We start from the raw sequence: 57,671 nt of genomic DNA, 5'->3' as shown, positions 1-57,671 counted from the left end.
GTCCCTTTATAACTTCAACAGCACAGTTTATTTTACCATACTTGCTTCCGGCGAAAATGAAAAGGGCGAAAAGCTTGTGGGCGCTGTTACTATCGACGCCACAATGTTAAGCGTCCTGCTCAATGAGTACGCTTTCGGTCAGTCGGGCTATGTTTACCTTATCGACCAGCAGGGCGACGTGCTCATACATAAGGATATGGACAAGGTCATCGACGGCGAGAACGTTATAAAGATCGGCGATTCTGATTCGGATTACAAGGAATTTTCCGATACTGTAACAAAGCTTGTCAAGAATGACAGCGGCACAACGGAATATAATATCAAGGGCGAGGAATATATCGTTGGATATTATACTTCACAGTATTTCGACGGCACAGTTATAATGGTAACAGACGTTGCGGACTTTACTTCCGCAAGCACAAAGGCGCTTACAAATATCATTATCCTCGGCGTTGTTCTTATGGCGCTGACAGTTCTGTTCTCTCTCATTTTCGCAAAGAGGATCACAAAGCCTATCATCTCAACAACAAATCGCCTACGTTCCCTTGCGCAGGGCAATCTTACCGACCCTGTTGACGTTTGGTATTCAAAGGACGAGCTGGGCGTGCTTTCAAATTCTCTTGAAGAGACTATCGTTTGTCTGAGACAGTATATAAACCTTATCACAGTTGCGCTCACTCAGATATCTGAGGGCAACCTCTGTCACAGAATGGAAGGCACTTTCAAGGGCGATTTCTATAAGATCAAGAGCACCTTCAACGAAATTCTCGATTCGCTCTCTGATACCTTCGCTTCTATCAACCTTTCAGCCGAGCAGGTGAACTCGGGTGCTGTTCAGGTATCAAATATCGCACAGTCCGTTTCACAGGGTTCAACTCAGCAGGCTTCCGCTATCGAGCAGCTTTCCGCTACCCTCAATGACGTTTCAAAGCAGATAACACAAAATTCTGCCGACGCTAAAAACGCTTACAATATCGTTTCACAGAATACAGAAGCCGTTGATAACTGCAACACAGATATGAGCAAAATGCTCAACGCAATGAACGCTATCAACACGGCTTCAAGCGAGATCTCAAAGATCATCAAGGTCATCGACGAAATCGCATTCCAGACAAATATCCTTGCTCTTAATGCTGCAGTCGAGGCCGCAAGAGAGGGATCAAAGGGCTTCGGCGTTGTCGCTGATGAAGTCAGACGACTTGCTTCACGTTCCGCAGAGGCTGCAAAGCAGACCGCTTCACTTATCGAAAATCAGGCTGCCGCAGTTTCAAAGGGTTCGCAGATCGCAGAAGAGACCGCCGATTCACTTAACGAGATCGTTGAAAAGTCCAACACGATCAAGGACCTTGTAAAGAATATTTCCGAAGCTTCCGAAGCGCAGACAGAAGCTATCGTTCAGGTAAACACAGGCGTCGATCAGATATCCGCCGTTGTTTCCGCCAATACTTCAACGGCTGTCGGCTCAGCTTCCGCAAGTGAAGAGCTTTCAAGCCAGTCGCTCATACTCAAGAATATGATCGCAAGGTTCAAGCTCAGCGATGAAAGCGAAAGAAAAGAAAATTCGCAGACTTCGAGATATTCGTATATCGACGATGAGCCGGAAGAGGGAGCAGTTCCTTCAACTGTTTCAACCACCGACGTTGACGAAGAGGTCAGCGACGATAAGTTCACAAATTTCGACGAGAACGATAAGTATTAAATTATTTATGTGTAATCAAACAAATCAAACAAAGTAAGAGCGGCGCTGTCCGCTCTTACGCAAAATAACAAAATAAAACAGTATTGAATGATATTTGACATTATTTTGTATTGAAAGGACTTGATGAAAATGAAGAGAAGGATTGGAATACTCACAAGCGGCGGCGACTGTCCGGGACTTAACGCAACTATCCGTGGCGTTGCAAAGGCTTGTTATGAGAAATTCGGCGAGGACGTTCAGATCGTCGGTATCGAGGACGGTTATTACGGCCTTATCAACAATATGTGCAAGGAAATGAAGCAGTCGGATTTTTCGGGTATCCTCACCACAGGCGGCACTATCTTCGGAACAAAGAGAACGCCTTTCAAGAAAATGCAGGTCATTGAAGAGGACAACGTTGACAAAGTCAAGGCGATGAAGGACACTTACAAGAAGCAGAAGCTCGATTGTCTCCTCACCCTCGGCGGCAACGGTACTCACAAAACCGCAAATCTCCTCTCCACAGAGGGTCTTAACGTTATCGGCCTGCCAAAGACTATCGACAACGATATTTGGGGCACAAGCGTAACATTCGGCTTCCACACAGCTGTTGATACCGCAACGGACGTTATCGACAGACTTCATTCCACAGCAAATTCCCACGGAAGAATTCTTGTTGCCGAGATAATGGGCAATAAGGCCGGCTGGCTCACGCTTTATTCTGGCATTGCAGGCGGCGCTGATATGATCGTCATTCCTGAGATACCATACGATATCGAAAAGCTTGCCGCAGCCTGCGAAAAGAGAGAGTCAAAGGGATTCTCGATAATGGCAGTAGCAGAGGGCTCATTTGATACCGCAGAGGCAAAGCTCAAGAAAAAAGAGCGTGCAAGACTTCGTGCAGAGCAGGGCATTACCACAGCAACTTCAAGGATCGCAAAGCAGATCGAAGAGCTCACAGGCAGAGAAACAAGAGTTTGTACCCCAGGCCATATGCTTAGAGGCGGCAGCCCTTCCGCATATGACAGAGTTCTCGCAACAAAGTTCGGCGTACACGCAGCAGAGCTTATCGCAAAAGATAAGTACGGCTATGCAGTCGCAATGATAAACGAGATCGTTTCCGAGAACCCACTTTCAGAAGTGGCAGGCAAAACAAAGTTCGTCCCAGCCGACCACCAGCTCGTTCAAACAGCAAAAGCCCTTGGCATTGCATTCGGCGACTAAATTAATAGAATAATGAGCAATAAAAAAGCTGATCGTCATATAGGCGACCAGCTTTTTTGATATTTTAGGACAAATATTGACATATAAACATAAGTGTGCTATAATCAACATAGGGCATACTGCAACGACGGTAGGCGGTTTAAATCTTCCTCCAGTTTTGGAGGTGAGCAAGATATGAGCGTAATTGAAGTACTTACGTTACTGATGTTAATAGCGAATATTGTTGGACTTGTGTTTGATATATGCAGACTTTTGTTTGACATTTGCAATAAAAAAAGAAAAAAATAACCGCCCTTCTGCCAAAGGACGGTTATAATAAAATGTAACCAGTTTGGAGGTAAACCGCTTACAGCAGTGTGCCTCTTTTATTGTCTTTATTATACCACACACATTTGCAGTTGTCAAGACTAAGCGCATATTTTACAACTTAACGTAGTGAACTTTTCGTTCTTTAAAGTATGCGACTTTGTCAAAACCTGCCGACTTTGCAAGTTCTGCGCCTCTACCGATGTCTCGACCGATGTCAGCAGCACAATGAGCGTCTGAGCCAAGTGTGAGTATCTCGCCGCCAAGATCTTTGTAGAGCTTGACGTATTCATAGTCGGGGAGTGGCCTGCCGTATGCCTGCCTGTATCCCGAAACGTTTATCTCTATGCCCTTGCCATTTTGGATAAGTGTACAAAAAATTTCTCTTATAATGTCATCGTATCGGGAAAGGTCGATAGCGATGCCGCAGTCGCCTTGAATGTATCTCAGTGGATATGTCAAGTGACCTAAAACGTCGAATTTGCCCCATTTGCACATCTCAAGCATTTGCGTGAAGTAATCGTCCAGCAGAGCGTAAATCTCCGATAAGTCCATTTCTTTGTACTTTATCCAGTAGAAATCGTCCTTGCCTTTGTTCTGATGATGTGAGCCGATGATAAAATCAAGACGCTTGTCAGCGGCGATCTGCTCCGCAAATTCAATGTCCTGCAAAGGCTGACCAAGCTCTATTCCGCAGAGAAAATTGAAGTTATCACCAGCGGCGGAAAGCTTCTCCTTAGCCGCAAACTGCGCCGCAATGCTGGCAGGAGCATATTCGCCCGAGCCGTACATATCGAAATCACGCAGTTCATCGGGGGCACCATAATGCTCCGCCTTGTAGCGAAAATTGCAGTCGCAATGGTCTGTTATGGCAAACGCCGCCAAGCCAAGCTCCTTCGCACGCTTTATGGATTCTTCGATCGTGCCTTTGCCGTCGGGAGAAAACCCCGTGTGGGTGTGCATATCTATCAGCGCCATAATGTCCTCCTGTTTTGATCTTTGATGAAAAAAGCGGCAGAAAATGCTCTGCCGCTTGGTGTTAGTTTTTGAGAGAATGAAGCGGTGCAGGTATCTGTCCGCCACGATTGATGAACTTTGAAGGTGACTCCTTCTTGAGCGGCATAACAGGGCCGCAGCCGAAAAGTCCGCCCCAGTCAAGCTCGTCGCCAACGTCCTTGCCGATAGCAGGGATAACTCTAACAGCGGTGGTCTTGTTGTTGACCATACCGATAGCAGCTTCGTCAGCGATGATAGCCGAGATAGTGTCAGCAGGGGTGTCGCCGGGGATACAGATCATATCGAGACCAACGGAGCAAACCGCAGTCATAGCTTCCAGCTTTTCAATGCAGAGCGCACCGCTCTTTGCAGCGTCGATCATACCGGCGTCCTCAGATACAGGAATGAACGCACCGGAAAGTCCACCAATCCTCGAGCAAGCCATTACGCCGCCCTTCTTGACAGCGTCGTTGAGCAATGCAAGGGCAGCAGTTGTGCCGTGAGTGCCGCACTTTTCAAGTCCGATCTCTTCAAGGATATGCGCAACAGAGTCGCCGACAGCTGGAGTTGGAGCGAGAGAAAGGTCAACGATACCGAAAGGCACGCCAAGTCTCTTTGAAGCGATAGTGCCAACGAGTTGACCAACTCTTGTGATTTTATAGGAAATTTCCTTGATAACGTCAGATATCTTTGTGATGTCAGCGTCAGGATATTTTCTGAGGGCAGCTCTTACAACGCCAGGACCCGAAACGCCCACGTTTATCATACAGTCAGGCTCGCCGACGCCGTGAAAAGCGCCTGCCATAAACGGGTTATCCTCAACAGCGTTGCAGAATACGACCAGCTTTGCAGCGCCGAAGCAAGCTGAATCAACAGTTCTTTCAGCACATTCTCTTACAACAGAGCCCATAATCTTGCAGGCATCAAGGTTGATACCTGTCTTGGTCGAGCCGATATTTACCGATGAGCAAACTCTCTCGGTTGTGGCAAGAGCCTCAGGGATAGACTTGATAAGCTCGATATCACCGGCAGAGAAGCCCTTTGGAACGAGCGCCGTGTAACCGCCGATAAGGTTTACTCCAACGTCCTTTGCGGCTCTGTCCATAGCCTTTGCGAATGGAACAGGGGAGCACTTGCAGGCAGCGGAAACGATAGCGATAGGAGTAACGGAAATTCTCTTATTGATGATCGGGATACCAAGTTCCTTTTCGATCTGTTCGCCGACTTCAACAAGGCGTGCGGCCTTTGAAGTGATCTTCTTGTAAACATTTTCGCAGGCAACATTGATATCGCTGTCGATACAATCCAGCAGAGAAATGCCCATTGTTATGGTACGAATGTCGAGACAATCGTCCTGTATCATTCGTATTGTTTCCAATACGTCGTATGTATTAATCATTTGTCAGAAGTCCTCTCTTAAATATGGTGCATACAGTTAAAGATGTCCTCGTGCATAGTATGGATCTTAACGCCCATAGTTTCGCCGAGCTCAGTAAGAGCGTCAGCCATAGAAGCAAAATCAGTATTGAGCTTAGTGATATCCACCAGCATGATCATTGCAAAAAGATCCTGCAATACTGACTGAGTAACCTCAATAACGTTTGCATTATATTCAGCGCACTTAGTGCTTACCTTAGCAAGGATACCAACGGCGTCCTTACCGATTACCGTAACAACAGCTCTCATAAAAAACCAGCCTTTCATATACTTTAATACATATTACTAATTATATCACAGTTCGCTCAATTTGCCAATAGCTCTAATTATAAATATTTTATGAACTCGCTTTTTTATTCGCATAGAACTGTACTTCGGGCAAGTTACGACTCCGCTCTTCGGGCTACAAAGTGCGTCGCCCGAAGTACAGCCCTATGCAACGTAAAAAGCTTGACGTTTTGAACAAAAAGTGTTATAATATAAGCGATTGCATTGGCAATAACGCTTGCCAGGTGTTAATTGCTGATGAACGTGAGTTGAATGAAATTGGAAAGGATCATTATTATGAAAAAAGTATTGTTTGCTTCCTCAGAGTGCGTGCCTTTTATCAAAACAGGCGGACTTGCCGACGTTGTCGGATCGCTGCCAAAGTGCTTTGATAAGAGATATTATGACGTGAGAGTTATCCTGCCAAAGTATTCCTGTATGAAACAGCAATGGAAGGATATGATGAACTATAAGACCCACTTTTATATGGACTTTGCAGGTCAGAGCCAGTATGTGGGCGTGCTTGAAACGGTCTATGACGGCGTAACATTCTATTTTATCGACAACGAGCACTACTTCACAGGCGATAAGCCTTATACCGAACACCATTGGGATATCGAGAAGTTTATGTATTTCGATAAGGCCGTGCTTTCAGCTCTGCCGCTCCTCGACTTCCGTCCGGACGTTATCCATTGCCACGACTGGCAGACAGGCCTTATCCCTGTTTATCTCCACGACAGCTTCGCAGGGGGAGATTTCTTCCGTGGCATAAAAACTGTTATGACTATCCATAACCTCAAGTTCCAGGGCAATGACGGCGTTGAGCGCTTTAAGTGGCTGTCGGGTCTTTCTGATTATTATTTCACTATCGACAAGCTTAGAACAGGCGTTGACGGCAATATGCTCAAGGGCGGACTTGTCTATGCCGACGCTATCACAACTGTCAGCAATACCTATGCAGAAGAGATCAAGACTGAGTTTTACGGCGAAGGCCTTGACGGACTTATGCGTGCAAGACAGCACGACCTCCGTGGTATCGTCAATGGTATCGACTATGTTGACTATAACCCCGATACCGATAACCATATCGCTGTAAAGTATAATTATGACAATGTCCTTGAAAAGAAGATACATAATAAGCGTGCTATTCAGGCAGAGCTTGGCCTTGCGCAGGACGATAACCGCTTTATGGTGGGTATCGTAAGCCGTCTGACAGATCAGAAGGGCTTTGACCTTATCGCCTATATGATGGAAAGAATGTGCGAGCAGGGCATACAGTTCGTTGTCCTCGGTACAGGCGAGCAGAAGTATGAGGATATGTTCCGCTATTTTGCAGGCAAGTATCCCGACAGAGTTTCCGCAAATATCTATTACAGCGAGGAAATGAGTCACCGCATTTATGCTTCCGTTGACGCATTCCTTATGCCGTCGCTCTTCGAGCCTTGCGGCCTTTCACAGCTTATGTCCCTGCGTTACGGCACTCTGCCTATCGTCCGTGAAACAGGCGGACTTAAAGATACAGTCCAGCCGTTCAACCAGTTCGACAGAACAGGCACAGGCTTCAGCTTTGCAAATTACAACGCTCACGAAATGTACAACACGGTTATGTTCGCAAAGTATATCTATGACGACCGCCGTGACGAGTGGAACGGACTTATCAAGTCTGCAATGGCACAGGATTTCTCTTGGCAAGCTTCCGCAAATAAGTATCAGGAAATGTATGACTGGCTTATCGGATAGAATATTGCATATAACAAAAAGCTCTTCGGTTCATCGCCGAGGAGCTTTTTATATAAGGTAGGGGCGCAAATTGTTGTTCGACAATGCTCACAACAATTTGCGGTCGCCCGCTTGTTATACGCTACGTTTACTTTTCGTTATGCACTTTGTAGGATCAACCTTTATCAGCCCCGAACACCATAGGCTGCAACTGAACGCCTTCAAGGGCGGCTTCCACAGCTTTCGGTATCATCGAAAAGTCCGCAACCATTGAGAATGGCTTTTTTGCGGTGCTGTCCTGTCCGTATGGCACAAAGTAGTAATTTTTCAGATTTTGCAGATATCCTATGTTCTTTGCACAGCCTGCAAGGGCGTCGTTGGTGGATATCGCCGCAAGCACAGGCCTTGAATTGCGCAGGTGACTTTTTACAGCCATTGCCGCAGGAGTATCCACAATGCCTAGGGCGAGCTTTGCCGCCGTATTTGATGTACAGGGAGCTATCAGCATAATATCGCACATTTTTTTCGGCCCGATAGGTTCTGCCTCGGCGATAGTTGTGATGACCTTTGCCCCTGCGATGTCCTCGAGCCTTTTCACATTGTCCTCGGCGCTTCCGAAACGTGTTGATATCTGCGCCGCATTATATGACATAACAGGTATCAGCTCTGCGCCCATTGACCGCAGCTCCTGCGCCGCTTTGAACGCCTTTTCAAAGGTGCAGAACGAACCCGTCATACAAAATCCTATTTTAATGTCGTCAAGTGACATTCTATGTTCCCCTTTCCTGTAAAATGTTCACGACTGCTCGGGCGATTATCTCTCCGCCTGTCATCGGCGCAGCCTTTCCGGGCAGCGAAAGCGCCCAGACAACACGCCTATTAAGCCGTGAAGCCGCCTCAAAGTCAACTCCGCCGGGCTTTGAAGCAAGGTCGATAACAAGGGCGTTTTTTGATACAGCACCCAGCAGACTTTCATCTAATATCATTGCAGGAACGGTGTTTATTATCACCTCAAAGCGTGCTATCCTGCCGTAAAGTTCCGACAGGGCGAAAGCGTCCAGCCCGTTGTTCTGCGCCTCGGCAAGGGCTGAAAGCTTTCGTGCCGTGACGACTGTATCAGCGCCAACTGCGTCAAATAGCTTTGCGCAGGCTTTGCCAACTCTGCCATAGCCGATAACGAGCACTTCGCTGCCGTCGATAGTTGAAGCAAGCTCCTGCATAGCGATTTGCAAAGCGCCCTCGGCGGTGGGTATACAGTTTCGTATGACTAGCTCGTCACGCATATAATAGTCCTTGACGTCAAAGCCCAGCGATGAGAAATACTCGATCTGCACACGGCGGAGCATACCGCCTGTCACTAGGGCGTTTTTCGCAAGGTGTGGTGAAACGTCGCTGCAATAAATTTTTTTGCCACGGAACGATGATATCTCCAGCCCGTCGCTTTTAAGGATAGGCAGCACAAGCACGTCGGCTTTTTCGTGGAGCATATCCAGCGAAGCGAGGGGGATAGTATTTTCGCCGATATCGTCGATACCGTAAGTATAGACCCTGCCGAAGCCGGCGAGGAAACGGGCTGTATATGTTTGTCTGGCGTCTCCGCCGACGCAGAGAAAAACAGTTTTGTTCATAGTTGATCCCTCCGAAAGAGTTATACATAATTATATGCAGTTGTTGCGCAAACGTTAATACTGAGTGAGGAATGAGGAGCGTTAGGATAGTGAGGAATGAGGAGTGAGGAATGAGGAATGAAGGTATCGCCTGCGGCGATGATCTTTTTGTTGCGACCTTCGGTCGCATTGAACTCTCGTTTGCTTTAGGTTGTCTGCTTGCTGTTTTATGCAATGTGCTTTGCAAAACATATAAAATTTGTTCATAATAACGAAAAAACTTTCTCCGAAAAGATTTTCGCTTTGTACTATTGATATTTATGTGAAAATGGTATATAATTATCTTATGCGGTTGATATATTTTGTGTAGCTTGTACATATAAACGCAAAATGGCGTTGCTGCGCCGATGACCGTATACGAAATTTATTACGCCGTGTTTGCGGCTTGGAACGGAGAGATCACATTGAAAAATTACGACAGCACAAAAATAAAAAATATCGCCATTGCAGGTCAGGCTGGTTCAGGCAAGACCTCGCTGACTGAAGCTTTGCTATATAAAAGCGGCGCTACCGACAGGCTCGGAAAGGTCGCTGAGGGAAACACGGTTTCTGACTACACGGCTGAGGAGATAAAGAGAAAATGCTCTGTCTACACCTCGCTTTCATCACTTGAAACAGGTGAGTTCAAGGTAAATCTCCTCGATACTCCGGGTATGTTCGATTATGAGGGCGAAGCCGTTGAAGGCATTGCTGCAAGCGGCTGCGTTATGATAACAGTTTCGGGCAAATCGGGCGTAAGGGTCGGCACGCACAAGGCTTATGATCTTGCGAAGAAAATGGGCAAGCCGACGATGTTCGTTGTAACGAAGCTTGACGATGATAACGCAAACTTCAACAACGTTTTCACGCAGCTAAAGGCTGAATTCGGCCCGACAGTTTGTCCTGTTGTTGTGCCTGTTATCGCTGACAGAAAGATCGTTTCGTATGTAAATCTCATCGAGATGAAAGCTTATAAATACGTTGACGGCAAGGCTGTTGAGACTGATATGCCGACTGCCGAAGTTTCCGAGAAAATGGAATATCGTATCGACGGACTTATCGAGGCTGTTTCAGAAGCCGTTGCGGAAACTGACGAGGCGCTTTTTGAAAAGTTCTTCTCGGGTGAGGCTTTCACGCAGAAAGAGATTATCGACGGCATACACAAGGGTATGAATTCGGGCGTTATCACACCTGTTACCTGCGTTTCTTCCACAGATCTTTCGGGCGTTGATATGCTTCTCAAAGAGATAGACTTGCTGCTTCCGCCGCCTTCCGAAAAGGACGCTATGATCGGCGAAAAGGCTGACGGAGAAGCTGTTGAGGTGGCTTGCTCAGAAAGCGATCCGCTGAGCGCATTTGTTTTCAAGACTGTTGCTGATCCATTTGTCGGCAAGATGTCATACATAAAGGTGTTCTCGGGCAAGCTGACAGCTAACAAGGAAGTTGTCAATGCCACCACGGGCAGCACGGAAAAGGTCGGCAAGCTTGTGACGCTTCAGGGCAAGAAGCAGATAGACGTTTCGGAAGCAGGCTGCGGCGATATCGTGGTTGCGATGAAGATGAACGTGAACACTAACGACACTATTTGCGACAGCGCAAGAGTTGTGAAATTTGCGCCTATGGACTTCCCGAAGCCTTGCTATAAAATGGCTGTTAAGGCGAAGAAACAGGGGGACGAAAGCAAGATATCTTCATCAATGGCAAGACTTATGGAAGAGGACTTGACTATCGACTATAAGCTTGATACGTCCACAAATGAAATGATACTCAGCACACTTGGCGGACTGCACCTTGACTCTATCGTGGGCAGACTTGCAGGAACATTCGGCGTTGAGGTGGAGACTTCCGTGCCGAAGATATCTTATCGTGAGACTATCAGAAAGAAAGTCAAAGTTCAAGGCAGACACAAGAAGCAGTCGGGCGGACACGGACAGTACGGCGATGTTTGGATAGAGTTCGAGCCTTGCGTATCGGACGACCTTATCTTTGAGGAAAAAGTATTCGGCGGAGCAGTTCCTAAAAACTTCTTCCCAGCAGTTGAAAAGGGCTTGCAGGAGTGCGTAAAGAAGGGCGTGCTGGCAGGCTTCCCGGTTGTGGGACTTAAAGCGATACTTGTTGACGGCTCGTATCACCCTGTTGACAGCTCGGAAATGGCGTTTAAAATGGCGGCTTCAATTGCATACAAAGAGGGTATGAGGCAGGCAGAACCGATACTTCTTGAACCTATCGGCTCGCTGAGCGTGCTTGTTCCGGACGAGAACACGGGCGATATGATGGGCGAGCTCAACAAGAGAAGGGGCAGAGTGCTTGGAATGAACCCAGCGGAGAAGAAGGGAATGACGGAGATCGTGGCAGAAGTGCCGATGTCAGAAATGGCAGATTTCACATTGCTTTTGAGACAAATGACGCAGGGACAGGGCGTGTTCACCTTTGAGAAGGCGAGATACGAGGCATTGCCAGCGAACCTTGTGGCAGATGTGATCGCTAAGAATGCTATGGCAGATTGATCTTGTAGAATTATGATAATGGAGAGGGGAATGCAGGGTGTTGCGTTCCCCTTTTTAGTGAGAAATGAATGAATCGCCGTTGGCGATGGTCTTTTATGTTCCAAAACCCTATGTGCCAAACTTGATTATTAGCAAACTTTGTGATATACTATACATAATGTAAAACAAACACAAAAAACAGGAGGTCGAAAAATGAATTGTACACATTTCAAAAGCTTTTATCCGTCAGCGGACGGACTTCATAAAATAGCGTATTATGTCAGATTTCCTGTGGGAACAGTCAGAGCCGTCGTGCAGATTTCTCACGGAATGTGCGAGTATTTTGAACGATATGACGACCTTGCGGAATTTCTTACCAGCCTTGGTTTCGTCGTCTGCGGCAACGACCACTTAGGCCACGGCGACAGCGTTTCAGATAATTCCGAACTGGGTTATTTTTCGCCTGAGCACGGCTGGGAAAATGCCGTCGAGGATATGTATACACTTACTAAAATGATGAAGAAGAATTATCCCGAACTGCCTTATTTTCTTATCGGCCATAGTATGGGAAGCTTCCTCGCAAGAGCTTTTACCACTAAGCACGGCAAAAATCTCACGGCGGCCATATTCTGCGGAACTAGCGGCGGTATGGAGGGTATCCCTGCGCTGCTGACTGTTGTTGACAGCCTTAAAGCTCTTCACGGCGACAAGTATCGCAGCAAGGCTGTCAATAAGCTGGCTTTCGGCGCTTATACAAGAAAAATTCCCGACAAAGTCACCGATTACGACTGGATATCCCGTGACCAAGATATCGTGACAAAATATTCCGTCGACCCGAAATGCAACTTCATTTTCACCCTCAACGGCTTTGAAAATCTGATGAAAGTTCTTTGGTATGTCACAAACGAAAGGTGGTTCGAGACCTACCCGAAAGAGCTGCCCACATACCTCATCGCAGGCAGCGCCGACCCTGTGGGAAGCTATGGCAAGGGCGTGCTCAGCGTGTTCAACAGGCTTTCGCTTTACGGCTGCGACGTTGAGATGAAAATTTACGAGGACGCTCGCCACGAGCTTGTGAACGAGACGAACCGCCGTGAGGTCTACAACGATATCGCTGATTTTCTTCTCGACATTATAAGCACGCTTCCGAATGAGGAATGAGGAATGAGGAATTAAGGTATCGCCTGCGGCGATGATATTTTTTGTACAGGGGAGAAAGCCAATGTTTGCTAGGATAAACAGCCTCGGGCTGCTGGGGCTAAACGCTTTTGCGGTGACTGTCGAGATAGAAGCTTCGACGGGCATTGCTGCCTTTGATATCGTGGGGCTTGCGGACGCTTCCGTCAAGGAGAGCCGTGAGAGGATACGCTCTGCGCTGCGGTCAAGTTCCATAACCTTTCCGCAGAAAAGGGTGATGATAAACCTTGCCCCTGCGGACGTGAAGAAAACCGGCTCGGTCTATGACCTTGCTATCGCTGTTGCGCTTTTGAGGGTGACGGGTTTTGTCGATGATGAGCAGCTCAGAAAGGCGGCTTTTATCGGCGAGCTTTCTCTCAGCGGCGAGGTTCGGCCTGTTCAGGGCGTTTTGCCTATGACCATAATGGCGCAGAAAATGGGGCTTGAAGAGATTTATGTGCCTGTTGACAACGTTCGTGAAGCTTCCGTCGTCGAGGGGATAAGGGCTTACGGCGTGAGGTCTATCGGGGAGCTGGTGTTCCATTTCGCAAGGAAAGCCGAGATAGTGCCAGCGCTGTCTTATAAGCCCTCGGAGGAAAGCTTTTTCGGGTCGCTGGATTTTGCGGACGTAAAAGGGCAGTCGGCGGCGAAAAAAGCTCTTGAAGTTGCTGCGGCAGGGGGACATAACGCACTTATGATCGGTTCGCCCGGTTCGGGAAAATCTATGCTTGCAAAGCGTATGCCCTCCATACTTCCTGCGATGACTTTTGAGGAGTCTATCGAAACGACAAATATCCATTCTGTGGCAGGACTTTTGGACAGGGAAAGCCCTCTCATCACCACAAGGCCTTTCCGCTCGCCACACCATACTGTTTCTCCTGCCGGACTTGCCGGAGGCGGCTCTATTCCGAAGCCGGGTGAGATATCACTTGCGCACAACGGCTTGCTTTTTCTTGACGAGCTTGCGGAATTCACACGGCCTGCACTTGAAATTTTGCGCCAGCCATTGGAAGATCAGCAGGTGACAATATCGAGGGTTTCGGGGTCGATAACATACCCTTGCTCATTTATGCTCATCGGTGCGATGAATCCTTGCCCTTGCGGATATTACGGACACCCGACGAGAAAGTGTATATGTTCGCAGAAGCAGGTATCGAGCTATCTTTCAAAGATATCAGGGCCTTTGCTTGATCGTTTTGATATTCATTTGGAAGTCGCACCTGTTGAGTACGCCGACCTTTCATCATCGGCAAAGGAAGAGTCCTCGGCTTCTATCCGTGAAAGGGTGCAGAAGGCTAGAGATATCCAAAACAGGCGCTTCAAGGGTACAAACGTTACTTGCAACGCCCGCATAACGTCCGATATGCTCCACGAGGTTTGTCCGCTGACAACGGAGGCTTCAAAGCTTCTTGAGAATGTGTTCGACAAGCTGGGGCTTTCGGCGAGGGCTTACGACAAGATTATGAAAGTTGCAAGGACGGCGGCGGATATGGACGGGGCGGAGATCATCGACAAGCGGCACATTGCCCTTGCGGTGCAGTACCGAAGCCTTGATCGAAAGTATTGGAATGGGTGATACATAGGAGAAATGAGGTATGCAGATGAAGAAAAGATATTGTATTGTTGCACAGGTCGCATTGTTATTATGGTTTTTTCTTGATATGACAGGTTTGTATTTTAATAACAAATGTTTAGTTACAAAGTCATATAAAGAAGATGGTATACTCTTTTTGATTTATTTGATTACAATAATACTGTTTATATTTAAAGAAAATATTGGAAAATGGATCGTTGTCGGATGGATGTCAATGTGGCTTGTAATACAATTTATGTGTCACGAATGGTATACTATCTTTAATAGTGGATTTATGGGATCATTGGATGGTAAGATCAAATATTTCTCAGAAACAATTCATTGGGTCGATGTAGATGGCAAATACATACCTGATGTATACCATACCATTTTACATATCTTAATTTTGTGTACATTAACTATAACAATTATCTATTCAATAAGGAACAGACGAAAGTCTTAAATTCCAATTCGTTCGATTGTTTTATTTTGGCAAACGAGCTGTTTTGTTAAATAAAAATTTACGATATTATAACACATTGGTAATTATAGAAGATAACGTGTTGAAATCTGCGATTTTTGTTTAAAACGCAGAAAAATTAATAATTGAATAATTTAAGGGTGTAAAACGCTTGACAAAGGGTTGCTATTATTATATAATAGTATACTGTATCATAATGGAGTTTTACACCTTTTTTGTTTGTTTTTTAGGGCAAAAATGGCGTGAGATCCGCTAAAAACCACAGGGTAAATACGAGCAACTGAATGTATTTCCAAATAAATTAAGGAGTGATTGAGCCTATGGTGAATGTCAAGGACGTAAAACTTGGTAAGAACACGAGAAAGAGCTTTGCCAAGATCAATGAGGTCTTGGAGATGCCTAACCTTATTGAGGTACAGAAGAACTCTTATCAATGGTTTCTGGACGAAGGTCTGAAGGAAGTTTTCAGAGACGTTTCAGCTATTACCGATTATAACGGCACGCTGGAGCTGAGCTTTGTCGGATATCATTTCGATGAAGAGGCTAAGTATTCCGTAGCGGAATGTAAGGCGAGAGACGTAACTTATGCAGTTCCTCTCAGAGTTACTGCTAGACTTAACAATACCGAGACCGGCGAGATCAAGGAGTCCGAGGTCTTTATGGGTGATTTCCCTAAGATGACAGACAGCGGTACTTTCGTTATCAACGGTGCGGAGCGTGTTATAGTTTCACAGCTCGTTCGTTCACCAGGCGTTTATTATGCTTTTGACAAGGACAAGACAGGTAAGGATCTTTTCAAGACAACTGTTATCCCTAACAGAGGCGCTTGGCTTGAATATGAAATGGATTCAAACGACGTTGTTTACGTCAGAATAGATAAGAACAGAAAGATACCTCTTACAACGTTCTTGAGATCATTGGGTCTTGGCACGAACGAAGAGATCGAGGAAGTTTTCGGCCCAGACGAGAGACTTACTCAGACTATTATGCAGAAGGATCAGACTGCCAACAGAGAGGAAGCTCTTCTTGAAGTTTACAAGAAGCTCCGTCCGGGCGAGCCGCCAACAGTTGATTCTGCTGTTACACATCTTAATAACCTGTTCTTTGACGCTAAGAGATACGATCTTTCAAGATTTGGTAGATATAAGTATAACAAGAAGCTTGGCATCGGTTCAAGACTGGCAGGCCACAGACTTTCAAGAAATGTCGTAAATCCTATGACAGGCGAAGTTATGGCTGAGGCTGGCGAGCTCATCAACTTTGACAGAGCTATGGAGATCGAGACAGCAGGCGTTATGGAAGCTTACGTTGACGTTGAGGTCAAGGAGCACGTTACATCTGCAACAGGCGAATCTGTTACAAAGCTTGAAGAGTGCGAAGTTAAGATTATCGGTAACGGTATGGTGGATATCAACGCTTATGTTGATTTCGACTGCACAGAGCTCGGTATCAACGAGAAGGTTTCATTCAAGGCTTTGAGAGAAGTTCTCGAGGATTCTGAGAACGAGGAAGAGCTCAAGGAGAACATCAGAACTAAGGCTGACGATCTCGTTCCTAAGCACATCACGATTGATGATATCATCGCAACTGTTTCTTACTTCCTCAACCTTTGTGAGGGCGTTGGTACTGTTGACGATATCGACCACCTGGGCAACAGAAGAATACGTTCAGTAGGCGAGCTTCTTCAGAACCAGTTCAGGATCGGTTTCACAAGAATGGAAAGAGTTATCCGTGAGAGAATGAACATTCAGTCACAGGGTACTGAAGTCGTTACTCCGACTGCTCTTATCAATATAAGACCTATTACTGCGGCTATCAGAGAGTTCTTCGGTTCTTCTCCTCTGTCACAGTTTATGGATCAGAACAACCCGCTTGCTGAGCTTACTCACAAGAGACGTCTTTCAGCCCTCGGCCCTGGCGGTCTTTCAAGAGACCGTGCCGGATTTGAAGTTCGTGACGTACACTATACTCACTACGGCAGAATGTGTCCTATCGAGACGCCGGAAGGTCCTAACATCGGACTTATCTCATATCTTGCTTCTTTCGCAAGGATAAACGAGTACGGTTTTATCGAAGCACCTTACAGACGTGTTGATAAGGAAACAGGCGTTGTAACTGACGAAGTTGTTTATATGACTGCTGACGTTGAGGATAATTATATGGTAGCTCAGGCGAACGAACCTCTTACAGAGGACAACAAGTTCGCAAGACCAAAGGTAAACGGCAGATACAGAGATCAGATCCTCGAGATCGAGAGAGAGAAGATCGACTTTATGGACGTTTCACCTAAGATGGTAGTTTCTGTCGCTACGGCTTGTATCCCGTTCCTCGAGAACGATGACGCTAACCGTGCGCTGATGGGATCGAATATGCAGAGGCAGGCTGTGCCGCTGCTCAAGACTGAGTCTCCTATCGTTGGTACAGGTATGGAGTACAAGGCTTGTCTTGACTCGGGTGTTGCTGTGGTATCAAAGAACGCAGGCGTCGTTGAGAGCGTTGACGCTGACAAGATCGTTATCCGTGAGGACAGCGGTATGCTCAGAACTTACGAGCTCACAAAGTTCAAGCGTTCAAACGCAGGTACTTGCACGAACCAGAGACCTATCGTCAACAAGGGCGAAAGGATCGAAGCTAATCAGATCATCGGCGACGGTCCAGCTACTTCAAACGGCGAGCTTTCACTTGGTAAGAACGCTCTGATAGGCTTTATGACTTGGGAAGGTTACAACTACGAGGATGCCGTTCTTCTGAACGAGAACCTTGTTAAGCAGGATAAATATACTTCTATCCATATCGAAGAGTATGAGACAGAAGCAAGAGATACAAAGCTCGGACCTGAGGAGATCACAAGAGATATCCCTAATGTTGGTGAGGACGCTCTTAAGGATCTGGACGAGAACGGTATCATCAGAATAGGCGCAGAAGTTCGTTCGGGCGATATCCTTGTTGGTAAGGTAACACCAAAGGGCGAAACTGAGCTGACAGCAGAAGAGAGGCTCCTCAGAGCTATCTTCGGCGAAAAGGCAAGAGAAGTAAGAGATAACTCTCTTAAGGTACCTCACGGCGAAGCCGGTACTATCATCGACGTTAAGATATTCACAAGAGAGAATTGCGATGAGCTTTCTCCGGGAGTTAATATGCTTGTAAGGTGTTACATTGCACAGAAGAGAAAGATCTCTGTGGGCGATAAGATGGCCGGCAGACACGGTAACAAGGGTGTCGTTTCAAGGATACTCCCACAGGAAGATATGCCGTTCCTCGAGGACGGTACTCCGCTTGATATCTGTCTGAACCCATTGGGCGTACCTTCTCGTATGAACATCGGTCAGGTGCTTGAAGTTCATCTTGGTATGGCTGCAAAGGCTCTTGGCTGGAAGATCATGACCCCGGTATTCGACGGTGCACACGAAGCAGATATCAGAGAGTGCTTCAAGATGGCTCAGCAGAATTATCTCGAGCATAAGGACGACGAGTTCACCCTCAACACAATGGACGAGGTCATCAATCCTAATGCTCTCAGTATGAGCGAGGACGGAAAGTTCACAGTATATGACGGAAGAACAGGCGAGAAGTTCGATAATAAGGTAACTGTCGGTTATATGTATTATCTGAAGCTCCACCACCTGGTAGACGATAAGATCCACGCACGTTCTGTTGGTCCTTATTCGCTGGTAACACAGCAGCCTCTCGGCGGTAAGGCACAGTTCGGCGGACAGAGATTCGGTGAGATGGAAGTTTGGGCTCTTGAGGCTTACGGCGCAGCTTACACACTTCAGGAGATCCTTACTGTTAAATCTGACGATACTGTCGGAAGAGTCAAGACTTATGAAGCTATCGTTAAGGGACAGAACGTTCCTAAGCCTGGCGTACCTGAGGCCTTCAAGGTACTCGTTAAGGAGCTCCAGTCGCTTGGTCTTGATCTCAAGGTACTCAACATCAACAACGAGGAGATCGACCTCAAACAGTCCTTCGACGATGACGACGAGCTCGTTCCTCAGCCGGCAATGGAAGAGGACATCGACTTCAGCGTTGACGAAGGCGATCTTGACGAAGGATTTATGGCAGAGGACGAGGACGGAACATCTGAGCTTGAGCACAATGCTGTTTCCGATGACTCTGATCTGTTTCTCGGAGATGAATAATTAGACGTGTAAATATAAGGATCGGCAGACGGGATATGGGGACATATCCTGTCAGATGATCCCAAACTAAACAGGAAGAGGGTACTGCTGTTGGAATTCAATGAGTTTGCATCAATAAAGATCGGTCTTGCATCACCGGAAAAGATCCGTGAGTGGTCATACGGCGTTGTAACAAGACCTGAAACAATAAATTACCGTACTCAGAAGCCGGAAAAGGACGGCCTGTTCTGCGAAAAGATCTTTGGACCTTCAAAGGACTGGGAATGTCATTGCGGCAAGTACAAGAAGATCCGCTTCAAGGGCAAGGTCTGCGAGCGCTGCGGCGTTGAGGTAACAAGAGCCAAAGTTCGTAGAGAGAGAATGGGTCACATTGAGCTCGCTGCTCCTGTATCACATATCTGGTACTTCAAGGGCACACCTTCAAGGATCGGTCAGATGCTGGAGATCTCTCAGAAGAGACTTGAAGAAGTTCTTTATTTCACAAAATATATCGTTATCGACCCAGGCAATACAGAGCTTATAAAGGGTCAGCTCCTTACTGAAAAGGACTATAACGAAATGCTCGAGAAGTATGACGAGGAAGATTTCAGAGCCGGAATGGGCGCAGAAGCTATCAAGGAGCTTCTTGAAGAGATCGACCTTGAAAAGCTTGCTGACGAGCTCAAGACTGAGCTTAAGGATCTCCCTGCCGGTCAGAAGAGGATAAAGCTCCTCAAGAGATTGGAGATCGTTGAAGCTTTCAGAACTTCGGGCAATCGTCCTGAATGGATGATACTCGAGGCTATCCCTGTTATCCCACCGGATATCAGACCTATGGTACTGCTTGACGGCGGCAGATACGCCACAAGCGACCTTAACGACCTTTACAGACGTGTTATCAACAGAAATAACCGTTTGAAGAAAATGCTGGAGCTTGAAGCGCCGGACATCATCGTAAGAAACGAGAAGAGAATGCTTCAGGAAGCTGTTGACGCTCTTATCGACAACGGCAGACACGGCAGACCTGTTACAGGTCCTAATAACAGAGCATACAAGTCTCTGTCAGATATGCTTAAAGGTAAGCAGGGTCGTTTCAGACAGAACCTGCTCGGTAAGCGTGTTGACTATTCGGGACGTTCTGTTATCGTCGTTGGCCCTGAGCTGAAAATGTATCAATGCGGTCTTCCTAAGGAAATGGCTCTTGAGCTTTTCAAGCCTTTCGTTATGAAGAGACTTGTTGACACAAATCCTTCTATCAATATAAAGTCTGCAAGAAAAATGGTAGACAGAGCTAAGCCGGAGGTTTGGGACGCTCTTGAGAACGTTATTCAGGGTCACCCTGTAATGCTCAACCGTGCGCCTACACTTCACAGACTTGGTATTCAGGCATTCGAGCCTATCCTCGTTGAAGGCAGAGCTATCAAGCTCCACCCACTTGTTTGTACAGCATTCAACGCCGACTTCGACGGAGACCAGATGGCTGTCCATCTTCCAATTTCCGCTGAGGCACAGGCTGAGGCAAGATTCCTTATGCTGGCTGCTAACAACCTGTTGAAGCCATCTGACGGACGTCCTGTTGCAGTTCCTACACAGGATATGATCCTTGGTTCTTACTACCTTACACTTAAAAAGGACGGCGAGCCGGGCGAAGGCAAGGTATTCAGAGATGTGAACGAAGCCCTTATGGCTTACGATCAGCATATCGTTTCGCTCCACGCTGCTATCAAGGTAAGAATTACTAAGCAGATCGGCGACAAGCAGGTCTCCAAGATCATCGACGCTACTGTTGGCAGACTTATATTCAACGCTATCATTCCTCAGAACCTTGGTTTTGTTGACAGAACAAATTCTGAGAAGCAGTTTGATCTTGAGATCAGCTTCCTTGTAAAGAAGAAGCAGCTCTCTGACATCATCGACAGATGTATCCAGAGACACGGCACGACTACGACTTCCGAAGTTCTTGACAACATCAAGAGCCTTGGCTATAAGTATTCTACAAAGTCCGCTATCACAGTTGCGGTATGCGACGCTTCTATCCCTGAGACAAAGAAGGATATCCTCGCAAAGGCTGACGCACTTGTTGACAAAATCGACAAGCAGTACAAGAGAGGTTATATCTCAAGAGAAGAGAAGTCCAAGAAGTTCATCGAGATCTGGAACAACGCAACTGACGAAGTTACCGAAGCCCTCAAGGCCAACCTTGATCCGTATAACCCGATCAATATGATGGCTGACTCAGGTGCCCGTGGTTCTATCAACCAGATCAGACAGCTGGCAGGTATGCGTGGACTTATCGCCAACACATCAGGTTCAACTATCGAGATGCCTATCAGAGCTAACTACCGTGAAGGTCTTAACATCTTGGAATACTTCATTTCTTCCAGAGGTGCGAGAAAGGGACTTGCCGATACGGCTCTGCGTACCGCCGACTCTGGTTACCTTACAAGACGTCTCGTAGACGTTTCACAGGACGTTATCATCAGACAGGAAGACTGCGGCACACACGTTGGTATCGAGATATTCGATATCAAGAACGGCAACGAAATGATCGAGCCTCTCAGCGAGAGACTTGTGGGCAGATACCTTGTTGAAGATCTCAAGGATCCTAAGACAGGCGAGATGATCTGCTCGAGAAATAAACTTATCAATGTTCACGACGCTGAAAAGATCGTTGCAGCTCTCGAAGCAGAGGGCAAGGATTCGATCTCTATCAGATCGGTTCTGCAATGTCAGGCTAAGCACGGCGTTTGCGCTAAGTGCTACGGCGCTAACCTTGCAAACGGCAATATCGTACAGGTCGGCGAGGCTGTCGGCGTAATCTCCGCTCAGTCTATCGGTGAGCCTGGTACACAGCTTACGATGAGAACCTTCCACACAGGTGGTATCGCTTCTGCGGAAGATATCACACAGGGTCTTCCTAGAGTCGAGGAACTGTTTGAGAGCCGTCGTCCAAAGGGCGCAGCTATCATCACAAGAATTGACGGCGTAGTTAGAATTGAGGAAGTCAAGAAGACAAAGCAGATCACAGTTACAAGTATGGATACAGAGAATCCTGAGCAGGAATCTTACGCAATCCCATACGGCTACAAGATCAAGGTTCGTGAAGGACAGACTGTTACAGCAGGTGAGCCGCTGACAGAAGGTTCTATCAACCCTGCTGATATCCTTGCAGTTAATGGTCCTAAGGCTGTTCAGAACTACATCATCACCGAAGTTCAGAAGGTTTACCGCCTCCAGGGTGTTGATATCAACGACAAGCATATCGAGGTTATCGTTCGTCAGATGATGAGAAAGGTCAAGATCGACGATTCGGGTTCAAGCTATCTGCTCCCAGGTTCGCTTATCGACAGGGGCGAAGTTGCAAGACTCAACGAAGAGATCCAGGCTCAGATCGACGCAGGCGACGAGAACGCAAAGCTTATCACAACTGTTCCTGTTCTCCAGGGTATCACAAAGGCTTCCAGCTACTCGGATTCATTCCTGTCGGCTGCTTCCTTCCAGGAGACAACAAAGGCTCTTACAGACGCAGCTATCAGAGGTAAGACTGATAAGCTTATGGGTCTTAAGGAAAATGTTATCATCGGTAAGCTTATCCCGGCCGGTACTGGTATGGACGTTTACAACAACGTACAGGTGGTAAAGAACGAGAGCGTTCCTACACCTCATACTGAGACTTATATCTAAATCTAAGCTTTATATTTCAGTCTGCATAGCTTTTATGCAGGCTGAAAATTTTTTTTGCACGATTTTTTATTCTTTGCAACCTTTTTGCATTGTGCGGCGTTTTATTTAATGAAGGGAAGTGAAAAGTATGGGGAACGGACAGCATAGTCAGTACAGGCAGATATTAGAAGAATATTCCGATATGGTGACAAGGCTCTGCGTTTTGCACACGGGAAATTTTTCCGACGCTGAGGACTGTTATCAGAACGTGTTCTTCAAGCTTTTCAAGAAGCTGAAAAAGGAGGATATCCCTAATCCAAAGGCGTGGCTTATCAGAGTGACGCTCAACGAATGCCGAAGTGTTTTGCGGTATCGGCTGAGGAAAAACACCGTCGATCTGAATATGGTGGACTCTTTCACGGAGGACGGCAGCGACATCGAGATACTGGATATCATTTTCAGACTTCCCCCGAAATATCGGGACTCGATCTATCTTTATTACTTTGAGGAGCTTTCTATCGAGGAGATATCAAAGCTTACCAACACAAAGGTGAACACGGTCAAGTCCCACTTAAAACGAGGGCGTGAACAATTGAAGGATATGATAACATTGTAAAAATGAAACATTTTTACAACAAAATATCGCAGAAAGGAGCAGAAGATGAAGATGAAAAAGATAAATGCTTTTTACTGTATCAAGACCCCCTCAGAATGGAAGGAGAGAGCGATCTTGAACGACAAGCCTATCAAAAAGCGAAGCAGAAGAGAGATAAAAATAGCAACATTTCAGATGATCGGTGCGGCGGCAATGGCTATTTTGTTGGTGGCTGGCGGTGCGCTGACCCTTTATCGCAGCGGAGAAGAGCATAAGATAAATGTCGGGGCGCAGCAGTCAAGTGTCGATAGTTCGGAAAGCCTTGACAGCACTGAGACTACAGTTGATTTGGAACAGGCACAAAATGCGCTCAAACAGGTCGTTAAAGATAAAGATATAACGGCGGTGGGCATTTATGCAGGCTGTGGCTCGGATGGAACGGGATATCTTTTTGTCGATAAGATATACGTTGAGAAATATACCTCCGAAAAGGGCAAATTGATCGACTGTGTTACTGTGAATGAATATGAATACCTGAAATACTACTTTTACGCTGCGTTTAAACTTGATTTCAGAGCGAAAGATGTTACCACAGGGAAGTTTGTTTATGCGGACGATCTGAAAATGGGTGAAAAGATAGCCATTGGTATTGATCGCAACAATTTGAGCAACTGCCGCACGGGAGAGATCGCAACGGGGCTTGATGATGTGGATTACGACAGCATTGGAACGGATTATTATAGTTCGCTGAGATCATCGCTGGCATATGTTTATGATATGGACACAACAAAAGATACAGGTATGGAAAAGCTTGATAAGCTTGTATTAGATAGTGCGGAGTATATGAGTCAGGACCAGTCAACGTTAGCTGACAATTTCAGCATTGTGCAAAATCCTGTTGAAAAGGACTGGGGATTTAGAATTGATACAGCTGTGAATTTTGTCCAGTATATCAATAATAATGTTGATGGATATGAAGCGGATATCGTTTATCCGCTGGTGATAAGGCCAAAGGATATGGGAAAAACTATGCTTGTTTCGACTGTGGGCAGTTCAATGAAGGGCGTTATTATAAAGGTGGACGGAAGATATTTCAGTATAACTTCTAATTATAACGACATCGTTGAGCAGGACGATATAGATGAATGGTTCAGCTCGGAAAGTGCCACGGTGAACCATAACAGGCATTATTATTTTGATGAGAATGAATGGTTGGTCACGGTCAAATTCAGCAAAGGCGTGAATACATTTTTCTCCGATGATCTGAAGCTTTATATCAACGAAGTACAAAACGATATAACCTATTCGGACAAGACGGACGACAGCGACTATGTTATAACTTATCATAAATTCGGTGACGCCGAGATCGAAGTGGCGGATAAAGAAGAAATTTTAGGCACGGACAACAGTACGGAATGATGATAACGGCAGGGCAGGGGCGCAGTAGCTTCTGCCCTTAGCTTTTTCGGGGAATTGACAGAAAATTTAATGGGAATTTTCAAAAAGTTTAAAAAGTCAAGAAAAAGTGCTTGACAAGTGGGAAGCAATGGTGTATAATATCAAGGTATGCTGATGAATTGTATATCAGCATAAAATCAATTCTATGAAAGGAGAGAAAATATGCCAACCTTTAACCAGTTAGTTAGAAAAGGAAGAAATGTCCTCGCAGACAAGTCTACTGCTCCTGCTCTTCAGAAGGGTTTCAACTCAAAGAAGAAGGTAGTTATCGACCAGAGCTGCCCACAGAAGCGTGGCGTTTGCACAGTAGTAAGAACTGCTACACCTAAGAAGCCAAACTCAGCTATGAGAAAGGTTGCCAGAGTTAAGCTCACAAACGGAAACGAAGTTACAGCTTATATCCCTGGTATCGGACACAATCTTCAGGAGCACTCCGTTGTTCTTATCAGAGGCGGACGTGTTAAGGACCTCCCTGGTGTAAGATATCACATCATCAGAGGCACTCTCGACGCTCAGGGCGTTGCTAAGAGAATGCAGGCGAGATCCAAGTATGGTGCTAAGAGACCAAAGGCAGGAGCAGCCAAGTAATAAACTGAAAAGCTCACTATAATTTAAGGTTATAACTCATTGTCGCATACTGCGAAGACCACAGTTTATGTGGAGTGATTAATATATATTAGTTGACTCTACAAGGAACTGACGGGGCTGTAAAACGGCTGAGGCCGTGGTTACAGAGCGAGTACCTATGAATTCATTATTTGTGAAGGAGGGAATTTAAGTGCCAAGAAGAGGTAGAGTTACAAAGAGAGACGTGCTTCAGGATCCAGTATACAATTCTAAGCTTGTTACACGTCTTGTAAACAACATTATGCTCGACGGTAAGAAGGGCGTAGCTCAGAAGATCGTTTACGGAGCATTTGAAATTGTCGAAGAAAAGACAGGCAGACCTGCTCTTGAAGTATTCCAGGAGGCTATGGATAACATTATGCCTGAGCTGGAGGTCAAGGCTCGTCGTGTCGGCGGTGCAACATACCAGGTTCCTATGGAGGTTCGCCCTGACAGAAGACAGACACTTGGTCTGAGATGGATCACAAAGTATTCTCGTGAGAGAAACGAGGACACTATGAAGGAGAGACTCGCAGCTGAGATCCTCGACGCTCTTAACGGCGTTGGCGGTTCTTGCAAGAAGCGTGACGAGACTCATAAGATGGCTGAAGCTAACAAGGCTTTCGCTCATTACAGATGGTAAGAAGTATAAAGGAGGATATATATGGCAAGAGAATGTAAATTGCAGGACTACCGTAATATCGGTATAATGGCACACATCGACGCCGGTAAGACTACTACCACAGAACGTATCCTGTTTTATACCGGTGTAAACTATAAGATCGGTGAAACACACGACGGTGCTTCTACGATGGACTGGATGGCACAGGAGAAGGAGAGAGGTATCACAATTACTTCTGCTGCTACTACTTGCTACTGGAAGGGTCACAGACTGAACATCATCGACACCCCAGGCCACGTTGACTTTACAGTTGAGGTTGAGCGTTCACTTCGAGTTCTCGACGGTTCTGTAACAGTTCTTTGTGCTAAGGGCGGCGTTGAGCCTCAGACTGAAACAGTTTGGAGACAGGCTGATAACTACCAGGTTCCAAGAATGGTTTACGTCAACAAGATGGATATTATGGGCGCTGATTTCTACAACGTTTTGAATATGCTCCACGAGAGACTTCATTGTAACGCTGTTCCTATCCAGCTTCCTATCGGTGCAGAGGATGACTTCAAGGGAATCGTCGACCTTCTCGAAATGAAGGCTTATGTTTACTATGATGACCTTGGAAAGGATATCCGCCAGGAAGAGATCCCTGAGGATCTTAAGGAGAAGGCTGAGCAGTATCACGCTGACCTTATCGAGCACCTGGCAGAAGTTGATGATGATCTTGCTGAGAAGTATTTCGCAGACGAAGAGATCACTATCGACGAAATGAAGAAGGTAATCAGAAAGAGTACTATCGCTAACACAATGGTACCTGTTACCTGTGGTACTTCATACAGAAACAAGGGCGTTCAGAAGCTTCTCGACGCAATTGTTGACTATATGCCTTCACCAATCGACGTACCACACATCAAGGGTACTGACGTTAATACAGGTGAAGAAGTTGAGAGAATCTCGGGCGACGATCAGCCGTTCGCAGCTCTCGCATTCAAGATCGCAACAGACCCATTCGTTGGTAAGCTCTGCTACTTCAGAGTTTATTCAGGTGTTCTGACTGCCGGTTCTACTGTTTATAACTCCACAAAGGACAAGGACGAGAGAATCGGACGTATCGTTCAGATGCACTCTAACGACAGAAAGGATATCGACACGATCTACGCTGGTGATATCGGTGCTGCGATCGGACTTAAGAATACAACAACAGGTGACACACTCTGCGACGAGGATCACCCAGTACTTCTCGAGTCTATGGAATTCCCTGAGCCTGTTATCCAGCTCGCTATCGAGCCTAAGACTAAGGCAGGTCAGGAAAAGATGGGTATTGCTCTTGCAAAGCTTGCAGAAGAGGACCCAACATTCAGAACTTATACTTCTGAGGAAACAGGACAGACTATCATCGCCGGAATGGGCGAGCTTCACCTCGAGATCATCGTAGACAGACTTCTCCGTGAGTTCAAGGTAGAGGCTAACGTAGGTGCTCCTCAGGTTTCTTATAAGGAGACAATTACTGCTCCTGCAACTGTTGATTACAAGTATGCTAAGCAGTCAGGTGGTAAGGGTCAGTACGGTCACGTTAAGATCAACGTTATGCCTAACGAGTCCGGTAAGGGCTACGAGTTCGTTAACAAGGTTGTCGGCGGTGCTATTCCTAAGGAATACATCCCAGCTGTTGACGCAGGTATCAAGGGCGCTATGGAGAACGGTGTTCTCGCTGGCTTCCAGGTAGTTGACGTTAAGGTAGAGCTGTATGATGGTTCATATCACGAAGTAGACTCTTCAGAAATGGCATTTAAGATCGCCGGTTCTATGGCTTTCAAGGAAGCTATGAGAAAGGCTTCACCAATCATTCTTGAGCCTATTATGAAGGTTTGCGTTATCGCTCCTGATGATTATCTTGGTACTGTTATCGGTGACCTTAACTCTCGTCGTGGTCAGATCCTTGGCCAGGAACAGAGAACCGGTGCTGTTCAGGTTGACGCACTTGTTCCGCTGTCAGAGATGTTCGGTTACTCAAACGACCTGCGTTCAAAGACTCAGGGTCGTGGTCAGTACACAATGGAGCCAGACAGCTATATTCAGGTTCCAAAGTCCATTTCAGAGAAGATCATGGCTTCAAGAAACAAGGGCGAATAATTTTTGCGGAAAAATTTCTGTTTTTCTATTGCAAAGTTTTCATTTATTTGATATAATTATACTACGGTATGTTAAATCGGAAACAATAAAATTTTAAGGAGGAAAATTCCTATGGCAAAGGCACATTTCGAAAGAACCAAACCACACGTTAACATTGGTACAATCGGTCACGTTGACCACGGTAAGACAACTCTTACTGCTGCTATCACAAAGACACTTGCTCTCCAGGGTCTTGCAGAGAAGAAGGATTACAGCAACATCGACTCTGCTCCAGAAGAGAGAGAGAGAGGTATTACAATCAACACAGCTCATGTTGAGTATGAGACAAAGAACCGTCACTATGCTCACGTTGACTGCCCAGGCCACGCTGACTATGTAAAGAACATGATCACTGGTGCTGCTCAGATGGACGGCGCTATCCTCGTAGTTGCTGCTTCTGATGGTCCTATGGCTCAGACAAGAGAGCACCTTCTCCTTGCTAGACAGGTAGGCGTTCCAGCTATCGTTGTATTTATGAACAAGGCTGACCAGGTTGACGACGAAGAGCTCCTCGATCTCGTAGAGATGGATATCAGAGAACTCCTCGACAAGTATGATTTCCCTGGCGACGACACTCCAATCATCAAGGGTTCTGCTCTTGCAGCTCTCGAAGCTCCAGACGATCTTTCTGATCCTGCTTACAAGCCGATCCTTGACCTTATGGACGCTGTTGACTCATTCATCCCAACACCAGACAGAAAGTCTGATCTCCCATTCCTTATGCCTGTTGAGGACGTATTCACAATCACAGGCCGTGGTACAGTAGCTACTGGTAGAGTTGAAAGAGGTCAGCTCAAGACTGGTGACGAAGTTGAGATCCTCGGACTTTCAACTGAGAGACCAAAGACAGTTGTAACTGGTATCGAGATGTTCAGAAAGATCCTTGACTACGCTGAGGCAGGCGACAACATCGGTGCGCTCCTCCGTGGTATCCAGAGAACTGACATTCAGAGAGGTCAGGTTCTTTGTAAGCCGGGTTCTATTCATCCATATACAAAGTTCTCAGGTCAGGTTTACGTTCTGAAGAAGGAAGAGGGAGGCCGTCATACTCCATTCTTCAACAACTACAGACCACAGTTCTATTTCAGAACAACAGACGTTACAGGCGTTATCACTCTTCCTGCTGACAAGGAAATGTGTATGCCTGGCGATAACGTAACAATGGACGTTGAGCTTATCACTCCAATCGCTATCGAAGAGGGACTTCGTTTCGCTATCCGTGAGGGTGGTAGAACAGTAGGTTCCGGCGTTGTAACTGCTGTTAGAGACTAATTTTAGTTAAACATTTCAAATTCGGGTACGAGCTTCGTGCCCGAATTTTTTTTGTTTATTTGTTAGGTAACATCGCAAGAGTTATGGGGTGTTGCCTAAATTTATTGTTAACAGAGCGTAAAATAAGGCTTCCGCACTTTTAAATCGTGGAGAGATATGATATAATTATAATATACAGCTATTATCAATTTTGCACAAGGGGGGTGCGGACGTTTTGAGCGCAAAAAAGCAGGATTATCTCATCGACGTGGCAAATGACGCCACTTATCAAAATCAGAGCGACGAATATAAAAAGTCCTACGCTGAATGGCGTGCAAATCCGCACAATTCCTTCGGTTTTCAGTTCATTCACGACACAAGAGAACATTCCTACATAGACGGCGAGGGTTTTGTTCCTCATAAGGCCGAGGTGGCGGAGCGCATTTCAATGCTGAAATGTTGCAGTTTGCTTGGCATTGTGATGATAATAATGCTTGTTATCGACGTGGCGAATTATATGTTCGTGAACAAATTTGCCCCGGACACTACGGGCACCATAATTTATTTTTCGCAGACTAAAGGCACTTATAGCCATTACGGTCTTGGTATGACCGTTGTGATGGGCTGTTTTTATGTGGCGAAATTTCTTATGCCTGCGCTGGTTTTCAAGCTTGTGACGAAAATACCGAACAAGGTTATTTTTGCAAATTCGCAGGGCTATGAAAAAATGCGTGGCACGGCGCTCGTCATAATGATGGTTATGATCGTTATTGGTAGAATTGGGCAATATGCAATATCTCATCTGTTTGGACTTGTGCACATTGATGGCATTTATTCTATTATGGTTTATAGCGACGATCCTGCAACAATGATGACGTCATTTATTTTCTTTGCAATTGCGTATCCAATAGTGCAGGAGATATTCTTCAGAGGAGTTGTGCTTCAAACTTTCCGCCAATTTGGCGACACTTTCGCTATAATTATAACTGCGCTTGTCAATGCATTGTGCTTTTATGATGCTACATACTTCTTGTTTGTTGTCTGCTGCACGGCTGTGTTGGGATTTTTCACTATCAGAACTGGTTCTGTTATGACGGCAGTGTATATGAGCATTTGCTCTCATATCATAAACTATATGCTTTCTTATATTCACATATATAATATGACATATTCCGTGGTAATTGAAGTTGTTGTCTGCGCTGCGATCGTTGCGATCTCGCTGATACTATATTCAAGGCTCACAAGCTTTGGCGACTGGTCGTTCAACATCGAGCACGATAATTCGTATATGGCGATGTCGAAGCGTATCAAGTCCTTTATTGCCACAAACAGCGTTGCTGCTTGGATAGCGGCCGTGCTGGTTGCAGTTTTCGTCTGCTCGAGGGTAATATGATGACACGGGACGAACTTTATATGCAAAAGGCGCTGGAGCTTGCGGCGCTGGCGGCGGAGCATGGCGAAGTGCCTGTTGGTGCGATCGTTGTTGACCGTTCAACTGGAGAAATTGTCGGCAGGGGATTTAACCGACGTGAATATGGCAGATCGCCCCTAACTCACGCAGAAGTTGTGGCTATCGACCAAGCGAGCCGAAAGCTTGGTGGCTGGCGGCTTATGGGCTGCGAACTTTTTGTGACACTTGAGCCTTGTCCGATGTGCGCAGGTGCGATAATAAATTCTCGGGTGGAGCGTGTTGTGTTCGGCGCATATGATAAAAAGGCAGGCTCCTGCGGTTCGGTGGTGAACCTTTTTGAGCTGCCTTATAATCACAAGCCGCTGTGCACTGGCGGAGTGCTTGAAGAGCGTTGCGCTGGGGTGTTGTCGGATTTTTTCAAAAATTTACGCATTGCAAAATCAACAAAATCAAAAACGCATAAAAAAAACCTCTCCGAATGATCGGGGAGGTTTTGTGTTATTTGCTATATCTCGTTTCTGTTTTCGAGAGCTTTGTAAAGCGTCACCTCGTCGGCATATTCCAGCACGCCGCCGATCGGCAGACCGAATGCAAGCCGTGTGACTTTTACGCCGAGTGGCTTCAAAAGCTTTGAAATGTACATCGCAGTAGCTTCGCCCTCAACAGTCGGGTTGGTCGCCATAATGACCTCGCCGATATTCTCGGGTTCGATCCTGGCAAGAAGCTCTTTGATCTTCAGCTTATCGGGAGAAATGCCGTCGATAGGGGATATAAGGCCGTGAAGAACGTGATAAACGCCTTTGTACTCTTTGGTTCGCTCAAATGCCGCAATATCTTTTGGATCCTCAACAACGCAAACTGTTGTATGGTCACGCCTTGGATCGGCGCAGATAGGGCATTTAGGCTGGTCTGTGAAATTCTGACAGACCTTGCAAAGATGAACGGTCTTGTGTGCATTGGCGATAGCATTTGCGAACGCCGACGCTTCTTCGTCAGTCATCGACATAACGTGATAAGCAAGCCGCTGGGCTGTTTTCATACCGATACCTGGCAATTTTGCGAACTGTTCGGCGAGCAGCACAAGCGGAAGCGCATTTGATTCAGCCATTAGAAAAGACCAGGGAATGAAACTCCGCCTGTAAGCTTCTGCATTTCTGTGTCGCTTACCTCGTCAAGATTTGCAACAGCCTGATTGAACGCAGCCATTACGAGGTCCTGAAGTGTCTCAACGTCCTCTGGATCAACGACCTCAGGCTTGATATTGAGCTTGAGCACGTTTCTCTTGCCGTTGATAGTTACCTCAACAACTCCGCCGCCTGCTGTGCCTGTGAATTCTCTCTGCTCGAGGTCAGCCTGGAGAGCTGTGATCTCGTCCTGCATTTTCTGAGCCTGCTTGAGCATCTGATTCATATTATTTGATGGACCCTTGCCCATACCCTGTGGAAGTCTTGCTTTCATTTTAAAAACTCCTTAAAATCTAAATTATTTTTTTATATCAACCTCAATATCAAGCTTTTTCGCCTTTTCGAGTAGCTGATTGATAGGATTTTCCTTATCCTCGGGAGCTACGTTCTTGGCGGATTTCACCTTGATAGTGAAGGTCTGTCCGAAATTATTTTTGAGAATGTCATTTAACACCGTGGCATCGCCGCTTGCCTTGAACTTTTTCAGATAAAAGTCATTGTGGACGATCATCAGCAGTACGTTTTGACACATATACGCTTTTGAATCGATGAGAAAACAGCCGATAGCTGGGTTGACCTCGTTGACCTGCTGGATAATTGAATCCCAAGTTTCGACGATCTTGAAGTCGCTGGGCTTCATCTTTTTGAAGTCGGGATCGACGGGTCTTGGCTTTGGCTGCTCGGTCTGAACAGGTTGTCCGCCCGTTGGCTGTGGTATGGCAGCGCCGTTTTTAAGGGCGTTTTCAAGTTGCGCTATCCTGTTCATAAGTGCGGTTATCTCCGCACCGCCAGCCGAAACACCGCCTGTGGAAGCCTTCGCCTTTGCGCCGCAAAGCTTCACAAGACACATTTCAAGCTCGATACGCTTTGAAGTGCTTCGTGCGAAACGCTCGCTGCATTCTTGAAGAATGGTTATATCGCTGAGGATATCGTCAAGCTTCATTTTCTCGGCGATCTTTGTCAGTCGGTTGAACTCTTCGGGCAGGCAGGTGATAAGTTCACGGCTGTTGTCGATAGTTTTGATGAGCATAACATTTCTCATCTGTGCAAGCAACTCGCCTGCAAGAACTTTCAAGTCCTTGGACATATCGTAAAGCCTGTCAACGGTCTTTAGCGCCGCAGCAGCGTCCTTATCGCTTATTTTCTCAAGTATATCGAAGAGGTAATCTCTTCCTGCGATTCCCGACGCAGATGAAACAACGTCGAGGGTGATATCATTTTCGTATGCAACGCATTGATCCAAAAGGCTCAAAGCGTCACGCATACCGCCGTCGGAAAGCCGTGCGATCATACCTGCGGCGTCCTCGTGAAGGGTGAAACCCTCCTGCGAAGCGATGTACATAAGCCTCGAAACGATATCTTCATTTTTAATCCTGTGGAAGTCAAAATGTTGACATCTTGAGACGATAGTCGCAGGCACTTTATGTATCTCCGTGGTGGCAAGAATGAACTTGACGTGCGGAGGAGGCTCTTCCATAGTTTTCAGCAGGGCGTTGAACGCACCAGGCGAAAGCATATGCACCTCGTCAATTATATACACCTTATATTTACATATCTCCGGAGTATAAACAACGCCCTCACGAAGCTCTCTGATATCGTCCACCTTTGAATTTGAGGCGGCGTCGATCTCGATTATATCCGAAAGTGCGCCGTTATCGGCATTTTTGCAGATATCGCACTCAAGGCAAGGCTCGCCATCGTGAGGATCAAGGCAGTTTATGGCCTTTGCGAATATCCTCGCACAAGTGGTCTTACCAGTACCTCTCGAGCCTGTGAAGAGATATGCGTGAGCGGTCTTGCCGCTTTTGATCTGATTTTTCAGAGTGGTGGTGATATGTGGCTGCGAAACAACGTCGTCAAAAGACATTGGACGCCATTTTCTATACAATGCCTGATACAAAACCCTCACTCCCATCAAGACAAATAGGCAATTGCGCATAAAAAATCAATCCGACATATCGGCGTGCGGGCGGAACTGTGACACACGAAACAGACCGCTTAATGCTGCTCGGTTCCCCGCCTGACATGGTTCACAGCGTTTCATTGCACAGGACCCACACACCTATATCTCGGATTGATGAGGAACAATAACTGAATCATATCAATCTAACTTTTGTTACTTCACTATTATACCACAAACCGCTTGAAATTGCAAGGCTTTTTTTGAAAAAAGTTTCGTAATTTATAATACGCCTTATGCGCTCAATATGATAATTTCGACAAATCATACAAATCAAACAGCCGCAGGTCAAAAAGGCTTGCGGCTGAAAATGTTATGTACAAAGATCGCTTGTCCTGCAAAATCACTTAGCGGCGATGATGAAGTTCACCTTGCCGAATGGGAAGTTTACAGGAATGCAGAATGCTGTGTTCTCGAATGAGATATCCTGCTCAGGGAAGAGCTCCTGCGGAGTGAGTGTCAGCTCAACGCCGTGCTCGTTTGATTCGTTTACGATGAACAGTCCGTCGTTTACGTTAAGGAACTCGCCGACTGTTGCGTTTACGAAGTCGTCAACTTCATTGAAGCTTTCCTTTGCAAATCTTTCAGCGAAGCCAAGATAAGCGGCGCTGTCAGCGGCAATGCAGGCGCAGGCGTTATAGCTGCCCTGAACTTTCTGCATAACAAGGTTCTCAGCCTTATAAGAGCCAACGATAGAAGCTTCCATTGGCGTGAAGTCGTCGCCGATAAATCTGATAAGGTTCTTAAAAAGAAGCGTCACATAATCTGTGCAAATTCTTGCATTTTCGGCATTATCGAAGTGATAGAACTCTTTGATAAGGTTGTGGAGCGTTTCGCTCTGATTATCTGAGACCTCGTCTGTGATCTGATTTTCAGCCTTATAGTCGTTGATAGCCTTTTCAAACTCGGCGTTAGTAAGTGCGCCGTTGTTTACAAGTGTCTGACCAAGCAGCAGATAATCGGTCGGCTGCTGTGCAAGGAGCTTTTCAACGTCGTCAGCGGTAACATAGCCAAGCTCAACGGCAAGGTCGCCGAAGCGCTTATCAACGCTCTGCTGAGTGATATTAACGTGCTCGACCTGCTCGGCTGTCATAAGTCCTGCGTTGATAGCAAGCACGCCGAGGCGGAGTCTTGTATGCTTCTTTGCTTCAAAGGCCTGCGTCAGATCCTCTGCGGAGCAAAGCTTATGGTTGAAGAGATAACCACCAAAAAACTGCGCAAACATTTACAGAACCCCCTTTGCAACGTTCTCGAGGACTTTCATAGCGTCCTCATCAGCGATAGGCTTCTGCAAGAAGTCAACAGCGCCTGCTTTGAGAGCTTCCTTAAGGTGACCCTGTGTACCAACGGACGAAGCCATTATGACCTTAGCGTCCGGGTCGATATCGATAATCTGCTTGAGCGCCTCAAGACCTGTTACCTTTGGCATAATGATATCCATAAACACTACGTCAGGCTTATTCTCCGTATATTTTGCCACAGCTTCCTCGCCGTCAGCGGCTTCAAAAACAGCCTTGACCCCGAAGCTGGAAATTGACATACTCAGCTTTTTCCGTGCGAACATCGAGTCGTCACAGATGAGTACAGTCATATCACTTATATTCATTGATGAACCCCTCCTAAATGGTGTTGTGTATATTTATAGGTGTCGCCGCACTATTGCCGATGAGCGGCGTATGTATCTGTAAGGCAACAACGCACAAGGATAGAGCGTGCGTTATTGTCCTAAACACCTTGTTTTTATAGTATATCATAAATTCCTCCAAAAGTCAATAGGAGGCCAGCTTGTTTTATGGTAAATGTGTACAAAGGGCAAAGCAGGTGTAAAAAGTAAAAAATATTGCGTATCTGCTTGACAAATCGCTGGCGGTGTGGTATAATATCATAGTTGATGGTATGCCGGTGTGATGGAATTGGCAGACGTGTCGGACTCAAAATCCGATGGTAGCGATACCGTACCGGTTCGACCCCGGTCACCGGCACCAATTGTAAATACGCTCCACTTTTGTGGGGCGTGATTTTTTTGCACCGCTGAGAAAGTTTTGTTTATAAACCGAACAATGATAGGTGCTTGCACCCCGTTTATTTACGCTCTACTTTTGTGGGGCGTATTTTTTATGTAGGGGACGGCGTCCTCGACGTCCCATTAGTTTATTCGCTCGGTGGAATAGAGCTTATTGTATGTTTTGCCTAAACCGTCGAATTTCTGTCTATATTTGTATAATAGAACACCGCAAGCTGTGTGCGGTCACGGAGGGAGAGTTTTTCTAGTATGGTGCTGATATAATTGCGGACTGTGCCTTCGCTCAGATACAGCATTTGTGATATCTCTTTGTTGCTGAGACCTTTCGACACAAGGGTGATTATCTCCTGCTCCTTTTCGCCGATATCAAAGCGGCTGAAATCAAAGCTGCCCTTGTTTTGTATCAGCTCGGGGAGCTTGTTTGCCACCTCGCTGCCGAACACGGTCTGACCTTTCATAACTGTTTCAAGGGCAGGGGCAATGCTTTCAAAATCCTGTTTGAGGATATAGCCCTTTGCGCCCATAAGAACGGCTTTGATTATGTATTCGTCATCGGAAAATGTGGTTAGGTAGAGGATTTTTGCGTCGGGGTGCTTGTCGAGGATTATTTCGCCTGCTTCAAGTCCGCTCATACCCTTCATTCTGATATCCATAAGGATACAATCGGGGGAGTGCTGGTCGTAAAGGGCTATGGCCTCTTCACCGCTATTTCCGCTGGCAAGGACTGTTATTTTGCCTGTGCTTTCAAGTATGGTTTTCAGCGACATTGCCACAAGCTTGTCGTCATCTATCATTACAATGTTCATTTTGCTTTACCCCACATTCTGCATAATTTTAGGCTTCGGCGCAGAGACAAAGACCTTGAAGCCTGTTTGCCCTGCGGTGATATTTATTTGTCCGTTTACTGCGCTGACACGTTCACGCATATTTGAAAGGCCTATGCCGCTTTCCTTTATCTCGCCGCTGCAAACTCCGTTATCCTGTATTGTAAGCTGATAAAGGGCTGGGTGCTCACGGATAGTTATTTTTACTTTATCGCCTGTGCTGTGGCGTGCGGTGTTGGAAAGGCACTCTTTCACTATGCCTATGAAGCATAGCTTGATATCTTTGGGCATTGTTTCTGTGAAATCATAGTCGCAATCTATTTTAAGTCGTCCGTCCATAGATCTTATACATTCATCGACGGCAGGCCGCAGGGCGATGGAATCGTCGTGGAGGTCGTGGACGCTGCTTCTTATGCTGGTCATTGCGTCGTTGAGGGTGGCGCTAAGGTCTTTGAGACTGCCGCTTATGTTGTCGTCCTTATTTATAATAGTAAGAGCGCCAAGCTGGAGGATAGAGCGTGTGAGCATATGGCCGACGTTGTCGTGAATCTCTCGGGCGATACGGTTGCGCTCCTTGAGGGTGGCGAGGTATATCTCGTAATCCTGTTCACGGCGAAGCTTTTTGTTTTTCTGCACAAGTTCCATTGTAAGCTCTTCGGAATCGTCACGGGTGGAGATAAGTTCTTTGTGAAGCTTGTCGGTCTGGATCGTCCGCAAAGAAAGGGTCACGCAGCAGAGCAGGCAGCCGATAAGAGGAAATATCTGTCCGCCAAGGTTTTCAAAATTGCAGGCGATCGATATTGGTATTGTGAAAAGCAGGGGATAGTATTTATATCTGATCGTATCGTATGCTATCATAGGCACGGCAAGGCAGAAACAGGGGTTCACAAGGCAGACCGCATAATATATCATTTGCAAGCCAAGGGTCACATAGCTTTTGGAAAATATCTGTCCTATGGCGGAGAAAATGACGGCGAAAAGCATTGCTGTGACGGCGTCGAAACCTGAACCTTTTGCGGCCAGTATTGCAACGCAGCACACGAATATTATAAGCTTATCCCAAAGTTTGTTCATTTTCTCACCGCCTTTTGATATTGTCGTAACTTTATTTTAGCATAACGGCAAAGGTTTGTAAAGGAAAAAGGGGTGGTGGGGGCAATAAAGTGACAAATGTCACATAAGAAAATGACTGCGCTCACTAGCTTTTTTGTCTGAGATAGGATATAATTAGTATAGTGAAAAGCGAGAAACGGAGGTATGATCTATGGCACAAACAGTAGTTAAAATAGACAATCTTGTTAAGCGATACAAGGAGCTCATCGCTCTTGACCATTTCAGCCTTGAAATAAAAGAGGGAGAGGTTTTCGGACTTTTAGGCCCTAACGGCTCGGGCAAGACCACAACTATAAATTGCCTGCTCTCGCTGCTTGCATATGACAAAGGCTCAATCGAGATATTCGGCGAGAAGATGAGCCCTGTCAATTATAAGGTCAAGAAAGAGATAGGCATTATAATGCAGAACGTTGCGGTGTTTGACGAGCTGAGCGTTTACGAGAATATCGACTATTTCTGTGGCCTTTACATAAAGGATAAGGAAACAAGGCGGAAATATGTTGACGAGGCGATAAAGTTCGTGGGGCTTGAGGATTTTGTGAAGTTCCACCCAAAGAAGCTTTCGGGGGGCTTGCTTAGAAGGCTAAACATTGCCTGCGGCATTGCACACAAGCCGAAGCTTATAATACTTGACGAGCCAACAGTCGCAGTTGACCCGCAGTCGAGAAACAAGATACTTGAGGGCATACAGGAGCTTAACCGACAGGGTGCGACGATAATCTACACCTCGCACTATATGGAAGAGGTGGAGCAGATATGCACAAGGATAGCCATAATGGACAAGGGCAAGAAAATCGCAGAGGGCACAACGGACGAGCTAAAGCGTATGATAAAGAACACAGAGACTGTCACTATCGAGATACTTGACCTGCCAAAGGCTGCGCTGGAGGCTATCGAGAGCCTTGAACACGTTTATGAAACTTCATACGGCGACAACAAGCTTGTTGTAAGGTGCAGCGGCGGAAAGCACAATCTGCTGAACATTCTGAAATCTTTGCAGGAGCAGGGCGTAAGCTTCGGACGGGTGTATTCAGAGCTGCCGACACTTAACGACGTGTTCCTTGAAATAACAGGCAAGGCGCTTAGAGACAAGGAGTGATGATATGTTCGGGCACATTTTCAAATACGAATTTATTAGCTGTCTCAAGCAAAAGGACGTTCTTTTCTGGCTCATCGCCTTTCCAATAATACTTGGCTGCTTTTTCAAGGCTGCGTTCGCAGGGGTATATGAAAAGACCACCACTTTCGATACTATTTCTATTGCGGTGGTGAATGAAGCTGACAACAGCATTTTTACCGAGACGGCGAAAAATGTCAAGTCCGGCGACAAGGCGCTTTTTGAAATACAGTCGGCGGATTTGGAAAAAGCTGAAAAGCTTCTTGAAAACGAGAATGTTATCGGCATAATAGACTGCAAAGACTTGTCTGTGGAATTTGCTTCAAGCGGTATTGAGCAGACTATCGTAAGATCGTTTATCAGCCAATACAAGACCCAAGAGCAGATAATAACGGACGTTGTAAAGACCGATCCTCAGAAGCTTGACACGGTGATATCTGCAATGGCTTTGCCGATGGACGCAAACAAGAATATACCGCTTCACGGCAACACGGATAATATGACCCAGTATTTTTATAATCTGCTTGCAATGGTTGCGCTGTTCGGTTCCCTTTCGGGAATGTTCGTTGCGATGAACAATCAGGGCAATCTTTCGGCGATCGGCGCAAGAAAGTGCTGTTCCCCTGTGAACAAGCTCACAAGCATTACGGCGACGCTTTTGGCGCACCACGTTGTTCAGATAGTTTGTATGGTCATCGCAACGGCGTTTTTAGCCTTTGTGCTGAAAGTTGATTTCGGCGACAGACTGCCAATGGTATTTTTATCAGCCATATTCGGCGGAATGGTGGGAATATCCTTCGGCTTCTTTGTGGGCTCTATCGGCAGTTGCGGGCAGGGCGTAAAGGTATCAATATGTATGAGCTGTTCAATGATAAGCTGCTTTTTCAGCGGACTTATGGTGGGCAATATGAAAGCGCTTGTGCATAAGTATGTGCCTTGGTTCAATAACGTAAACCCTGCGGCGGTGATATCGGATACGTTCTATTGCCTTAATATATATGAGGACTATCGCAGGTTCACGGTGAAGATAATTACAATGGCGATCATGGTGGCGGCGTTCACGCTGGGCGGATATATTCTCACAAGGAGGCGTAAATATGCAAGTCTTTAAGGCGTTTATGCGGATACTTAAAACAAAGCTTCCCACGGCTATGATATACCTTGTGGTGTTTATGGTGATGGCTATTGCGATGGCTAATTCCTCTGAGGAGACGCAGGACTATGAGGACTATAAAATGGATATCGCTGTTATTGACAGAGATGATTCAGAACTCAGCGGCAGGCTTGCGGACTTTGTTTACGATTCAAACACAAAGGTCGATATCACCGACAGCAAGGACGATATACTTGACGCAATTTATTACACCCGTGCAGACTATGTGCTTATTATAAAAGAAGGCTTTGCGGACAAGATAGCCGCTGGAGATTTTGACGGGCTGTTTGAAAATTACAAGCTGCCGTCCAGCTATAACGGCGAGCTTTTTGACAGCAGGCTTGAAGGCTTCCTTGGCTGTGTAAGGTCGTATATGGCGGCTGGAGAGGACGCAGACAGCGCATTTTCAAAGGCACAGCAAGCTGTTACTATCGACACAAAGGCAGAGATAAAAAGTTTTGATGAGGAAAGCAAGTCTGATATGCCTAAAATATTCAGAACTTACAATCAATATCTTGCATACATTTTCGTTTCAATACTTATCGGGGCGCTTTGTCCTGTTCTGCTGGTGATGAATAAGAAAGATATCAGAGCGAGGACGGCTTGCTCCAGCATTTCCGCCACCAGTCAGGCATTGCAGACAGCTCTCGGTGCGGCGATATTCGTCATTGCGACTTGGGTGATATTTACTGTGGCAGGCTTCTTTATAACAGGAATGGAGTTCAACACAAAGGTGCTCCTTGCGGCGCTGAACAGCTTTGTATTGATCCTTGTGGCGGCAGGTATCGCACTTGTGATATCAACATTTTCCGTCAGCGACAACGCCCTCAATTTGATCGCAAATGTCGTTGGGCTTGGAATGAGCTTTCTCTGCGGCGTATTCGTTCCGCAGGAGATACTTTCAGACGGCGTGCTTACAGCAGGAAGATTCCTGCCTGCGTATTGGTTCGTAAAGGCCAACAATATGATCTCAAACGCCGGCGGAGAGGTCTACAAAAGCGGCGAATTTTTCGGCTGCGTTGGAATAGAGCTGCTATTTGCAGTGGCGCTGTTTGCGGTGGCAATGCTTCTTATGCGTGTGAAAAGACGGGAGGCAGATCAGCTATAAATCTGTTTGCGATTGCGTAGGGGCGAACAGCGTTCGCCCGTCTATCTGCGGCGCAGGTGGTTTATTTGGTTGCTTGTGCGCATTGTTCTATAATAAAAAGATAAACGCTTTCAGACAGGCAATAAAACTTTGCTTGTCTGAGGCGTTTTTTATTTATATTTTATTTTGTTCAAGGTTCGGGATATTATGTCAAAAGTTTAAAATGAATACATAAGTTACCCTTGACAAACAGGGTTAGTTTATGCTAATATATAAGCAGTTAGAAAACACTAACTGAATTATCCCATACATATTGGATATCATAAATCTAAAGTTTAAGGCAACACCGCACAAGGATTGTGCATAAGATGCGCAGTCAGATTTTTCGTCAGATTGTATAGAAATTTTGCAGGCATACTGTCGTATGTCAAGAAATTTCTGTGCAATATGGCGGAAAATCTGCAAGCAGATTGCGTGCAAAGCCACTAGGCGTGCCTTGTGCGGTGTTGCCTTAATTTTTGACACAACGGAGGTGACACAATGAGCGTAATTATAGTTGGCGGAAATGACAGAATGGCGACACGCTATAAGGATATCTGCAAATCATATGACTGCAAGGCGAAAGTTTTCATCAAGTACCCAACAGGCTTTGACAAGAAGATCGGCAATCCTGATCTTGCGGTGGTTTTCACGGACACGGTATCGCACAAAATGCTGAACGGTCTTAACCAGCGTGCCAGCAAGCTTGATTTTCCTGTGGCTATATGCCATTCATCGAGCTGTTCGGCTTTGAAGAACGTGCTTGAAAAATACTGTGGTAAGTAATAATACAAGATAACGGTTGAATAGAATCATATCGGTGCGGAATGCACTTTATTTTAAATGCGAAGGTTAGGAATTTCTAACCAAATTTCTAGCCAAAAGGAGGAGCAATGTTACACAATAGCGGCAGTTTCGAGGATTTTGAAATGAGCATAGCATATCACCTTGCGCCGGCAATGCTGGGCATAAAGCCTGCCTGCCTTATGTCAATGGCGAGAGAGGACGGCTGTCTGAACGAAAATATCGAAAAATTCAACAGCAAGGCGGCTGCAAAGGGTTTGAAGCTTGAAGTGCTGTGCGAATGCAAAAGCAGAAAGCTGCTGTTTCTTTACAGCGAAAAGCTTCTTTCAAAACAGCTTGCGGACGAAAGGGTCAAGGCGCTGCTTGGCAGCTTCGGCTATACAGACGATATGGAACTTGACGGATATATCGGCAGGCTTGCGGAAAGAATAATCAGCAGCGGGGATTTTCCTCACGAAGTGGGTCTTTTCCTTGGCTATCCTGTGGACGATGTAACGGGCTTCATCGAAAACAAAGGTAAGAATTATCTGCTCTGCGGTTACTGGAAAGTCTATTCGGACGAGGACAGGGCAAGGCGGATATTCGATAATTATGACAAATGCAGGAATTATCTCTGCAAAAAACTTCATCAGGGCGAGAATATTTTTCAAGCGCTGAAAATTTCTTAGGAGGTCTTTTTATTATGAAAACAGCAGTAATTTATTGGAGCGGAACAGGCAACACAGAGGCTATGGCTAAGGCTGTGGCAGAGGGCGCAAAGACAGATTGCTTCGCAGTTTCTGAGTTCAGCGGCAATGTTGAAGACTATGACGCACTTGCACTTGGCTGCCCTGCAATGGGTGCAGAGGAGCTTGAGGACAGCGAGTTCGAACCATTCTTCACAGGCATTGAAGGCAAGATTGCAGGCAAGAAGATCGCTCTCTTTGGTTCTTACGGCTGGGGCGACGGCGAATGGATGAGACTTTGGCAGGACAGAGTTACAGGTGCAGGTGCAACTCTCGTAAACGGTGAAGGCCTTATCGTAAACGAGACGCCTGACGACGACGCTCTTGCAAGCTGCAAGGCTCTCGGCGAGGCTCTTGCTAAGTAATTTATAGTTACACAAACACATAACAAAGCATTTTCGTGCGAACAGACAGGCTGAGAAAGCTCAGTCTGCCCTGTGCGCATTGCATAATATCGTTCTTTTTGGTCGCCGTATGAAGGCTTGCGAAGGGCTTTCGCACAGCAATCAAAGATGATGATACGGCGCATTTGCGCTGTTTCGGATAGTTAGAAACATCTGACTCGGTTAATAGGTGCTAACCAATTGCATAAAAGTTACCTCGAACTAACTATTATTTTTGTGCAAGGATACGAATTTGAAAAATTGGCCGATTTTCTATTGACAAATGTGGTTAGCCGTGTTAAACTATTTGATGGGTTAGAAAATGCTAACCTTTAAAATTTGTTGCGGGGTTAGATGTTTCTAATATACTTAGTCTTGCAAAACTGACAAAGAAAGAGGAGGGTTTAAATGATGCCGCTGACATTTGCGAACGTTGGAGAAGAAAATATGATTAAAAAGGTAGGCGGAAAGCCTGAAACAAGAAAATTTCTTGAAAATCTCGGATTTGTTGCCGGTGGAATGGTTACTGTTGTAAGCACTATCGGCGGAAACGTTATCGTTAAGGTGAAAGAGTCAAGAGTAGCCGTTTCAAAGGAAATGGCTTCAAAGATCATGGTTTAAGGCTAAACCTGATCGAATAGAAAATCAAGTAATTACATTATGGATTGGAGGAAAAATGTATGGCAACCTTGAAAGAGGCAAAGATCGGCTCTACTGTTACTGTAAAGAAGCTTAACGGCACAGGCGCAGTAAAAAGAAGGATTATGGATATGGGCATCACAAAGGGCGTGGAGGTACACGTTCGTAAGGTAGCTCCTCTCGGCGATCCTATCGAGGTCACAGTAAGAGGCTACGAGCTCTCGCTCAGAAAAGCTGACGCTGAGATGATCGAAACAGTCTGATACATAATTTATTGTCGGACGATAAAGCAAAAATTTCATCGGCGGAGCTGATGTGATCTTAAAGCTTGAGATCGTATCAGATCTGACCGAAATTTTGAAAGGATTGAATTAGATGGAGATCAAAATTGCTCTCGCAGGTAACCCTAACTGCGGTAAAACTACGCTTTTTAACGCTCTCACAGGTTCAAACCAGTTCGTTGGTAACTGGCCTGGTGTAACAGTTGAAAAGAAGGAAGGTAAGCTCAAGGGTCACAAAGACGTTGTTATTATGGACCTTCCTGGTATCTACTCACTTTCTCCTTACACACTTGAGGAAGTTGTTGCTAGAAACTATCTTATCGGTGAGCGCCCGGACGCTATACTGAACATTATCGATGGTACTAACCTCGAAAGAAACCTGTATCTTACAACACAGCTCGTTGAACTTGGTATCCCTGTTGTCGTTGCTATCAATATGATGGACGTTGTTAAGAAAAACGGCGACAAGATCAACACAGATCAGCTTGCTAAGGAACTTGGCTGCAAGGTCTGCGAGATATCCGCTCTTAAAGGCACAGGTATCAAGGAAGCTGCTGAGCTTGCTGTAAAGGCAGCAGAGGCTAAGGAACCGATGATCCCTCAGCACTCTTTCAACGGCGTTGTTGAGCACGCTATCGCACACATCGAAGAAGCTTTCCTTAATGATGTTCCGGAGGAGCAGCAGAGATGGTACGCTATCAAGATATTCGAGAGAGATGAAAAGGTCATTGAACAGCTCGGTATGTCTGAGCAGGTAAAGGCTCATATCGAAAAGGATATCTGCGCTGCTGAGAAGGAAATGGACGACGACTCAGAGAGTATCATCACAAACGAGAGATACATCTACATAGCTTCTATCATAAAGGATTGCTATAAGAAGAAAAATCAGGGCGGCCTTACAACTTCCGATAAGATCGACAAGATCGTAACGAACCGTTGGCTGGGTCTTCCTATCTTCGCAGTTGTTATGTTCCTTGTGTACTATATCTCAATGGTAACAGTAGGTTCGGCTGCAACAGACTGGGCTAACGATGGACTCTTCGGCGACGGCTGGCATTTGCTCGGCATTGGTTCATCTGACGCTGAGGACGCTGCTGATGAATATGGCAGTTCACTTGATATCATCAACGCATTTATCGAACAGCAGGGCGGCGAGGCTATCGACAACGAGGACGAGAACTTCAATGTTGATGAGGCAAAGGCAACAGCTGAAAACCTCCTTGCAACAGTTGACAAGTCTGCAACTGCTGATTACACAGTTGAGGACGAAGAAACACTTGAAGAGACAACAGAGACAGCTAAGTACGCTGACCTCGAAGCTGCCGTTGCAGCCGCTGAGAAGTATGACTTCGCTGATCCGGACCCAGCAGATTACGGCGTATGGGTACCTGGTGTTCCTGTTCTTATCGAAAAGGGTCTTGACGCAGTTAACTGCGCAGATTGGCTCAAGGGTCTTATCCTTGACGGTATCGTAGCCGGTGTTGGTGCGGTACTCGGCTTCGTTCCACAGATGCTCGTACTCTTTATTCTCCTTGCTATCCTCGAAGCTTGCGGTTATATGGCTCGTATCGCATTCGTAATGGATAGAATTTTCAGAAAGTTCGGTCTTTCAGGTAAGTCATTCATTCCTATCCTTATCGGTACTGGTTGCGGTATCCCGGGTATTATGGCTTCAAGAACCATCGAGAACGAGCGTGACAGACGTATGACTGTTATGACGACAACATTTATCCCTTGCGGTGCTAAGACACCATTTATCGCAATGATCGCAGGCGCTATCTTCGGCGGTTCTGCTTGGGTAGCAACAGGCGCTTACTTCATCGGTATCGCAGCTATCATCATTTCCGGTATTATGCTTAAGAAGACAAAGATGTTCGCAGGCGACCCGGCACCATTCGTTATGGAGCTTCCTGCTTACCATATCCCAACAGTAGGCAACGTACTCAGATCAATGTGGGAGCGTGGCTGGTCATTCATCAAGAAGGCTGGTACTATCATCACACTTTCAACTATCTTCGTATGGTTCACTTCATACTTCGGCTGGGTAGACGGTTCATTCGGTATGCTCACAGAAGATCAGATGGAATTCAGTATCTTGGCTCACATTGGTAAAGCTATCTGCTGGATATTCGCACCTCTTGGCTGGGGCAACTGGCAGGCAACTGTTGCGGCTGTTACAGGTCTTGTTGCTAAGGAGAACATCGTTGGTACAATGGGTATCCTTTACGGCGGCGGAGACGCTTCAGTTTACTCTGCTATCGGCGCAGCATTCACAGGAATCACAGGTATGTCATTCCTCATCTTCAACCTTCTCTGTGCACCTTGCTTCGCAGCAATGGGCGCTATCAAGCGTGAGATGAACAGCAGAAAGTGGTTCTGGTTCGCTATCGGTTACGAGTGTGGCTTCGCTTATGTTATCGCACTTATCGTAAACCAGCTCGGCAACCTCTTTACAGGCAATGTGAATGTTATCGGTCTTATCGTTGCTATCCTTCTTATCGTTGCAATCATCTATATGCTCGTTAGACCTTACAAGGAGAGCACAAAGTTCGAGGGCAATGTTAAGGTAAAGGCTTAACAACTAAGGGCTAGTTTTCAGAAAATATAACTCACATAACATAAATTCTGATGGGAGGATAATTATGGACACAGTTACAGGTACGATCATAGTGGCGGTAATAGTTATTGCCATCGTGGCGGCGATCATATGGAAGTTGCTCAAGGACAAGAAGGCAGGCAAGAGCTCCTGTGGCTGCAACTGCGGCTGTTGTCCTAACTCTTCTCATTGCCACGGCGGAGCACAAGCTGCACACGCAGCTCAGTTGGCACACAAAAAGTAAAGATCAAAGCACACACATAGCACATACTCGGGGAGGTAAAGAAGTTGCTGACTAAATCACAGAAGAGGTATCTTTTCGCAATATACAGACTGGGCAGGAGCGGCCGATCGGTAAAATCCACAGAAGTGGCTTCCGTTCTCGGCGTAACAAAAGCCAGCACAGTCAAGATGACCCAAAAGCTTATTGACGAGGGTTACATAATCAAAGAGCCTTACCGTGAGATACAGCTCACGACCGAGGGCATAAAGGCTGCAAACGAGCTTTACACTCCAAGCGTGATACTTCAGGACTTCCTTGAAAATCGTGTGGGCATTGAAAGAAAAAATGCCGAGAGCGACTCGGTGGCGATCGTGTCACAGATATCTGAGGAGTCTCTTGACAAACTGGTGAGCTTCGTGCTTGCCGCAAATTAAAATTTGCAAACAAAATTAAAAAATCACTTATCCCGTCGGTTTTTCTGACGGGATTTGCTGATTATTATGGTTAGTTGTATATAACTCTAATAAATCAGCTAAAAAGCATAACTAATTTGTATAATTGATACAAATTAAGCTAGGCAATGGAATTATTAATATTATTACGGAAATTATGAAGGAAGAGATCATCTAAGACCAAATAAGACTGGGAGGAGAATTATTAAAATGTTTCTTGAAATAAGCGGCATTAAAAAGCATTTCGGAGAGGGCGAAAGCAGAGTTGATGTGCTCAAGGGTATCGACATCGAGATCGAAAAAGGAGAGATCTGCGTTCTGCTGGGACCATCGGGTTCAGGTAAATCAACGCTTCTGAACATCATCGGAGGCATTGACGCAGCCGATGAGGGTTATATTTCTATCAACGGCGAAAAGACAGCAGATATGAACGAAAAGGCGCTGACACTTTACAGAAGAAAGCACCTTGGCTACATCTTCCAGATGTACAACCTTATCCCGAACCTTAACATCAAGGAAAATGTTGAAGTTGGCGCATATCTCAGCGACAATCCGCTGGACGTTGACGATCTGCTGAAAACATTGGGACTTTACGAGCACCGCCGGAAAGCTTCCAAACCAGCTTTCCGGCGGTCAGCAGCAGAGAACCGCTATCGGAAGAGCAATAGTTAAGAACCCTGATATCCTGCTTTGCGATGAGCCGACAGGCGCACTTGATTACAACACCTCAAAGGAAATTTTGCAGCTCATCGAGGACGTAAACAAGAAGTACGGCAACACAGTAATAATGGTTACTCACAACGACGCTATCAAGAATATGGCGGATAGAGTAGTTAAGCTCAGAGACGGTATGATAAGAAAGAATTATCTTAACGAGACAAAGCTCACAGCCGCAGAGCTTGACTGGTAAGGAGGGGAAATATGAGAAACCCTCTTATAAAACGTCTGCCCAGAGAATTGAAGGGCGAGATAGGAAAATACATAGTTCTTTTCCTTTTTATCACAATGATGATAGGTATAGTTTCGGGCTTCCTCGTTGCTGCCGAAAGTATGGCAACAGCTTATGATGACAGCTTTGAAAAATACAATATCGAGCACGGTAACTTTGAGCTTCTTCAAAAAGCCGATGATGATACCATTAAAAAGATGGAGAACGGCGACGAGAAGGTAAAGATATATGAAAACTTCTACGTTGAGGAAGAAACAAAGGAAGTTGACAGCACGGTAAGAATTTTCAAGAATCGTGCTGACGTTGACAAGATATGCATAATGGACGGCGAGCTTGCTTCAAACGATGAAGAGATCGCCATCGACAGAATGTACGCTGAAAACAACAAGTTCAAGATCGGCGACACTATCACCCTTGGCGGAAAGAAACTGAAGATCACAGGCCTTGTTGCCCTTTCAGATTACAGCGCACTCTATTCAAATCCGTCTGATACGATGTTCGACGCTGTAAAGTTCAGCGTTGCTATCGTTACAGATGAACTTTTTGACGAATTTGGCGAGGCTAATCTTCATTACAGCTATTCTTGGAAATATGATAAAGCCCCTGTTGACGACAAGGACGCACAGGACAAGGCTGAGGAGCTTATGAAGCACATAAACGGCATTTCGCCGCTTACTCAGTTCATTCCTGAATATTCAAATCAGGCGATCCACTTCACAGGCGATGATATCAACGGCGACAGCACTATGATCGCTGTATTCCTGTATCTCATTATGGCGATAATCGCATTTATTTTCGCCATTACAACAGGCAACACTATCGCAAAGGAAGCAAACGTTATCGGTACGCTGAGAGCTTCGGGCTACACAAAGGCCGAGCTTATCAGACACTATCTTGCAACGCCGATGATAGTTGTACTTGTTGCCGCTCTTGTTGGTAATATCCTTGGCTATACCTGCTTCAAGCAGTTTGCTGTAAGCGCATACTATGGAAGTTACAGTCTGCCGACATACAAGACCATTTGGAATGCTGACGCATTTGTAAAGACCACAGTTATCCCGCTTATAATACTCTTCCTCATAAACCTTATTATGCTTATAAATAAGCTGAGCCTTTCACCGCTGAAATTCCTCAGACGTGACCTTAAAAAGCGTCAGAAGAAAAAGGCTTTCAAGCTCAACACAAAGATAGGCATTCTCAAGCGTTTCAGGCTAAGAGTTATTTTCCAGAACATTCCTAACTACGTAACAGTATTCGTTGGCGTGCTTTTTGCAAATGTTATCATCTTCTTTGGTCTTGCAATGAAGCCAATGCTCCTCCATTATCAGGAAGTCATTGAGAACAATATGATCGCAAAGTATCAGTATGTTTTGAAAGCTCCTGTTGAGACGGAGACAAAGGGCGCAGAGAAATATTGCGCAGGTTCGCTCAAGACAGTTGACGACAAGCTCAATGAAGAAAATGTAACAGTTTATGGAATCCAGAAGGACAGCAAGTTCGTAAAGGCTGACATCAAGGACGACGGCGTTTATATCTCTGACGGCTATTCGCAGAAATTCAAGCTTAACGTTGGCGATGAAGTAACGATGAAAGAGTCTTACGGCGATAAGAAGTATACATTCACGGTAGACGGTATCTATGACGAGCCTGCGGCTATCGCAGTTTATATGACAGACAGCGAGTTCCTCAAGACATTCGACCTTGAGGACGGCTATTTCAACGGCTATTTCTCCAACACTGAAGTAAAGGATATCGATGATCTTTATATCGCCACGACCATAACAAAGGACGATATGACAAAGACTTCACGCCAGCTTATCCTTTCAATGGGCTCGATGATATCAGCCTTTGCAGGCGCAGGCATTATAATGTTTATGCTTATTATTTATCTGCTTTCAAAGGTCGTTATCGAAAAGAACAGTCAGTCTATCTCCATGACAAAGATACTGGGATATAATAACAGAGAGATAAACAGCCTTTACATAACCACGACAACGATCGTTGTTATCGCTTCGCTGATACTTTCGGTTCCGATAGTAAACGTAACGCTCAAATACATTTTCATTGCGGCGTTCGCACAGTATTCCGGCTGGCTGCCATATTACATTCCTGCATACATCTTTGTGGAAGTACCGCTGTTCGGTATCGTTGCCTATGCGGTGGTAGCATTTATCCTTACAAGACGTGTAAAGAAAGTTCCTCTTGATGAGGCGCTCAAGAACGTTGAGTAGATTTATCAGACTTCCAAAAACATTCTAGGGCAACACCGTACAACTATTGTGTGCGGTGTTGCCCCTTATCTGCTCTGTGCCGACAGCATTTCCTTGCTGTCGGCACAGGTATTATTTAGTGGAGAATTGCGTGATAAAAGCTTGAAAATACACAAATATCACGGTGCTTTCAAGGGCGATTTTGGGGTATCATACAAGCTTTGCATAACGGGAAAATCTTATCAATATCTTTACTATACATTAATATATTATTAACAGCATAATGCTACATTATATGATATGGATTTATAGCTAATTGACAAAATGAAGTTTTTGGCAATCGTTAAAACAGGCTGAAAACTGTTTTTGCAGCGGGAGAATGGGAACACCGCTGTGAATTTGGAGGAGAAGTATGAGTAAAACAAAAAAGCCTGCACCGCAGGGGCTTAACATCATAATTGTCGGCTGCGGCAAGGTGGGAACGACGCTGGTGGAGCAGCTTGTAAAAGAGGGACACGATATCACTATCATCGACAAAAATTCCGCAAAGGTACAGGAGATAAGCGGAATGTATGATATTATGGGCGTTGTTGGAAACGGCGCAAGCTTCAGCACGCAGCTTGAGGCAGGCATTGAAAACGCCGACCTTATCATATCGGTGACACATTCGGACGAGCTCAATCTGCTTTGCTGTACACTTGCGAAGAGAGTTGCAAAGTGCGCAGCTATCGCAAGAGTTAGAACGCCTGATTACAGCAACGAGATAGTCTATCTTCGTGAGAAGCTTGGCCTTGCAATGGTGATAAATCCCGAAATGGAGGCTGCCCGTGAGGCGGCTAGGGTGCTTTGTTTGCCGACAGCGCTGGAGGTAAACTCATTTGCAAACGGACAAGCCGAGCTTATCAAGTTCAAGATACCCGAGGGCAACGTCCTTGACGGACTGACCATCGCAGAGCTTGTTAAGAACACTTCAACGAGTATTCTTGTGTGCGCTGTTGAGCGAAACGGCGAGATACTTATCCCGTCGGGCGATTTTACAATGTATAAAAACGACGTTATATCCTTTGCGGCTTCGAGAAATTTCTCGAGAGCGTTTTTTGAGGATATCGGCGTAAAGACCAATCAGGTCAAGAACACAATGATAATCGGCGGAGGCAAGGCGGCCTATTATCTTGCGAGAAGGCTAATCAGTATGGGCATAAGCGTAAAGATAATCGAGAGCGACAGACAGCGCTGCGAGGAGCTGAGCGTTCTGCTGCCAAAGGCTATCATAATTAATGGCGACGGTACTGACGAGGAGCTTCTTAAAGAAGAGGGCGTTGAATATGTTGAGTCCTTTGTGGCGCTGACGGGTATCGATGAGGAGAATATCCTGTTGACCCTCCACGCAAGACAGATATCAAACGCAAAGGTCATCACAAAGATAAACAGGATAAATTTCAAGAACGTTATCAGCAGGCTGGATCTTGGCAGCGTGGTGTATCCGAGATATATCACATCTGAGGCGATAATAGCTTATGTCCGTGCAAAAAAAGAGTCGGGCGACAGCAATATCGAGACCCTTTATCACCTCTTCGATCACAGAGTCGAGGCTATCGAGTTCAAGGTGGATAGAGAGTCTGAGGTAACAGGCAAGCCGCTTATGGATCTTAATATGAGAAAGCACCTGCTTATCGCAGTCATCAACCGCAGAGGAAAAATCATCATTCCAAGCGGTCAGGACACTATTGAGCAGGGCGACACGGTAATGGTCGTTACTACCCACACAGGCTTTAACGATATCACAGATATTTTGAAGTAGCGGAGGGTATTGATGAACAGCTCGATAATTCGATTTATTCTTGGTCACGTTATGAGGATAGAGGCGCTTCTTATGCTGCTGCCTTGTATCGTTTCCCTTGTTTACGGCGATTTTGAAGGCGTCTATTATCTTGGCACGGCCTGCGTTTTGCTTGTGCTGGGATATTTTATGGCGAGAAAGAAGCCGGAAAATTCAGTTTTCTATCTTAAAGAGGGCTGCATTGCGACTTCTTTAAGCTGGATACTTATGAGCCTTTTCGGCTGTATGCCCCTTTGGTTCAGCGGCGAGATACCGCAGTTTACGAACGCTCTGTTTGAGACCATATCGGGATTTACCACAACCGGTGCGACTATTTTGACCGATGTTGAAGCCCTTTCCCACACGGCGCTGTTTTGGCGGAGCTTCACCCATTGGATAGGCGGAATGGGCGTTTTGGTATTTCTTATGGCGATTATACCTCTTAGCGGCGGCTCCAACATAAACCTTATGAGGGCGGAAAGCCCGGGGCCTTCTGTCGGCAAGCTTGTGCCAAAGATGAAATACACCGCACGGATACTCTATCTCATCTATCTTGGTATGACGGTGCTGGAATTTATTTTCCTTATCATCGGCAGAATGCCTGTTTTCGACAGCATTTGCACGGCAGTTGGCACGGCAGGAACAGGCGGCTTCGGTATCAAAAACGACAGCTTCGCAAGCTATTCGCCATATCTGCAATGGGTCGTAACAATATTTATGATACTCTTCGGCGTGAACTTCAACGCCTATTACTACATCATTTACAGGCATTTCAAGAGAGCTTTCAAAATGGAAGAAGTGCGCTGCTATTTTGCCATAATAATTATTGCGGTGGTAGTTATCTTCTGCAACATTCTTGATATGACCGGCGGCATTTTTGAAGCCTTCACACAAGCAAGCTTCCAAGTGGCTTCGCTTATGACCAGTACGGGCTTCTCGAGCGTTGACTTCAACCTGTGGCCGCAGCTAAGTAAATCTATACTTGTGCTCATAATGTTTGTCGGCGCTTGCGCAGGAAGCACGGGCGGCGGTATCAAGGTATCAAGAGTAATGGTGCTTTTCAAGACGATGATAAAGGAGCTCCATTCCTATATCCACCCAAAGAGCATTAGAAAGATCAAGCTGGAGGGCAAGCCTGTCGAGCACGAGATCGTCCGTGCGATAAACGTTTATATCGTGACGTTTATCATTCTGTTTGCTTCCTCCGTGCTGATGATATCATTCGACGGAAAGGATCTTGTGACCAACTTCACTTCGGTGCTCACCACCCTTAATAATATGGGTCCAGGACTTAACGAGGTTGGCCCAGCGGGCAATTTCAGCAGATTTTCCTGCTTCTCAAAGTTTGTGCTGATGTTTGATATGCTGGCAGGCAGACTTGAGCTTTTCCCGCTTTTGATACTCTTCCACCCCGGTGCTTGGAAAGACCTTATCTCAAAGAGGTCAGAGCCTAGAAGGGCATTCTAAAAACTTAATATAGCATAACAGAACACCGCTCAGACGAGAATGTCCGTGCGGTGTTTTTATGTTATGTGCTCTATTTTCTGACAGCCGATCTTTTGAGCTGTTCCTCATATTTATGCTTGGTAGCAATTCCGCCCCTTATGTGTCTTTCACGTTTGTTTTCCTCGAGAATTTCCTTTACGCTTTTGAAAAGCTGCGGCGAAATCTTCGGCAGACGCTCGGTAAGGTCTTTATGTACGGTCGATTTGCTTATGCCGAAAACCTTTGCGGCAGCACGCACCGTCGCCCTGTGGGAGACAACATATTCCCCCAGCTGAACGCTGCGATCTTTGTCGGATAGGATCATTATTCACACCCCATTATATCTGTATTTGCAGTAAGGCCAAGCCTTTTGCAGGATAGCCCCCAGCCAGCCGACAAACTTCTGTCTGTGGTGTTATCCTTGTAATGTATATGCTGACATTTTTCGGCGTATGAATATCGGCTGGGACTTTTTTATAGCGAAAATTTTTCGTAAGATATTTGTGAAAAGTACATAATAATTTGTCTTTAATCAATTATTTTTATGCAAAGTGCTTGAAATCGCAGGCGGAGTGTGGTATAATGTGCTTGTAGATATAAGAGAGGTGCGAAAGCAATTAGATCAATAAAAATCAAAAGCAAGACAATAAAGCGATAACGCAAATAACACATAAGGGGGAAACACTTTTATGAAAATGACTTTTATCGGCGCTGCCCACGAGGTAACGGGAAGCTGTACATATATTGAAGCCTGCGGCAAGAAATTCCTTGTTGATTTCGGAATGGAGCAGGGAATAGACTATTTTGAGAATGCAAAGATCCCCTGTCCGCCGGGGAATATTGATTTTGTGCTGCTCACTCACGCACATATCGACCATTCTGGTCTGCTGCCGTTGCTGGCGGCCGGTGGCTTTGAGGGTGATATCCACGCAACGGAAGCCACCTGCAACCTTTGCGATATAATGCTCAAGGACTCTGCACACATTCAAGAATTTGAAGCGGAGTGGAGAAGCCGTAAGGGCAAGCGTAAAGGCACAGGCGAGGTATCGCCGATGTACACAATGGCTGACGCCGAGGCGGCAATACGCTGCCTTTGCCCACACCAGTATAACGAGATCGTCGAGATAGCTGAGGGCATAAAAGTGCGCTTTATCGACGCAGGTCACCTGCTGGGTTCATCAAGCATCGAGATATGGCTGAACGAGGGCGGAGAAGAGCGCAAGCTTGTGTTCTCGGGAGATATCGGAAACCTTGACCAGCCACTCATCAGAGACCCACAGTATATCACCGAGGCGGACTATGTGGTTATGGAGTCCACCTACGGCAATCGCCGTCACGACAAGCCGAAGGACTATACAAAGCGCCTTGCGGAAGTTATACAGGAGACTTTTGACCGTGGCGGAAACCTTGTTATACCGTCATTTGCGGTGGGCAGAACGCAGGAGCTTCTTTATTTTATCAGACACATAAAGGCTGAAAATATGGTGACGGGTCACGGTGATTTCCCTGTTTATATCGACTCGCCGCTGGCTATCGAGGCCACGCAGATATTCAACAAAAACAAAAATTCCTGCTTTGATGAAGAGGCGATGTCATATGTGAACAAGGGCATTAACCCCATTACATTCAGCGGACTTAATATCGCCGTGACGAGCGATGAGTCGAGGGCAATAAACTTTATCGACACGCCGAAAGTTATAATCTCGGCAAGCGGAATGTGCGAGGCCGGCCGTATCAAGCACCATTTGAAGCACAATCTTTGGAAGCCTGAGAACACTATCCTTTTTGTTGGCTATCAAGCGCTGAACACATTGGGCAGAAGCCTTGTTGAGGGCGCAAAGACTGCGAAGCTTTTCGGCGAGGAAGTTATTGTTAGGGCGAAGATACTTGTGCTGCCGGGCATAAGCGGACACGCCGATGTTGACGGCCTTGACCGCTGGATAAAGAGTTACACTCAGCCGCCGAAAAAGGTCTTTGTCAACCACGGCGAAGATACCGTTGCGGAAGCTTACAAGGAGCATTTGCGCAATGATTTCGGGCTCAACGCCTTTGCGCCATACAGCGGTGCGGAGCTTGATATAATCACGGGCGAGTTCAAGAATACAACGCCTATAAAGATAGTGAAGAAGAGCGGAGTTTCGCCCAATTATCAGCGGCTTCTCAGCGCTCTTGACAGGCTGACCGCCCTTGTGAACAAGAGCTCGGGGCTTACAAACAAAGACCTTGCAAAGCTCACCGACACTATCAACAATGTGTGCGCAAAGTGGGACGACTGAGCATATAATGTTATGATATTCTAATGCTATAATTTATAAGGGGCAGCGGCGTGATGATGTGGTCACGCTGCTGCCTTGAAAAATTAAAAACTTCAAAATATCCAAATGTGAAAGGAACAATAGATGTAATGAAAAAGATATATGTCAATGCCATTAACAGGAAAGTCTCCATAGACGAGAGGCTTTTTGTTGAGGAGTGTGACAGAAAATATAATGAAAAGCTGGTAGAGATAGCAGACAGCATTGAGGAGAGCCGAAAGGAAACGCCTATCCTGCTGCTGGCCGGACCTTCTGGGGCAGGAAAAACCACCACGGCGCTGAAGATCGAGGAGATACTTGACAGCAGGGGCATTCACACACACACCATTTCGATGGACGATTATTTTCTGCCGTCGGATAAATTCACGGTGGCTATCGGCGAGGATGGCAAGCCCGATTATGAATCTCCCGACAGGATAGACACAAAGCTGCTTTTTGAGCATATGAACAGGATATCAAACTGCGAAGAGGTTGTTTTGCCGAAGTTTGAGTTTACTAAGCAGACAAGGCGTGACGGTACGACCCTGCGCAGAGATAAAAACGATATCGTTGTGTTCGAGGGCATACACGCACTTAATCCTGCGGTGACGGGTGCGGCTGGAGATTTCGCAAAATGTATGTACGTCAGCGTTCGCAGCAGATTGCAGCTTTCGGACGGGGAGCTTCTCCATCCCTGCTATATAAGGCTTATGCGCAGGCTTATCAGAGACGGACTTTTCAGAGGCCGAAGTGCGGCGGAAACCCTTGATATGTTCGACAGCGTTGAGGCAGGCGAGAACAAGTATATAATGCCATACAAGCACCGTGCGGAATTTTCTGTGGACACTTTCCACGCTTATGAGCCGGCGCTTTATAAGACTTATCTGCTTGAAACATTGCGCCGTGAAAGCGGAAGTTACAAGGGCTTTGAGCGCTTTCTGCCAATGCTCAAGGCGCTGGAAGAGATAAGTGCGGTGTCACTTGAAAGCGTGCCGACGAATTCACTTGCGAGGGAATTTGTGGGAGAAAGCAGTTATGAATATTAAAGTGGCGTGACTGCAATATCTTGTAGGGGAGACCTTTGGTCTCACGTTGGTTTTGAGCATTGTTTTAGAAGATCACAAGCCGTGGCGATATGCTGCGGCTTTTTGCGTGGGGCGATATGGCTTTATCAGCTTTAAAAGATTAATAGTTTTTTTATTGCATTGGTCGGCAAAGTGTGTTATAATGTAGTTTACGAGTAAAAATAAAAAGGTTGATGAATATGCAAGGTTGTAAAAAAGTTGCTTCAATACAGGATATTTCGGGACTCGGACGCTGTTCGCTGACGGTGGTCATTCCTGTGCTTTCAGCTATGGGTATACAGGTCTGCCCTGTGCCGACGGCGGTGCTTTCCGCTCATACAGGTTACAGCGAGTTCGTTATGCGTGAT

At 46.0% G+C, this 57,671-nt stretch carries 47 protein-coding genes, 1 tRNA gene, 1 other RNA gene and 1 pseudogene (2 of these 50 only partly in view); 36 read left to right on the top strand and 14 right to left on the bottom strand.

The window, feature by feature from the left end; all coding sequences use genetic code 11:
- Both QZ371_RS03975 and QZ371_RS03970 read left to right on the top strand, forming a co-directional pair.
- Positions 1-1,699, top strand: the 3' portion of a protein-coding gene (locus QZ371_RS03975) for a methyl-accepting chemotaxis protein (RefSeq protein ID WP_295209755.1). Its footprint begins 416 nt before the window's first position; 1,699 of the gene's 2,115 nt are visible here — the last part of the coding sequence; its start codon lies off the left edge, out of view; the stop codon is at positions 1,697-1,699.
- Between the two features lie 129 nt (positions 1,700-1,828).
- Positions 1,829-2,902 carry an ATP-dependent 6-phosphofructokinase gene (locus QZ371_RS03970; RefSeq protein WP_295209752.1) on the top strand — a complete coding sequence of 358 codons (1,074 nt, stop codon included), beginning with the start codon at positions 1,829-1,831 and terminating at the stop codon, positions 2,900-2,902.
- A 420-nt stretch (positions 2,903-3,322) separates the two neighbouring features.
- Here QZ371_RS03970 and QZ371_RS03965 read toward each other — a convergent pair whose 3' ends face one another.
- The 3 genes from QZ371_RS03965 to QZ371_RS03955 all read right to left on the bottom strand — a co-directional run bounded on the left by QZ371_RS03965 (position 3,323) and on the right by QZ371_RS03955 (position 5,890).
- A complete protein-coding gene (locus tag QZ371_RS03965) occupies positions 3,323-4,186 on the bottom strand; it encodes a histidinol-phosphatase HisJ family protein (protein WP_295209749.1) in 864 nt (287 codons plus the stop codon).
- Positions 4,187-4,247: 61 nt separating this feature from the next.
- A complete protein-coding gene (locus tag QZ371_RS03960) occupies positions 4,248-5,603 on the bottom strand; it encodes a PFL family protein (RefSeq protein ID WP_295209746.1) in 1,356 nt (451 codons plus the stop codon).
- 17 nt (positions 5,604-5,620) lie between these two features.
- The gene (locus QZ371_RS03955; protein WP_295209743.1) at positions 5,621-5,890 is read right to left on the bottom strand and encodes an ACT domain-containing protein; all 270 of its coding nucleotides are present in this window, start codon (positions 5,888-5,890) and stop codon (positions 5,621-5,623) included.
- Positions 5,891-6,205: 315 nt separating this feature from the next.
- On the opposite strand from QZ371_RS03955, the gene glgA reads away from it, so the two are divergent.
- Positions 6,206-7,648: a glycogen synthase GlgA gene (gene glgA, locus QZ371_RS03950; RefSeq protein ID WP_295209740.1), complete on the top strand. Its 1,443-nt coding sequence runs from the start codon at positions 6,206-6,208 to the stop codon at positions 7,646-7,648.
- A 154-nt stretch (positions 7,649-7,802) separates the two neighbouring features.
- On the opposite strand, the gene QZ371_RS03945 is transcribed toward glgA, so the two are convergent.
- Together QZ371_RS03945 and QZ371_RS03940 are read right to left on the bottom strand one after the other, a co-directional pair.
- On the bottom strand, positions 7,803-8,396 hold the full coding sequence (locus QZ371_RS03945) for a dipicolinate synthase subunit B (protein ID WP_295209737.1): 594 nt from the start codon (positions 8,394-8,396) through the stop codon (positions 7,803-7,805).
- A 1-nt stretch (position 8,397) separates the two neighbouring features.
- Entirely contained in the window at positions 8,398-9,255 is an 858-nt protein-coding gene (locus QZ371_RS03940; RefSeq protein WP_295209734.1) for a dipicolinate synthase subunit DpsA, read from the bottom strand.
- Between the two features lie 443 nt (positions 9,256-9,698).
- On the opposite strand from QZ371_RS03940, the gene QZ371_RS03935 reads away from it, so the two are divergent.
- The 14 genes from QZ371_RS03935 (at position 9,699) to tadA (ending at position 31,361) form a co-directional block, all read left to right on the top strand.
- A complete protein-coding gene (locus tag QZ371_RS03935) occupies positions 9,699-11,780 on the top strand; it encodes an elongation factor G (protein ID WP_295209839.1) in 2,082 nt (693 codons plus the stop codon).
- A 192-nt stretch (positions 11,781-11,972) separates the two neighbouring features.
- The gene (locus QZ371_RS03930; RefSeq protein ID WP_295209731.1) at positions 11,973-12,920 is read left to right on the top strand and encodes an alpha/beta hydrolase; all 948 of its coding nucleotides are present in this window, start codon (positions 11,973-11,975) and stop codon (positions 12,918-12,920) included.
- A gap of 61 nt (positions 12,921-12,981) precedes the next feature.
- Positions 12,982-14,511: a YifB family Mg chelatase-like AAA ATPase gene (locus tag QZ371_RS03925; protein ID WP_295209728.1), complete on the top strand. Its 1,530-nt coding sequence runs from the start codon at positions 12,982-12,984 to the stop codon at positions 14,509-14,511.
- Between the two features lie 19 nt (positions 14,512-14,530).
- Positions 14,531-14,971 (top strand): hypothetical protein, encoded by a 441-nt coding sequence (locus QZ371_RS03920; protein WP_295209725.1) that lies wholly within the window; start codon positions 14,531-14,533, stop codon positions 14,969-14,971.
- Between the two features lie 338 nt (positions 14,972-15,309).
- Positions 15,310-19,131, top strand: a complete 3,822-nt coding sequence (gene rpoB, locus QZ371_RS03915) for a DNA-directed RNA polymerase subunit beta (protein WP_295209722.1) — start codon at positions 15,310-15,312, stop codon at positions 19,129-19,131.
- An 87-nt stretch (positions 19,132-19,218) separates the two neighbouring features.
- A complete protein-coding gene (gene rpoC / locus QZ371_RS03910; protein ID WP_295209836.1) occupies positions 19,219-22,794 on the top strand; it encodes a DNA-directed RNA polymerase subunit beta' in 3,576 nt (1,191 codons plus the stop codon).
- 127 nt (positions 22,795-22,921) lie between these two features.
- Positions 22,922-23,389: an RNA polymerase sigma factor gene (locus QZ371_RS03905; RefSeq protein ID WP_295209720.1), complete on the top strand. Its 468-nt coding sequence runs from the start codon at positions 22,922-22,924 to the stop codon at positions 23,387-23,389.
- Between the two features lie 51 nt (positions 23,390-23,440).
- The gene (locus QZ371_RS03900) at positions 23,441-24,787 is read left to right on the top strand and encodes a hypothetical protein (protein ID WP_295209717.1); all 1,347 of its coding nucleotides are present in this window, start codon (positions 23,441-23,443) and stop codon (positions 24,785-24,787) included.
- A gap of 201 nt (positions 24,788-24,988) precedes the next feature.
- Positions 24,989-25,414: a 30S ribosomal protein S12 gene (gene rpsL / locus QZ371_RS03895; RefSeq protein WP_117863570.1), complete on the top strand. Its 426-nt coding sequence runs from the start codon at positions 24,989-24,991 to the stop codon at positions 25,412-25,414.
- Positions 25,415-25,604: 190 nt separating this feature from the next.
- The gene (rpsG, locus tag QZ371_RS03890; protein ID WP_295209713.1) at positions 25,605-26,075 is read left to right on the top strand and encodes a 30S ribosomal protein S7; all 471 of its coding nucleotides are present in this window, start codon (positions 25,605-25,607) and stop codon (positions 26,073-26,075) included.
- Positions 26,076-26,096: 21 nt separating this feature from the next.
- Positions 26,097-28,178, top strand: a complete 2,082-nt coding sequence (gene fusA / locus QZ371_RS03885; RefSeq protein WP_295209710.1) for an elongation factor G — start codon at positions 26,097-26,099, stop codon at positions 28,176-28,178.
- Between the two features lie 111 nt (positions 28,179-28,289).
- A complete protein-coding gene (gene tuf, locus QZ371_RS03880; RefSeq protein WP_295209707.1) occupies positions 28,290-29,489 on the top strand; it encodes an elongation factor Tu in 1,200 nt (399 codons plus the stop codon).
- A gap of 214 nt (positions 29,490-29,703) precedes the next feature.
- Complete coding sequence (locus tag QZ371_RS03875) at positions 29,704-30,861, top strand: CPBP family intramembrane glutamic endopeptidase (protein WP_295209704.1); 1,158 nt, start codon at positions 29,704-29,706, stop codon at positions 30,859-30,861.
- The gene (gene tadA, locus QZ371_RS03870) at positions 30,861-31,361 is read left to right on the top strand and encodes a tRNA adenosine(34) deaminase TadA (protein ID WP_295209833.1); all 501 of its coding nucleotides are present in this window, start codon (positions 30,861-30,863) and stop codon (positions 31,359-31,361) included. The genes QZ371_RS03875 and tadA overlap by 1 nt, the downstream gene beginning before the upstream one ends.
- A 23-nt stretch (positions 31,362-31,384) precedes the next feature.
- Here tadA and recR read toward each other — a convergent pair whose 3' ends face one another.
- The 6 genes from recR to QZ371_RS03840 form a co-directional block, all read right to left on the bottom strand.
- Positions 31,385-31,987: a recombination mediator RecR gene (gene recR / locus QZ371_RS03865; protein ID WP_295209701.1), complete on the bottom strand. Its 603-nt coding sequence runs from the start codon at positions 31,985-31,987 to the stop codon at positions 31,385-31,387.
- A complete protein-coding gene (locus tag QZ371_RS03860) occupies positions 31,987-32,337 on the bottom strand; it encodes a YbaB/EbfC family nucleoid-associated protein (RefSeq protein WP_295209698.1) in 351 nt (116 codons plus the stop codon). Before QZ371_RS03860 ends, recR begins: the two co-directional genes overlap by 1 nt.
- 24 nt (positions 32,338-32,361) lie before the next feature.
- Positions 32,362-33,963, bottom strand: a complete 1,602-nt coding sequence (dnaX, locus tag QZ371_RS03855) for a DNA polymerase III subunit gamma/tau (RefSeq protein ID WP_295209696.1) — start codon at positions 33,961-33,963, stop codon at positions 32,362-32,364.
- 60 nt (positions 33,964-34,023) lie between these two features.
- Positions 34,024-34,123: signal recognition particle sRNA small type (gene ffs, locus QZ371_RS03850), an RNA gene on the bottom strand.
- Between the two features lie 243 nt (positions 34,124-34,366).
- A complete protein-coding gene (locus QZ371_RS03845; RefSeq protein ID WP_295209693.1) occupies positions 34,367-35,248 on the bottom strand; it encodes a chemotaxis protein CheX in 882 nt (293 codons plus the stop codon).
- The gene (locus tag QZ371_RS03840) at positions 35,249-35,629 is read right to left on the bottom strand and encodes a response regulator (RefSeq protein WP_295209690.1); all 381 of its coding nucleotides are present in this window, start codon (positions 35,627-35,629) and stop codon (positions 35,249-35,251) included.
- Positions 35,630-35,921: 292 nt separating this feature from the next.
- Between QZ371_RS03840 and QZ371_RS03835 the strand changes: the two genes are divergently transcribed.
- Positions 35,922-36,008, top strand: a tRNA-Leu gene (locus tag QZ371_RS03835).
- Positions 36,009-36,213: 205 nt separating this feature from the next.
- On the opposite strand, the gene QZ371_RS03830 is transcribed toward QZ371_RS03835, so the two are convergent.
- Together QZ371_RS03830 and QZ371_RS03825 are read right to left on the bottom strand one after the other, a co-directional pair.
- Positions 36,214-36,852, bottom strand: coding sequence for a response regulator transcription factor (locus QZ371_RS03830; RefSeq protein WP_295209687.1), 639 nt, complete (start codon positions 36,850-36,852; stop codon positions 36,214-36,216).
- Positions 36,853-36,858: 6 nt separating this feature from the next.
- Positions 36,859-37,944, bottom strand: a complete 1,086-nt coding sequence (locus QZ371_RS03825) for a sensor histidine kinase (protein ID WP_295209685.1) — start codon at positions 37,942-37,944, stop codon at positions 36,859-36,861.
- 190 nt (positions 37,945-38,134) lie between these two features.
- On the opposite strand from QZ371_RS03825, the gene QZ371_RS03820 reads away from it, so the two are divergent.
- The 15 genes and pseudogenes from QZ371_RS03820 to QZ371_RS03750 all read left to right on the top strand — a co-directional run bounded on the left by QZ371_RS03820 (position 38,135) and on the right by QZ371_RS03750 (position 53,927).
- Positions 38,135-39,082, top strand: a complete 948-nt coding sequence (locus QZ371_RS03820) for an ABC transporter ATP-binding protein (protein ID WP_295209683.1) — start codon at positions 38,135-38,137, stop codon at positions 39,080-39,082.
- Between the two features lie 4 nt (positions 39,083-39,086).
- Positions 39,087-40,211 carry an ABC transporter permease gene (locus QZ371_RS03815; RefSeq protein ID WP_295209681.1) on the top strand — a complete coding sequence of 375 codons (1,125 nt, stop codon included), beginning with the start codon at positions 39,087-39,089 and terminating at the stop codon, positions 40,209-40,211.
- Positions 40,198-41,361: an ABC transporter permease gene (locus tag QZ371_RS03810; protein ID WP_295209679.1), complete on the top strand. Its 1,164-nt coding sequence runs from the start codon at positions 40,198-40,200 to the stop codon at positions 41,359-41,361. The genes QZ371_RS03815 and QZ371_RS03810 overlap by 14 nt, the downstream gene beginning before the upstream one ends.
- A gap of 519 nt (positions 41,362-41,880) precedes the next feature.
- Positions 41,881-42,165 carry a DUF2325 domain-containing protein gene (locus tag QZ371_RS03805; protein WP_295209676.1) on the top strand — a complete coding sequence of 95 codons (285 nt, stop codon included), beginning with the start codon at positions 41,881-41,883 and terminating at the stop codon, positions 42,163-42,165.
- Between the two features lie 107 nt (positions 42,166-42,272).
- Positions 42,273-42,851 carry a DUF3793 family protein gene (locus tag QZ371_RS03800; protein ID WP_295209674.1) on the top strand — a complete coding sequence of 193 codons (579 nt, stop codon included), beginning with the start codon at positions 42,273-42,275 and terminating at the stop codon, positions 42,849-42,851.
- A gap of 14 nt (positions 42,852-42,865) precedes the next feature.
- The gene (locus QZ371_RS03795) at positions 42,866-43,273 is read left to right on the top strand and encodes a flavodoxin (protein WP_295209672.1); all 408 of its coding nucleotides are present in this window, start codon (positions 42,866-42,868) and stop codon (positions 43,271-43,273) included.
- Positions 43,274-43,699: 426 nt separating this feature from the next.
- Entirely contained in the window at positions 43,700-43,912 is a 213-nt protein-coding gene (locus QZ371_RS03790) for a FeoA family protein (protein ID WP_295209670.1), read from the top strand.
- 59 nt (positions 43,913-43,971) lie between these two features.
- Positions 43,972-44,193 carry a ferrous iron transport protein A gene (locus QZ371_RS03785; RefSeq protein ID WP_022288589.1) on the top strand — a complete coding sequence of 74 codons (222 nt, stop codon included), beginning with the start codon at positions 43,972-43,974 and terminating at the stop codon, positions 44,191-44,193.
- Positions 44,194-44,305: 112 nt separating this feature from the next.
- Positions 44,306-46,789 (top strand): ferrous iron transporter B, encoded by a 2,484-nt coding sequence (locus tag QZ371_RS03780; protein ID WP_295209666.1) that lies wholly within the window; start codon positions 44,306-44,308, stop codon positions 46,787-46,789.
- Positions 46,790-46,853: 64 nt separating this feature from the next.
- On the top strand, positions 46,854-47,051 hold the full coding sequence (locus tag QZ371_RS03775; protein ID WP_295209664.1) for a FeoB-associated Cys-rich membrane protein: 198 nt from the start codon (positions 46,854-46,856) through the stop codon (positions 47,049-47,051).
- A 44-nt stretch (positions 47,052-47,095) separates the two neighbouring features.
- A complete protein-coding gene (locus QZ371_RS03770; protein WP_295209661.1) occupies positions 47,096-47,464 on the top strand; it encodes a metal-dependent transcriptional regulator in 369 nt (122 codons plus the stop codon).
- Between the two features lie 228 nt (positions 47,465-47,692).
- Positions 47,693-48,392: pseudogene (locus QZ371_RS03765) on the top strand (ABC transporter ATP-binding protein).
- A gap of 11 nt (positions 48,393-48,403) precedes the next feature.
- The gene (locus QZ371_RS03760; protein WP_295209659.1) at positions 48,404-50,662 is read left to right on the top strand and encodes an ABC transporter permease; all 2,259 of its coding nucleotides are present in this window, start codon (positions 48,404-48,406) and stop codon (positions 50,660-50,662) included.
- Between the two features lie 391 nt (positions 50,663-51,053).
- Positions 51,054-52,442 carry a Trk system potassium transporter TrkA gene (trkA, locus tag QZ371_RS03755; RefSeq protein WP_295209656.1) on the top strand — a complete coding sequence of 463 codons (1,389 nt, stop codon included), beginning with the start codon at positions 51,054-51,056 and terminating at the stop codon, positions 52,440-52,442.
- Between the two features lie 12 nt (positions 52,443-52,454).
- Complete coding sequence (locus QZ371_RS03750) at positions 52,455-53,927, top strand: TrkH family potassium uptake protein (RefSeq protein ID WP_295209653.1); 1,473 nt, start codon at positions 52,455-52,457, stop codon at positions 53,925-53,927.
- Between the two features lie 70 nt (positions 53,928-53,997).
- Here QZ371_RS03750 and spoIIID read toward each other — a convergent pair whose 3' ends face one another.
- Positions 53,998-54,270: a sporulation transcriptional regulator SpoIIID gene (gene spoIIID, locus QZ371_RS03745; protein ID WP_295209650.1), complete on the bottom strand. Its 273-nt coding sequence runs from the start codon at positions 54,268-54,270 to the stop codon at positions 53,998-54,000.
- A gap of 364 nt (positions 54,271-54,634) precedes the next feature.
- Here spoIIID and QZ371_RS03740 point away from each other — a divergent pair, with 364 nt between their 5' ends.
- From QZ371_RS03740 to QZ371_RS03730, 3 genes are all read left to right on the top strand, one after another.
- The gene (locus tag QZ371_RS03740; RefSeq protein ID WP_295209647.1) at positions 54,635-56,221 is read left to right on the top strand and encodes an MBL fold metallo-hydrolase; all 1,587 of its coding nucleotides are present in this window, start codon (positions 54,635-54,637) and stop codon (positions 56,219-56,221) included.
- A 128-nt stretch (positions 56,222-56,349) separates the two neighbouring features.
- The gene (locus QZ371_RS03735) at positions 56,350-57,285 is read left to right on the top strand and encodes a uridine kinase (protein ID WP_295209644.1); all 936 of its coding nucleotides are present in this window, start codon (positions 56,350-56,352) and stop codon (positions 57,283-57,285) included.
- Between the two features lie 218 nt (positions 57,286-57,503).
- Positions 57,504-57,671 carry the 5' end (the start) of a pyridoxamine kinase gene (locus QZ371_RS03730; protein WP_295209641.1) on the top strand. Its footprint extends 690 nt past the window's final position, so 168 of the gene's 858 nt are visible here — the first part of the coding sequence; its start codon is at positions 57,504-57,506; its stop codon lies off the right edge, out of view.

The organism is Ruminococcus sp. (assembly GCF_019423705.1).
GTDB lineage: Bacteria > Bacillota > Clostridia > Oscillospirales > Ruminococcaceae > Hominimerdicola.
The sequence above is the reverse complement of the archived record's forward strand: the minus strand, read 5'-3'. Positions and strand labels throughout refer to the sequence as shown.

What these genes read in the sequence shown, in the direction of transcription:
- QZ371_RS03970 (WP_295209752.1), top strand. Translation starts at nt 1,829, where the DNA reads ATGAAGAGAAGGATTGGAATACTCACAAGCGGCGGCGACTGTCCGGGA.
- QZ371_RS03965 (WP_295209749.1), bottom strand. Translation starts at nt 4,186, where the DNA reads ATGGCGCTGATAGATATGCACACCCACACGGGGTTTTCTCCCGACGGC.
- QZ371_RS03960 (WP_295209746.1), bottom strand. Translation starts at nt 5,603, where the DNA reads ATGATTAATACATACGACGTATTGGAAACAATACGAATGATACAGGAC.
- QZ371_RS03955 (WP_295209743.1), bottom strand. Translation starts at nt 5,890, where the DNA reads ATGAGAGCTGTTGTTACGGTAATCGGTAAGGACGCCGTTGGTATCCTT.
- glgA (WP_295209740.1), top strand. Translation starts at nt 6,206, where the DNA reads ATGAAAAAAGTATTGTTTGCTTCCTCAGAGTGCGTGCCTTTTATCAAA.
- QZ371_RS03945 (WP_295209737.1), bottom strand. Translation starts at nt 8,396, where the DNA reads ATGTCACTTGACGACATTAAAATAGGATTTTGTATGACGGGTTCGTTC.
- QZ371_RS03940 (WP_295209734.1), bottom strand. Translation starts at nt 9,255, where the DNA reads ATGAACAAAACTGTTTTTCTCTGCGTCGGCGGAGACGCCAGACAAACA.
- QZ371_RS03930 (WP_295209731.1), top strand. Translation starts at nt 11,973, where the DNA reads ATGAATTGTACACATTTCAAAAGCTTTTATCCGTCAGCGGACGGACTT.
- QZ371_RS03925 (WP_295209728.1), top strand. Translation starts at nt 12,982, where the DNA reads ATGTTTGCTAGGATAAACAGCCTCGGGCTGCTGGGGCTAAACGCTTTT.
- QZ371_RS03920 (WP_295209725.1), top strand. Translation starts at nt 14,531, where the DNA reads ATGCAGATGAAGAAAAGATATTGTATTGTTGCACAGGTCGCATTGTTA.
- rpoB (WP_295209722.1), top strand. Translation starts at nt 15,310, where the DNA reads ATGGTGAATGTCAAGGACGTAAAACTTGGTAAGAACACGAGAAAGAGC.
- QZ371_RS03905 (WP_295209720.1), top strand. Translation starts at nt 22,922, where the DNA reads ATGGGGAACGGACAGCATAGTCAGTACAGGCAGATATTAGAAGAATAT.
- QZ371_RS03900 (WP_295209717.1), top strand. Translation starts at nt 23,441, where the DNA reads ATGAAAAAGATAAATGCTTTTTACTGTATCAAGACCCCCTCAGAATGG.
- rpsL (WP_117863570.1), top strand. Translation starts at nt 24,989, where the DNA reads ATGCCAACCTTTAACCAGTTAGTTAGAAAAGGAAGAAATGTCCTCGCA.
- fusA (WP_295209710.1), top strand. Translation starts at nt 26,097, where the DNA reads ATGGCAAGAGAATGTAAATTGCAGGACTACCGTAATATCGGTATAATG.
- tuf (WP_295209707.1), top strand. Translation starts at nt 28,290, where the DNA reads ATGGCAAAGGCACATTTCGAAAGAACCAAACCACACGTTAACATTGGT.
- tadA (WP_295209833.1), top strand. Translation starts at nt 30,861, where the DNA reads ATGACACGGGACGAACTTTATATGCAAAAGGCGCTGGAGCTTGCGGCG.
- recR (WP_295209701.1), bottom strand. Translation starts at nt 31,987, where the DNA reads ATGGCTGAATCAAATGCGCTTCCGCTTGTGCTGCTCGCCGAACAGTTC.
- QZ371_RS03860 (WP_295209698.1), bottom strand. Translation starts at nt 32,337, where the DNA reads ATGAAAGCAAGACTTCCACAGGGTATGGGCAAGGGTCCATCAAATAAT.
- QZ371_RS03845 (WP_295209693.1), bottom strand. Translation starts at nt 35,248, where the DNA reads ATGTTTGCGCAGTTTTTTGGTGGTTATCTCTTCAACCATAAGCTTTGC.
- QZ371_RS03840 (WP_295209690.1), bottom strand. Translation starts at nt 35,629, where the DNA reads ATGAATATAAGTGATATGACTGTACTCATCTGTGACGACTCGATGTTC.
- QZ371_RS03830 (WP_295209687.1), bottom strand. Translation starts at nt 36,852, where the DNA reads ATGAACATTGTAATGATAGATGACGACAAGCTTGTGGCAATGTCGCTG.
- QZ371_RS03825 (WP_295209685.1), bottom strand. Translation starts at nt 37,944, where the DNA reads ATGAACAAACTTTGGGATAAGCTTATAATATTCGTGTGCTGCGTTGCA.
- QZ371_RS03820 (WP_295209683.1), top strand. Translation starts at nt 38,135, where the DNA reads ATGGCACAAACAGTAGTTAAAATAGACAATCTTGTTAAGCGATACAAG.
- QZ371_RS03815 (WP_295209681.1), top strand. Translation starts at nt 39,087, where the DNA reads ATGTTCGGGCACATTTTCAAATACGAATTTATTAGCTGTCTCAAGCAA.
- QZ371_RS03810 (WP_295209679.1), top strand. Translation starts at nt 40,198, where the DNA reads ATGCAAGTCTTTAAGGCGTTTATGCGGATACTTAAAACAAAGCTTCCC.
- QZ371_RS03805 (WP_295209676.1), top strand. Translation starts at nt 41,881, where the DNA reads ATGAGCGTAATTATAGTTGGCGGAAATGACAGAATGGCGACACGCTAT.
- QZ371_RS03800 (WP_295209674.1), top strand. Translation starts at nt 42,273, where the DNA reads ATGTTACACAATAGCGGCAGTTTCGAGGATTTTGAAATGAGCATAGCA.
- QZ371_RS03795 (WP_295209672.1), top strand. Translation starts at nt 42,866, where the DNA reads ATGAAAACAGCAGTAATTTATTGGAGCGGAACAGGCAACACAGAGGCT.
- QZ371_RS03790 (WP_295209670.1), top strand. Translation starts at nt 43,700, where the DNA reads ATGATGCCGCTGACATTTGCGAACGTTGGAGAAGAAAATATGATTAAA.
- QZ371_RS03785 (WP_022288589.1), top strand. Translation starts at nt 43,972, where the DNA reads ATGGCAACCTTGAAAGAGGCAAAGATCGGCTCTACTGTTACTGTAAAG.
- QZ371_RS03780 (WP_295209666.1), top strand. Translation starts at nt 44,306, where the DNA reads ATGGAGATCAAAATTGCTCTCGCAGGTAACCCTAACTGCGGTAAAACT.
- QZ371_RS03775 (WP_295209664.1), top strand. Translation starts at nt 46,854, where the DNA reads ATGGACACAGTTACAGGTACGATCATAGTGGCGGTAATAGTTATTGCC.
- QZ371_RS03760 (WP_295209659.1), top strand. Translation starts at nt 48,404, where the DNA reads ATGAGAAACCCTCTTATAAAACGTCTGCCCAGAGAATTGAAGGGCGAG.
- trkA (WP_295209656.1), top strand. Translation starts at nt 51,054, where the DNA reads ATGAGTAAAACAAAAAAGCCTGCACCGCAGGGGCTTAACATCATAATT.
- QZ371_RS03750 (WP_295209653.1), top strand. Translation starts at nt 52,455, where the DNA reads ATGAACAGCTCGATAATTCGATTTATTCTTGGTCACGTTATGAGGATA.
- spoIIID (WP_295209650.1), bottom strand. Translation starts at nt 54,270, where the DNA reads ATGATCCTATCCGACAAAGATCGCAGCGTTCAGCTGGGGGAATATGTT.
- QZ371_RS03740 (WP_295209647.1), top strand. Translation starts at nt 54,635, where the DNA reads ATGAAAATGACTTTTATCGGCGCTGCCCACGAGGTAACGGGAAGCTGT.
- QZ371_RS03735 (WP_295209644.1), top strand. Translation starts at nt 56,350, where the DNA reads ATGAAAAAGATATATGTCAATGCCATTAACAGGAAAGTCTCCATAGAC.